At 53.8% G+C, this 57,671-nt stretch carries 52 protein-coding genes and 7 tRNA genes (1 of these 59 running past the window's edge); 28 read left to right on the forward strand and 31 right to left on the reverse strand.

Annotated elements, in window-relative coordinates:
* Window positions 1–234 (reverse strand): LysR family transcriptional regulator (locus JTI98_RS18950; RefSeq protein ID WP_216081669.1); only part of this gene is annotated, 234 nt, incomplete at its 3' end.
* A 247-nt stretch (window positions 235–481) separates the two neighbouring features.
* Here JTI98_RS18950 and modF point away from each other — a divergent pair.
* The 6 genes from modF to gpmA all read left to right on the forward strand — a co-directional run bounded on the left by modF (window position 482) and on the right by gpmA (window position 7,401).
* On the forward strand, window positions 482–1,954 hold the full coding sequence (gene modF, locus JTI98_RS18955) for a molybdate ABC transporter ATP-binding protein ModF (RefSeq protein ID WP_058588313.1): 1,473 nt from the start codon (window positions 482–484) through the stop codon (window positions 1,952–1,954).
* 206 nt (window positions 1,955–2,160) lie between these two features.
* On the forward strand, window positions 2,161–3,177 hold the full coding sequence (galE, locus tag JTI98_RS18960; RefSeq protein WP_216081670.1) for a UDP-glucose 4-epimerase GalE: 1,017 nt from the start codon (window positions 2,161–2,163) through the stop codon (window positions 3,175–3,177).
* A gap of 8 nt (window positions 3,178–3,185) precedes the next feature.
* Window positions 3,186–4,232: a galactose-1-phosphate uridylyltransferase gene (galT, locus tag JTI98_RS18965; protein ID WP_043001329.1), complete on the forward strand. Its 1,047-nt coding sequence runs from the start codon at window positions 3,186–3,188 to the stop codon at window positions 4,230–4,232.
* A gap of 2 nt (window positions 4,233–4,234) precedes the next feature.
* Window positions 4,235–5,383 carry a galactokinase gene (galK, locus tag JTI98_RS18970; protein ID WP_054176162.1) on the forward strand — a complete coding sequence of 383 codons (1,149 nt, stop codon included), beginning with the start codon at window positions 4,235–4,237 and terminating at the stop codon, window positions 5,381–5,383.
* Window positions 5,377–6,417 (forward strand): galactose-1-epimerase, encoded by a 1,041-nt coding sequence (galM, locus tag JTI98_RS18975; protein WP_044268034.1) that lies wholly within the window; start codon window positions 5,377–5,379, stop codon window positions 6,415–6,417. Before galK ends, galM begins: the two co-directional genes overlap by 7 nt.
* 231 nt (window positions 6,418–6,648) lie before the next feature.
* On the forward strand, window positions 6,649–7,401 hold the full coding sequence (gpmA, locus tag JTI98_RS18980) for a 2,3-diphosphoglycerate-dependent phosphoglycerate mutase (protein ID WP_043001332.1): 753 nt from the start codon (window positions 6,649–6,651) through the stop codon (window positions 7,399–7,401).
* A 56-nt stretch (window positions 7,402–7,457) separates the two neighbouring features.
* Here the strand turns inward: gpmA and aroG are convergent, their stop codons facing one another.
* The gene (gene aroG / locus JTI98_RS18985; protein ID WP_043001333.1) at window positions 7,458–8,510 is read right to left on the reverse strand and encodes a 3-deoxy-7-phosphoheptulonate synthase AroG; all 1,053 of its coding nucleotides are present in this window, start codon (window positions 8,508–8,510) and stop codon (window positions 7,458–7,460) included.
* A 316-nt stretch (window positions 8,511–8,826) separates the two neighbouring features.
* Between aroG and JTI98_RS18990 the strand changes: the two genes are divergently transcribed.
* Both JTI98_RS18990 and zitB read left to right on the forward strand, forming a co-directional pair.
* On the forward strand, window positions 8,827–9,201 hold the full coding sequence (locus JTI98_RS18990; RefSeq protein ID WP_043001334.1) for a YbgS-like family protein: 375 nt from the start codon (window positions 8,827–8,829) through the stop codon (window positions 9,199–9,201).
* A 124-nt stretch (window positions 9,202–9,325) separates the two neighbouring features.
* Entirely contained in the window at window positions 9,326–10,267 is a 942-nt protein-coding gene (gene zitB / locus JTI98_RS18995) for a CDF family zinc transporter ZitB (protein WP_054176160.1), read from the forward strand.
* Here the strand turns inward: zitB and pnuC are convergent.
* The 22 genes from pnuC to mngA all read right to left on the reverse strand — a co-directional run bounded on the left by pnuC (window position 10,264) and on the right by mngA (window position 28,026).
* A complete protein-coding gene (gene pnuC, locus JTI98_RS19000; RefSeq protein ID WP_216081671.1) occupies window positions 10,264–10,983 on the reverse strand; it encodes a nicotinamide riboside transporter PnuC in 720 nt (239 codons plus the stop codon). The genes zitB and pnuC overlap by 4 nt on opposite strands.
* Before the next feature lie 25 nt (window positions 10,984–11,008).
* The gene (gene nadA / locus JTI98_RS19005; RefSeq protein ID WP_216082268.1) at window positions 11,009–12,052 is read right to left on the reverse strand and encodes a quinolinate synthase NadA; all 1,044 of its coding nucleotides are present in this window, start codon (window positions 12,050–12,052) and stop codon (window positions 11,009–11,011) included.
* Between the two features lie 399 nt (window positions 12,053–12,451).
* A tRNA-Lys gene (locus JTI98_RS19010) sits at window positions 12,452–12,527 on the reverse strand.
* 131 nt (window positions 12,528–12,658) lie between these two features.
* Window positions 12,659–12,734 (reverse strand) — tRNA-Lys (locus JTI98_RS19015).
* Window positions 12,735–12,881: 147 nt separating this feature from the next.
* Window positions 12,882–12,957, reverse strand: a tRNA-Lys gene (locus JTI98_RS19020).
* A gap of 3 nt (window positions 12,958–12,960) precedes the next feature.
* Window positions 12,961–13,036: transfer RNA gene (locus tag JTI98_RS19025), tRNA-Val, on the reverse strand.
* 136 nt (window positions 13,037–13,172) lie between these two features.
* Window positions 13,173–13,248 (reverse strand) — tRNA-Lys (locus JTI98_RS19030).
* A 3-nt stretch (window positions 13,249–13,251) separates the two neighbouring features.
* A tRNA-Val gene (locus tag JTI98_RS19035) sits at window positions 13,252–13,327 on the reverse strand.
* A 136-nt stretch (window positions 13,328–13,463) separates the two neighbouring features.
* A tRNA-Lys gene (locus JTI98_RS19040) sits at window positions 13,464–13,539 on the reverse strand.
* Window positions 13,540–13,703: 164 nt separating this feature from the next.
* Window positions 13,704–14,498 carry a cell division protein CpoB gene (gene cpoB, locus JTI98_RS19045; RefSeq protein WP_216081672.1) on the reverse strand — a complete coding sequence of 265 codons (795 nt, stop codon included), beginning with the start codon at window positions 14,496–14,498 and terminating at the stop codon, window positions 13,704–13,706.
* Between the two features lie 9 nt (window positions 14,499–14,507).
* Complete coding sequence (pal, locus tag JTI98_RS19050) at window positions 14,508–15,026, reverse strand: peptidoglycan-associated lipoprotein Pal (protein ID WP_216081673.1); 519 nt, start codon at window positions 15,024–15,026, stop codon at window positions 14,508–14,510.
* Between the two features lie 34 nt (window positions 15,027–15,060).
* Complete coding sequence (gene tolB, locus JTI98_RS19055; RefSeq protein ID WP_043001339.1) at window positions 15,061–16,353, reverse strand: Tol-Pal system beta propeller repeat protein TolB; 1,293 nt, start codon at window positions 16,351–16,353, stop codon at window positions 15,061–15,063.
* 131 nt (window positions 16,354–16,484) lie between these two features.
* A complete protein-coding gene (gene tolA, locus JTI98_RS19060; RefSeq protein ID WP_216081674.1) occupies window positions 16,485–17,726 on the reverse strand; it encodes a cell envelope integrity protein TolA in 1,242 nt (413 codons plus the stop codon).
* Window positions 17,727–17,788: 62 nt separating this feature from the next.
* Window positions 17,789–18,217 (reverse strand): colicin uptake protein TolR, encoded by a 429-nt coding sequence (gene tolR / locus JTI98_RS19065; protein ID WP_042320591.1) that lies wholly within the window; start codon window positions 18,215–18,217, stop codon window positions 17,789–17,791.
* 3 nt (window positions 18,218–18,220) lie between these two features.
* A complete protein-coding gene (gene tolQ / locus JTI98_RS19070) occupies window positions 18,221–18,913 on the reverse strand; it encodes a Tol-Pal system protein TolQ (RefSeq protein ID WP_080343208.1) in 693 nt (230 codons plus the stop codon).
* Window positions 18,910–19,314 (reverse strand): tol-pal system-associated acyl-CoA thioesterase, encoded by a 405-nt coding sequence (ybgC, locus tag JTI98_RS19075; RefSeq protein WP_043001341.1) that lies wholly within the window; start codon window positions 19,312–19,314, stop codon window positions 18,910–18,912. The genes tolQ and ybgC overlap by 4 nt, the downstream gene beginning before the upstream one ends.
* A gap of 316 nt (window positions 19,315–19,630) precedes the next feature.
* Window positions 19,631–19,924 carry a cyd operon protein YbgE gene (ybgE, locus tag JTI98_RS19080; protein ID WP_044266309.1) on the reverse strand — a complete coding sequence of 98 codons (294 nt, stop codon included), beginning with the start codon at window positions 19,922–19,924 and terminating at the stop codon, window positions 19,631–19,633.
* Window positions 19,924–20,037, reverse strand: coding sequence for a cytochrome bd-I oxidase subunit CydX (gene cydX / locus JTI98_RS19085; RefSeq protein WP_042320599.1), 114 nt, complete (start codon window positions 20,035–20,037; stop codon window positions 19,924–19,926). The genes ybgE and cydX overlap by 1 nt, the downstream gene beginning before the upstream one ends.
* Window positions 20,038–20,051: 14 nt before the next feature.
* Window positions 20,052–21,191, reverse strand: a complete 1,140-nt coding sequence (gene cydB, locus JTI98_RS19090; RefSeq protein WP_043001342.1) for a cytochrome d ubiquinol oxidase subunit II — start codon at window positions 21,189–21,191, stop codon at window positions 20,052–20,054.
* A gap of 15 nt (window positions 21,192–21,206) precedes the next feature.
* On the reverse strand, window positions 21,207–22,775 hold the full coding sequence (gene cydA / locus JTI98_RS19095) for a cytochrome ubiquinol oxidase subunit I (RefSeq protein ID WP_043001343.1): 1,569 nt from the start codon (window positions 22,773–22,775) through the stop codon (window positions 21,207–21,209).
* 681 nt (window positions 22,776–23,456) lie between these two features.
* Window positions 23,457–26,090: a mannosylglycerate hydrolase gene (gene mngB / locus JTI98_RS19100; RefSeq protein WP_216081675.1), complete on the reverse strand. Its 2,634-nt coding sequence runs from the start codon at window positions 26,088–26,090 to the stop codon at window positions 23,457–23,459.
* Window positions 26,091–26,109: 19 nt separating this feature from the next.
* The gene (gene mngA, locus JTI98_RS19105) at window positions 26,110–28,026 is read right to left on the reverse strand and encodes a PTS 2-O-a-mannosyl-D-glycerate transporter subunit IIABC (protein WP_216082269.1); all 1,917 of its coding nucleotides are present in this window, start codon (window positions 28,024–28,026) and stop codon (window positions 26,110–26,112) included.
* A 176-nt stretch (window positions 28,027–28,202) separates the two neighbouring features.
* Between mngA and JTI98_RS19110 the strand changes: the two genes are divergently transcribed.
* The 11 genes from JTI98_RS19110 (at window position 28,203) to cobO (ending at window position 40,578) form a co-directional block, all read left to right on the forward strand.
* On the forward strand, window positions 28,203–28,922 hold the full coding sequence (locus JTI98_RS19110; RefSeq protein WP_216081676.1) for a GntR family transcriptional regulator: 720 nt from the start codon (window positions 28,203–28,205) through the stop codon (window positions 28,920–28,922).
* Window positions 28,923–29,419: 497 nt separating this feature from the next.
* Window positions 29,420–29,869, forward strand: a complete 450-nt coding sequence (gene glmS / locus JTI98_RS19115) for a methylaspartate mutase subunit S (RefSeq protein WP_043001347.1) — start codon at window positions 29,420–29,422, stop codon at window positions 29,867–29,869.
* Complete coding sequence (gene glmL, locus JTI98_RS19120; RefSeq protein ID WP_043001348.1) at window positions 29,869–31,257, forward strand: methylaspartate mutase accessory protein GlmL; 1,389 nt, start codon at window positions 29,869–29,871, stop codon at window positions 31,255–31,257. The genes glmS and glmL overlap by 1 nt, the downstream gene beginning before the upstream one ends.
* A gap of 18 nt (window positions 31,258–31,275) precedes the next feature.
* Window positions 31,276–32,721, forward strand: a complete 1,446-nt coding sequence (locus tag JTI98_RS19125; RefSeq protein WP_043001349.1) for a methylaspartate mutase subunit E — start codon at window positions 31,276–31,278, stop codon at window positions 32,719–32,721.
* Window positions 32,721–33,962, forward strand: a complete 1,242-nt coding sequence (locus JTI98_RS19130; protein WP_043001350.1) for a methylaspartate ammonia-lyase — start codon at window positions 32,721–32,723, stop codon at window positions 33,960–33,962. The genes JTI98_RS19125 and JTI98_RS19130 overlap by 1 nt, the downstream gene beginning before the upstream one ends.
* Window positions 33,963–33,965: 3 nt before the next feature.
* Window positions 33,966–35,336, forward strand: coding sequence for an acyclic terpene utilization AtuA family protein (locus tag JTI98_RS19135; RefSeq protein ID WP_044256532.1), 1,371 nt, complete (start codon window positions 33,966–33,968; stop codon window positions 35,334–35,336).
* Window positions 35,333–35,650 (forward strand): DUF4387 domain-containing protein, encoded by a 318-nt coding sequence (locus JTI98_RS19140; RefSeq protein WP_042320615.1) that lies wholly within the window; start codon window positions 35,333–35,335, stop codon window positions 35,648–35,650. Before JTI98_RS19135 ends, JTI98_RS19140 begins: the two co-directional genes overlap by 4 nt.
* A 170-nt stretch (window positions 35,651–35,820) precedes the next feature.
* The gene (locus JTI98_RS19145) at window positions 35,821–37,128 is read left to right on the forward strand and encodes a dicarboxylate/amino acid:cation symporter (protein ID WP_043001352.1); all 1,308 of its coding nucleotides are present in this window, start codon (window positions 35,821–35,823) and stop codon (window positions 37,126–37,128) included.
* A 70-nt stretch (window positions 37,129–37,198) separates the two neighbouring features.
* Window positions 37,199–38,200, forward strand: a complete 1,002-nt coding sequence (gene glsA / locus JTI98_RS19150; RefSeq protein WP_044266316.1) for a glutaminase A — start codon at window positions 37,199–37,201, stop codon at window positions 38,198–38,200.
* Between the two features lie 113 nt (window positions 38,201–38,313).
* Window positions 38,314–39,966, forward strand: a complete 1,653-nt coding sequence (locus JTI98_RS19155) for a class I fumarate hydratase (protein WP_043001354.1) — start codon at window positions 38,314–38,316, stop codon at window positions 39,964–39,966.
* Between the two features lie 9 nt (window positions 39,967–39,975).
* The gene (gene cobO, locus JTI98_RS19160; protein WP_043001355.1) at window positions 39,976–40,578 is read left to right on the forward strand and encodes a cob(I)yrinic acid a,c-diamide adenosyltransferase; all 603 of its coding nucleotides are present in this window, start codon (window positions 39,976–39,978) and stop codon (window positions 40,576–40,578) included.
* Between the two features lie 61 nt (window positions 40,579–40,639).
* Here cobO and JTI98_RS19165 read toward each other — a convergent pair whose 3' ends face one another.
* Window positions 40,640–41,548 carry a LysR family transcriptional regulator gene (locus JTI98_RS19165; protein ID WP_043001356.1) on the reverse strand — a complete coding sequence of 303 codons (909 nt, stop codon included), beginning with the start codon at window positions 41,546–41,548 and terminating at the stop codon, window positions 40,640–40,642.
* Between the two features lie 405 nt (window positions 41,549–41,953).
* Between JTI98_RS19165 and cobA the strand changes: the two genes are divergently transcribed.
* Entirely contained in the window at window positions 41,954–42,733 is a 780-nt protein-coding gene (cobA, locus tag JTI98_RS19170) for a uroporphyrinogen-III C-methyltransferase (RefSeq protein ID WP_216081677.1), read from the forward strand.
* Here cobA and JTI98_RS19175 read toward each other — a convergent pair.
* Entirely contained in the window at window positions 42,712–43,605 is an 894-nt protein-coding gene (locus JTI98_RS19175) for a PocR ligand-binding domain-containing protein (protein WP_054176155.1), read from the reverse strand. The two genes, cobA and JTI98_RS19175, sit on opposite strands and share 22 nt — an antisense overlap.
* 372 nt (window positions 43,606–43,977) lie before the next feature.
* Between JTI98_RS19175 and otnK the strand changes: the two genes are divergently transcribed.
* The 8 genes from otnK to JTI98_RS19215 are packed head-to-tail and all read left to right on the forward strand — an operon-like array spanning window position 43,978 to window position 50,753.
* A complete protein-coding gene (gene otnK, locus JTI98_RS19180) occupies window positions 43,978–45,240 on the forward strand; it encodes a 3-oxo-tetronate kinase (protein ID WP_216081678.1) in 1,263 nt (420 codons plus the stop codon).
* The gene (locus tag JTI98_RS19185) at window positions 45,240–45,884 is read left to right on the forward strand and encodes an aldolase (RefSeq protein WP_216082270.1); all 645 of its coding nucleotides are present in this window, start codon (window positions 45,240–45,242) and stop codon (window positions 45,882–45,884) included. Before otnK ends, JTI98_RS19185 begins: the two co-directional genes overlap by 1 nt.
* A 9-nt stretch (window positions 45,885–45,893) precedes the next feature.
* Window positions 45,894–46,700 carry a DeoR/GlpR family DNA-binding transcription regulator gene (locus JTI98_RS19190; protein ID WP_042285318.1) on the forward strand — a complete coding sequence of 269 codons (807 nt, stop codon included), beginning with the start codon at window positions 45,894–45,896 and terminating at the stop codon, window positions 46,698–46,700.
* Window positions 46,681–47,457, forward strand: coding sequence for a hydroxypyruvate isomerase family protein (locus JTI98_RS19195; protein WP_216081679.1), 777 nt, complete (start codon window positions 46,681–46,683; stop codon window positions 47,455–47,457). The genes JTI98_RS19190 and JTI98_RS19195 overlap by 20 nt, the downstream gene beginning before the upstream one ends.
* Before the next feature lie 36 nt (window positions 47,458–47,493).
* Complete coding sequence (locus tag JTI98_RS19200; protein ID WP_044327994.1) at window positions 47,494–48,303, forward strand: 3-keto-5-aminohexanoate cleavage protein; 810 nt, start codon at window positions 47,494–47,496, stop codon at window positions 48,301–48,303.
* Window positions 48,304–48,327: 24 nt separating this feature from the next.
* Window positions 48,328–49,674 carry a bile acid:sodium symporter family protein gene (locus tag JTI98_RS19205; protein WP_044327995.1) on the forward strand — a complete coding sequence of 449 codons (1,347 nt, stop codon included), beginning with the start codon at window positions 48,328–48,330 and terminating at the stop codon, window positions 49,672–49,674.
* A gap of 6 nt (window positions 49,675–49,680) precedes the next feature.
* A complete protein-coding gene (locus JTI98_RS19210; RefSeq protein WP_044256550.1) occupies window positions 49,681–50,100 on the forward strand; it encodes a heme-binding protein in 420 nt (139 codons plus the stop codon).
* Window positions 50,097–50,753, forward strand: coding sequence for an aspartate/glutamate racemase family protein (locus tag JTI98_RS19215; RefSeq protein ID WP_044266333.1), 657 nt, complete (start codon window positions 50,097–50,099; stop codon window positions 50,751–50,753). The genes JTI98_RS19210 and JTI98_RS19215 overlap by 4 nt, the downstream gene beginning before the upstream one ends.
* 165 nt (window positions 50,754–50,918) lie before the next feature.
* Here the strand turns inward: JTI98_RS19215 and sucD are convergent, their stop codons facing one another.
* The 5 genes from sucD to sdhB form a co-directional block, all read right to left on the reverse strand.
* Window positions 50,919–51,788, reverse strand: a complete 870-nt coding sequence (sucD, locus tag JTI98_RS19220; protein ID WP_006685455.1) for a succinate--CoA ligase subunit alpha — start codon at window positions 51,786–51,788, stop codon at window positions 50,919–50,921.
* Complete coding sequence (sucC, locus tag JTI98_RS19225; protein WP_042320639.1) at window positions 51,788–52,954, reverse strand: ADP-forming succinate--CoA ligase subunit beta; 1,167 nt, start codon at window positions 52,952–52,954, stop codon at window positions 51,788–51,790. Before sucC ends, sucD begins: the two co-directional genes overlap by 1 nt.
* Window positions 52,955–53,069: 115 nt before the next feature.
* Window positions 53,070–54,290: a 2-oxoglutarate dehydrogenase complex dihydrolipoyllysine-residue succinyltransferase gene (gene odhB, locus JTI98_RS19230; RefSeq protein ID WP_044256556.1), complete on the reverse strand. Its 1,221-nt coding sequence runs from the start codon at window positions 54,288–54,290 to the stop codon at window positions 53,070–53,072.
* A 14-nt stretch (window positions 54,291–54,304) separates the two neighbouring features.
* Window positions 54,305–57,106 carry a 2-oxoglutarate dehydrogenase E1 component gene (sucA, locus tag JTI98_RS19235; protein WP_044327997.1) on the reverse strand — a complete coding sequence of 934 codons (2,802 nt, stop codon included), beginning with the start codon at window positions 57,104–57,106 and terminating at the stop codon, window positions 54,305–54,307.
* Window positions 57,107–57,520: 414 nt separating this feature from the next.
* Window positions 57,521–57,671, reverse strand: partial view of a succinate dehydrogenase iron-sulfur subunit SdhB gene (gene sdhB, locus JTI98_RS19240; RefSeq protein WP_216081680.1) — the end only. The gene runs 566 nt beyond the window's last position; 151 of the gene's 717 nt are visible here — the last part of the coding sequence; its start codon lies off the right edge, out of view; its stop codon occupies window positions 57,521–57,523.

Genomic DNA, 57,671 nt, shown 5'->3' on the forward strand with positions numbered 1-57,671 from the left:
AAAGGACTGATAAATCGGAAACAGTTTCTGGTACAACTCCTGCCCGGCCTTGTTCAGGCTTATGCTGTTGTCTTTACGGGTAAACAGCGTATAGCCAATTTGATCTTCCAGCGCAGAAATGCTTTTACCAAATGGCGATGCCGTCATGTGTATTTTCTCAGCCGCTCTGGCGATATTATTGGTTTGCGCCAACAGGATGAAATTACGCATTTTTTTCGAGATAAAAACATCCATAAAACACTCCATTATTCATCGCCATGACATCTCAACTGGCTGCGAAAAAATACTGGATAACGCATCACCCTTTTTTGCAGTTGTTCACAAAACAGCGATAGTTCTGTCGCCGCAACCGCCGCGCAGCACAGATATCGACATCGATATTCAAGCGCTGTTTTTTATCCGCAGTCGCGCTAATCACATTGACATTCCTGCGCAGAACACGTATCCCTGTCATTCATTGCTGCATAAAATGGGATACAAAATGTCATCGTTGCATATTTCGCAAGGCACGTTTCGTCTTAGCGACACAAAAACGCTTCACCTGGATTCCGTGACGTTAAACGCGGGTGAGAGTTGGGCGTTTGTCGGTTCGAACGGAAGCGGGAAATCAGCGCTGGCACGCGCGCTGGCCGGCGAATTGTCGCTGCTCAAAGGTGAGCGCCAGTGCGCATTCTCGCGGATAACACGCCTCTCCTTCGAGCAACTGCAGAAACTGGTCAGCGATGAATGGCAGCGTAATAACACCGATATGCTCAGTCCTGGCGAAGAGGATACCGGACGCACCACGGCGGAAATCATTCAGGACGAAGTGAACAACCCGGCCCGCTGCGCGACGCTTGCGCAGCAGTTTGGTATCACTCACCTGCTCGATCGCCGCTTTAAATATCTCTCTACCGGCGAAACGCGTAAGACGTTGCTCTGCCAGGCGCTGATGGCTGAGCCGGACCTGTTGATTCTCGACGAGCCGTTTGACGGTCTCGACGTCGCCTCCCGCCAGCAACTGGCAGGACTGCTTGAAACGCTCCATCAGTCAGGCATCACGCTGGTGCTGGTATTAAATCGCTTTGATGAAATCCCGCCGTTTGTTCAGTTTGCCGGCGTACTGGTTGACTGCGCTTTAACGGAAACCGGGGCGAAAACCGCTTTACTCCAGCAGGCGCTGATCGCTCAACTTGCGCATAGCGAGCGACTGGAAGGGGTGGCATTACCTGAAGCAGACGAACCTGCCGCTCACTCTGTTTTGTCCGCCGATGCGCCGCGGATCATCCTCCGGGATGGCGTCGTGTCGTATAACGATCGCCCTATTCTCGATCGTCTGAGCTGGCAGGTCGATCCCGGCGAACACTGGCAGATTGTCGGCCCCAACGGGGCAGGAAAATCGACGCTGCTCAGCCTGATCACCGGCGACCATCCGCAGGGTTACAGCAACGATCTGACGCTGTTTGGTCGTCGTCGCGGCAGTGGGGAAACTATCTGGGATATCAAAAAGCACATTGGCTACGTCAGTAGCAGTCTGCATCTCGACTACCGGGTGAGCACCACGGTGCGCAATGTGATTCTGTCGGGCTATTTCGATTCCATCGGGATTTATCAGGCCGTGTCGGATCGTCAACAAAAACTCGCACAGCAGTGGCTGGACATTCTGGGACTCGACAAACGTACCGCTGACGCGCCGTTTCACAGTCTCTCCTGGGGACAACAGCGACTGGCGCTGATCGCCCGTGCGCTGGTTAAGCATCCAACCCTGCTGATCCTCGACGAACCCTTACAGGGGCTGGATCCGCTGAACCGTCTGCTTATTCGTCGCTTTGTCGATGTGTTGATTAGCGAGGGCGACACGCAACTGCTGTTTGTCTCCCATCACGCTGAAGATGCGCCTGCCTGCATTACCCATCGTCTGGAATTTGTGCCAGAAGGCGAGACCTATACCTATCAGCAAACGCGGCTGCGTTAGTTTTCATCCGTGGGCGCGAAAGCGCCCTTTTTTTTCGGATAAAAGGCGCAATCATTCTTAAAGTTAATGATTTATAATCGATTAATTGATGACTCAACGTGAGAAATTGTGAGTGTAAACGATTCCACTATTTTATTCCATGTCACACTTTTCGCATCTTTGTTATGCTATGGTAATTCCATACCATAAGCTTAACGGAGCGAATTATGAGAGTTCTGGTCACCGGTGGTAGCGGTTACATAGGAAGTCATACTTGTGTACAATTGCTGAAAAACGGTCATGACGTCATCATCCTTGATAACCTCTGCAACAGTAAGCGTAGCGTACTGCCTGTTATTGAACGTCTGAGCGGCAAACATCCAACGTTTGTTGAAGGCGATATCCGTAACGAAGCGCTGATGACGGAGATCCTGCACGATCACGCCATTGACACCGTCATCCATTTTGCCGGACTGAAGGCCGTCGGCGAATCCGTTGCAAAGCCGCTGGAATACTATGACAATAACGTCAACGGAACACTGCGACTGATTAGTGCCATGCGCGCCGCTGGCGTCAAAAACTTCATTTTCAGCTCATCCGCCACCGTCTACGGCGACCAGCCGAAAATCCCTTACGTTGAAAGCTTCCCGACCGGCACGCCGCAAAGCCCTTATGGCAAAAGTAAACTGATGGTTGAGCAAATCCTCACCGATCTGCAAAAAGCCCAGCCGGAATGGAGCATCGCGCTGCTGCGCTATTTCAACCCGGTCGGCGCGCATCCATCAGGGGACATGGGCGAAGACCCGCAGGGCATCCCGAATAACCTGATGCCTTACATCGCCCAGGTTGCAGTGGGCCGTCGCGACTCCCTCGCCATTTTTGGCAACGATTATCCGACCGAAGACGGTACCGGTGTCCGCGATTACATCCACGTGATGGATCTGGCTGATGGTCACGTTGCCGCGATGGAAAAACTGACGGGCAAACAGGGCGTCCATATTTACAACCTCGGCGCAGGCGTCGGCAGCAGCGTGCTGGACGTGGTCAATGCCTTCAGCAAAGCCTGCGGAAAACCGGTGAATTATCATTTTGCTCCGCGTCGCGATGGTGACCTGCCAGCCTACTGGGCAGATGCCAGCAAAGCCGACCACGAACTGGACTGGCGTGTAACGCGCACGCTTGATGAGATGGCGCAGGACACCTGGCACTGGCAGTCGCGTCATCCGCAGGGATACGAGGATTAAGAAATATCATGAGTCAATTCAACCCCGTCGATCATCCGCATCGTCGTTTTAATCCGCTCACCGGACAGTGGATTCTGGTGTCGCCGCATCGTGCTAAGCGCCCCTGGCAAGGGGCGCAAGAAACGCCCTCTAATGACGTACTGCCAGCACACGATCCGGACTGTTTCCTGTGCGCGGGCAATACCCGCGTCACCGGTGATAAAAATCCGGATTACAGTGGGACGTTTGTGTTCACTAACGACTTTGCCGCGCTGATGACGGATACGCCTGACGCGCCGGACAGTCACGACCCGCTGATACGCTGCCAGAGCGCACGCGGCACCAGTCGCGTTATTTGTTTTTCACCGGATCACAGTAAAACCCTGCCGGAGCTTAGCATTCCTGCCCTGACCGAAATAGTGAAAACCTGGCAAGAGCAAACCGCTGATCTTGGGAAACGTTATCCCTGGGTACAGGTCTTTGAAAACAAAGGCACGGCGATGGGCTGCTCGAATCCCCACCCCCACGGCCAGATTTGGGCCAACAGTTTCCTGCCAAACGAAGCTGAACGCGAAGATCGCCTGCAAAGAACTTATTTTGCTGAGCAGGGGTCGCCGATGCTGGTTGACTATGTGCAGCGTGAACTGGCTGACGGCAGCCGTACGGTAGTAGAAACCGATCACTGGCTGGCTGTCGTCCCTTACTGGGCAGCCTGGCCCTTCGAAACGCTATTACTGCCGAAAGCGCATGTGCTGCGCATTACTGATTTGACCGACGAACAGCGCGCAGACCTTGCGCTGGCGTTGAAAAAACTGACCAGTCGTTACGACAACCTGTTCCAGTGCTCTTTCCCCTATTCAATGGGCTGGCACGGCGCGCCGTTTAACGGTGCAGAGAACGAACACTGGCAGCTACACGCGCACTTTTATCCGCCGCTGCTACGCTCCGCGACCGTCCGCAAATTTATGGTCGGTTACGAAATGCTGGCCGAAACCCAGCGCGATCTCACAGCAGAACAAGCGGCAGAGCGTCTGCGCGCGGTCAGCGACATCCATTTTCGCGAATCCGGAGTATAAAAATGAGTCTGAAAGAGAAAACACAATCTCTGTTTGCTGAAAAATTCGGCTACCCTGCAACCCACACTATTCAGGCGCCAGGCCGCGTCAATCTCATCGGCGAACACACCGATTATAACGACGGTTTTGTGCTGCCCTGCGCCATTGATTATCAAACCGTGATCAGTTGCGCTGCCCGCAACGACCGCCAGATCCGTGTCATTGCGGCCGATTACGATAATCAGACTGACGAGTTTTCTCTTGATGCTCCTATCGTCACCCATGACAGCCAGCAGTGGGCAAACTACGTACGCGGCGTGGTGAAGCACCTGCTCAAGCGCGACAGCAGCTTTGGTGGCGCAGACCTGGTGATCAGCGGTAATGTCCCACAGGGCGCGGGTTTAAGTTCTTCTGCTTCGCTGGAAGTGGCGGTCGGTACCGTGTTCCAGCAGCTTTACCATCTGCCACTGGACGGCGCGCAGATTGCGCTCAACGGTCAGGAAGCGGAAAACCAGTTTGTCGGCTGTAACTGTGGGATTATGGATCAGCTCATCTCCGCGCTGGGCAAGAAAGATCATGCCTTGCTGATCGACTGCCGCACGCTGGGCACCAAAGCGGTCTCAATGCCAGAAGGCGTAGCGATCGTCATCATCAACAGCAACTTTAAGCGCACGCTGGTCGGTAGCGAGTACAACACTCGCCGTCAGCAGTGCGAAACAGGCGCGCGTTTCTTCCAGCAACCGGCATTGCGTGATGTCAGTCTCGATACCTTTAACGCCGTGGCGAATGAACTGGACCCACTGGTTGCCAAACGCGTCCGTCACGTGTTAACTGAGAATGCACGTACTGTTGAAGCCGCCAGCGCGCTGGAAAAAGGCGATCTGCAACGCATGGGGCAACTGATGGCGGAATCGCACGCCTCGATGCGTGATGATTTTGAAATCACCGTGCCGCAGATTGATACGCTGGTTGACATTGTCAAAGCCACAATTGGGGAGAAAGGCGGTGTACGCATGACCGGCGGTGGATTTGGCGGTTGTGTTGTGGCGCTGATCCCGGAAGCGCTGGTCCCTGCCGTCCAGCAAGCCGTGGCTGCACAGTACGAAGCTAAAACCGGTATCAAAGAAACATTCTATGTGTGCAAACCATCACAAGGAGCAGGACAGTGCTGAATGAAACACCCGCACTGGCACCCGATGGTCAGCCGTACCGCCTGTTAACCCTGCGCAATGACGCAGGGATGGTGGTTACGCTGATGGACTGGGGTGCTACGTTACTCTCGGCCCGAATTCCCCTTTCCGACGGCAGCGTGCGTGAAGCGTTACTGGGCTGCGCCAGTCCGGAGCATTATCAGGATCAGTCGGCGTTTCTGGGTGCCTCGATTGGCCGTTACGCCAACCGGATTGCCGACAGCCGTTACACGTTTAGCGGTGAGACGGTCAGTCTGCTGCCAAGCCAGGGCGTCAACCAACTACATGGCGGGCCAAACGGATTTGATAAACGCCGCTGGCAGATAGTCAATCAGAACGAACGTCAGGTACTGTTCGCCCTCACCTCCGACGATGGCGATCAGGGTTTTCCGGGCAATTTGTGCGCCACGGCGCAATATCGTCTGACCGATGATAACCGCATCTCGATTACCTATCGCGCGACGGTGGATAAGCCGTGTCCGGTCAATCTGACTAACCACGTTTACTTCAACCTCGATGGCGATCAAACCGACGTGCGCAACCATAAGCTGCAACTTCTGGCGGATGAATATCTGCCGGTGGATGAAGGCGGGATCCCACGGGACGGCCTGAAACCGGTCGCCGGAACCTCATTTGATTTCCGCACCGCGAAGGTGATCGCCAGCGAATTTCTTGCCGATGACGACCAGCGCAAAGTGAAAGGCTACGATCACGCCTTCCTGTTGCAGGCAAAAGGCGACAGTAAAAAACCGGTTGCCCTGCTCACTTCGCAAGACGGGAAGTTGCAGATGGAGGTCTACACCTCGGCCCCGGCGCTACAGTTTTACTCCGGTAATTTTCTCGGTGGCACCTCTTCACGCGGACCGAACGCCTACGATGATTATCAGGGCCTGGCGCTGGAGAGCGAATTCCTGCCAGACAGCCCGAACCATCCGGAATGGCCGCAGCCAGACTGCGTTCTGCGCCCCGGAGAGGAGTACGCCAGCCTGACGGAATATCGTTTTATTCCTTCCTGATGGTGCGGCACAGCCAGTGTAAAATGCCCGATAGCGCCTGCGTATCGGGCTTAAGATATCGCATCTTGCTCAAATCCCCATCACTCAAAGACAAAATCGCAACTTAGAGTTCACAAGAACCTTACACTGCTGCACTATTTTCGCTATGGTTATGCGTAAGCATTGCCGCTGCCCCGTCACGGCAATATAATGAGAATTATTATCATTCGATAAAGCTTGAGGAGTGAGAGTATGGCTGTAACTAAGCTGGTTCTGGTACGCCACGGCGAAAGCCAGTGGAACAATGAAAACCGCTTCACCGGTTGGTATGACGTTGACCTGTCCGAGAAAGGCGTGGGTGAAGCGAAAGCAGCAGGCAAACTGCTGAAGGCTGAAGGCTATAGCTTCGATTTTGCTTATACCTCTGTGCTGAAACGTGCCATCCATACGCTGTGGAACGTCCTGGATGAACTGGATCAGGCCTGGCTGCCGGTTGAGAAATCCTGGAAACTGAACGAACGTCACTACGGTGCGTTGCAGGGTCTGAACAAAGCAGAAACCGCTGAGAAATACGGTGACGAACAGGTTAAACAGTGGCGTCGTGGCTTCGCGGTGACCCCGCCGGAGCTGACCAAAGATGACGAGCGCTATCCGGGGCACGATCCGCGCTATGCCAAACTGACGGAAAAAGAATTGCCGCTGACCGAGAGCCTGGCGCTGACCATCGATCGCGTGATCCCTTACTGGAATGAAACCATTCTGCCGCGCATGAAGAGCGGCGAGCGCGTGATCATCGCTGCGCACGGCAACTCTCTGCGCGCGCTGGTAAAATACCTCGACAACCTGAGCGAAGACGAAATCCTCGAACTGAACATCCCGACCGGCGTGCCGCTGGTGTATGAGTTCGACGAAAACTACCAGCCAATCAAACGTTACTATCTGGGTAATGCCGACGAGATCGCGGCGAAAGCGGCTGCCGTCGCCAACCAGGGTAAAGCGAAGTAATTTACCTTACGACGTAAAAAAGCCGACTCAATGAGTCGGCTTTTTATTCGCAAGACTTAACCGCGACGCGCTTTTACCGCATCCGCAAGCTGGCGCAGGATGGTGTCGGTATCTTCCCAGTTAATGCAGGCATCGGTAATGCTTTTGCCGTACACCAGCGGCTCACCGCTGTCCGGGTTCTGATTGCCTTCTACCAGATGGCTTTCAATCATCACGCCCATAATCGCAGTCTCACCGTTAGCAATCTGCTGGCAGACATCAGCCCCAACTTCCATCTGCTTTTTAAACTGCTTACAGGAGTTGGCATGGCTGAAATCAATCATGATTTGCGCAGGCAGACCCGCTTTCGCCAGACCCTCTTTCACCGCCGCGACATGTGCAGCGCTGTAGTTCGGCTCTTTGCCGCCGCGCAGAATGATATGGCAATCGCCGTTACCGCTGGTATTCACAATGGCAGAATGACCCCATTTGGTGACAGACAGGAAGCAGTGCGGTGCACCAGCGGCGTTGATGGCGTCAATCGCCACTTTAATGGTGCCATCAGTACCGTTCTTGAAGCCGACCGGACAAGAAAGACCCGACGCCAGCTCACGGTGAACCTGAGATTCGGTAGTACGCGCGCCAATCGCGCCCCAGCTCATCATGTCCGCCAGGTATTGCGGGGTGATCATATCGAGGAATTCACCTGCCGTCGGCAGGCCGCTGTCGTTAATATCCAGCAACAGCTTACGCGCAATGCGCAAACCGTCATTGATCTGGAAGCTGTTATCCATGTGCGGATCGTTAATCAGCCCTTTCCAGCCAACGGTCGTACGCGGTTTTTCAAAGTAGACACGCATGACGATTTCCAGCTCGCCTTTCAGCGCTTCGCGCAGCGCCAGCAGACGACCTGCGTACTCTTTCGCCGCCACAGGATCATGAATAGAGCACGGCCCAATCACCACCAGCAGGCGATCGTCATTCCCCTTCAAAATTTTGTGAATGGCTTTACGCGCATGGGCAACCGTGTTGGCGGCATTTTCTGTAGCGGGGAATTTTTCCAGCAGTGCGACAGGGGGTAATAACTCGTTGATCTCTTTAATACGTAAATCGTCGTTCTGATAATTCATGATTATTCCAGCGTTGCCATACTTATCTAAATGAATGCAATCCCTCCAATCTATATCCTCAGCCAAAAAGTGTAAACGGGCTTTTACACTTCGAACGGAATAATCCTGGAATTCAGCTAAAAAACGCCACAAAGTAGCGAAAAACGAGATCTAACCTACAATTTTTAACTGTAACCACTCTGTTTATGAATCTTTTCAAGATTCTCTACTGAGCCTTTGCGCTCGTTTGTGATCGTTAACCATTGCCTGACCCTTGACTGGCATATGCACTGTTGGAAGACGTTATCCGACATCTCAACCATAACAGGAGCATCTGATGAAAATGACAAAATTAGCTTCACTTTTCCTGACCGCTACGCTCAGCCTTGCCAGCGGCGCTGCGCTGGCAGCCGAAACCAGTGCCCAGACCAATAATGGGCAGGCGAACGCCGCCGCCGACGCGGGCCAGGTCGCTCCGGATGCAAAAGAAAACGTGGCGCCAAATAATGTCGATAACGACAACATCAACTCAGGTGGCACAATGCTGCATCCGAATGGTTCATCGATGAACCATGAGGGGATGACCAAAGATGAGGTGCACAAAAACACCATGTGTAAGGACGGGCGCTGCCCGGATGTGAATAAAAAAGTGGAAACCGGAAATGGCATTAACAATGACGTTGATACCAAAACCGATGGCACCACTCAGTAACACTGATCAGTAACACTGAAAATGGCTAATAACGGGAGGGCTCAGGCTCTCCTTTTTTAATTTATTAATCCAGAAACGGTATGATGTCATACAGTTAAGAAAAGAATACCCAAGGGATGACATTATGGCGCACTCACACTCACATTCGGCCCCTCATTTGCCCGAGGATGGCAACGCCCGCCGTCTGATGCTCGCGTTTTGCATCACGGCAGGCTTTATGTTGCTGGAGGTAGTGGGCGGGATTTTATCCGGTTCACTGGCGCTGCTCGCCGACGCCGGACACATGCTAACCGATGCCGCCGCGCTACTGTTCGCATTACTGGCCGTTCAGTTTGCCCGCCGACCGCCAACTGTCCGCCATACCTTTGGCTGGCTGAGACTGACAACACTGGCCGCTTTCGTCAACGCGATTGCGTTAGTCGTGATTACGATTTTGATCGTCTGGGAGGCGATTGAGCGCTTCTACACGCCGCGTCCGGTAGCGGGCGGCATGATGATGGTCATCGCCGTCGCCGGATTGCTGGCAAACATCCTTGCCTTCTGGATCCTGCACCGCGGCAGCGAAGAGAAAAACCTGAACGTACGCGCCGCGGCGTTGCATGTGATGGGGGATTTATTGGGTTCAGTGGGGGCCATCATCGCGGCGGTGATTATTATCTGGACCGGCTGGACGCCTGCCGACCCTATTCTGTCAATACTGGTTTCACTGCTGGTCCTGCGCAGTGCGTGGCGCTTATTGAAAGATAGCGTGAATGAGTTGCTGGAAGGTGCCCCGGTTTCGCTGGATATCGCTGCGCTGCAGCGCCACCTCAGCAGGGAGCTTCCTGAAGTGCGAAACGTCCATCACGTACACGTGTGGATGGTGGGGGAAAAACCGGTCATGACCCTGCATGTACAGGTGATCCCGCCACATGATCATGACGGGCTGCTGGCGCGCATCCAGCATTTTCTGATTCATCATTACCAGATTGCACACGCCACCATTCAGATGGAATATCAGCCCTGTCACGGGCCGGACTGCGATCTCAATCAGAAAGTGTCCGGCCATTCACATCATCACCACTAATGGGACAGCGCGTGTGAGCCTCGTTCGCGCGCGCTGTTAATCCACATCCGGCTACCGTTAAGCGCGATGAAGGTCAGGATCAGGTACTCCAGCGACATCGCATAGACCCCCTGCAGGGCAAAGATCACCACGCTAATCACATTGATTACCACCCAGAGCAGCCAGTTCTCAACGTATTTGCGAGTCATCAGGATCATCGCCACGATCGACAATATCATCATGCAGGAATCCCAGAACGGGAAGGCATCGGGCTGTAAATTCGGTACGGCAACCTGCAGGCCCAGCATCTGCATGATCGATACCGCAATACGGGTCAGAAAAGCAAAGACCGGGTCGATATAGATTGTCATCAGACCGATCGCCACCACACAAACCGCCAGCCAGCCCAGCGCCTTCGGCAGAGGCAGCCAGCGAATCTTGAGCTCCGCCTCATTCTGCGTGGTCTGCCGCGACCACGCATACCAGCCGTAAATGTTGGCGGCGAAAAAGAAAAGCTGCAACAGCAGGCTGGCGTAGAGCTGGATCTGGAAAAAGATGATCGCAAACAGCGTGACGTTAATCAGGCCAAAAACGTAGTTGCTGATCTTCTCCATACTGGCGAGACCAATACACAACAACCCCGCGATAGTGCCTATCGCTTCGATCCACGACAGATCGTACCCCCCAGCACCAATGGGTATATGTACCAGAATGTTCTGCGTGCTAAAAAAGTCCATCTTTTCCCCCGGAGCGTGTGATTATCTACGCACGTAGTGTAGCCGCAAATTCCAGCATACGGTTTAACGGCACTAATGCGCCTTCTCGCAGCGCTTCGTCAACCTGAATCTCATGAGTCTGCCCACCCTGCTCCAGCCCCTCAGCGATGGCTTTAAGGCCGTTCATCGCCATCCACGGACAGTGCGCGCAGCTGCGGCAGGTGGCGCCTTCTCCGGCTGTGGGCGCTTCCAGCAACTCTTTGTCCGGTACTGCCTGCTGCATTTTGTAAAAAATACCCCGATCGGTAGCGACAATAAGTTGCTGATGTGGCAGCGTTTTAGCTGCATTAATGAGCTGGCTGGTGGAACCGACAGCATTAGCCATATCCACTATCGCCTGCGGTGATTCCGGGTGAACCAGGATCGCGGCGTCCGGGTACAAACCTTTCATGCGACTCAGCGCCTGCGTTTTGAACTCGTCATGGACGATGCACGCCCCTTGCCAGCAAAGGACATCCGCCCCTGTCTGATTTTGAACATATTTTCCGAGATGGCGATCCGGTGCCCAGATGATTTTTTCACCCAAACTATCCAGATGCTCAATCAGTTCAACCGCGATACTGGACGTCACCACCCAGTCGGCGCGAGCCTTAACCGCCGCGGAAGTATTGGCGTAAACCACGACGGTGCGATCCGGATGGGCATCGCAGAACGCGCTGAATGCGTCGATCGGACAGCCAAGATCCAGCGAGCATTCCGCCTCGAGGGTCGGCATTAAAATGGTTTTTTCCGGGCTGAGAATTTTAGCCGTCTCCCCCATAAAGCGAACGCCTGCAACGAGCAGCGTCGAGGCGGGATGATTGGCGCCAAAGCGGGCCATTTCCAGTGAGTCAGAAATACAGCCGCCGGTCTCTTCGGCCAGTTGCTGGATTTCGGGGTCGGTGTAATAGTGCGCAACCATCACCGCATCACGCTCTTTCAGCAGACGCTTGATTTTTTCGCGGTAGAACGCTTTTTCATCAGCACTCAGCGGTACCGGCTTCGGGGGAAACGGATAGATTGCGGCTTCAGGGTCAAACATCACGCTCATCATGCTTTCTCGTTTTGCTAGCTTAACGAATTAACCGACTTTAGGCGTGATGCATGCCATGATCGGTCATATTTGTTTTATATGCTAAACAAGATAGCGGATTGAGCGGCAAAAGTCACAACAATTGCGCTTGATAACGCCGGATGGCGACTGACGTCTTATCCGGCCTGGAAGGGCGTAGCCATTGACCAGATGAATCATTGTCGGCCTGGCAAGCGAAGCGTCATCAGGCGCTACGCAGGTTCGAATCGTTACATTCTGCGCATAGCAAAAAGGCGCCTTTAGGGCGCCTTTYTACAYTGGTGGGTCGTGCAGGATGACTCGGCTTCRCCTCGCCCTTCGGGCCGTTGCTGAAGCAACGTTATCCTTCACGTTTAACATCTGATGTTGATGTTAAATTGGTGGGTCGTGCAGGATTCGAACCTGCGACCAATTGATTAAAAGTCAACTGCTCTACCAACTGAGCTAACGACCCCTTACGGGATTTTCTTACTTAATCATTCAGGATGGTGGGTCGTGCAGGATGACTCGGCTTCGCCTCGCCCTTCGGGCCGTTGCTAAAGCAACGTTATCCTTCACGTTCTCTACCAGTAACCACCTTAATATTGGTGGGTCGTGCAGGATTCGAACCTGCGACCAATTGATTAAAAGTCAACTGCTCTACCAACTGAGCTAACGACCCATTCGGGTGTTACCTGAAAGATTTTTTACTCGTCACCAATTTAGTCATTGGTGGGTCGTGCAGGATGACTCGGCTTCGCCTCGCCCTTCGGGACGTTGCTGAAGCAACGTTATCCTTCACGTTTAACATCTGAGTTTGATGTTAAATTGGTGGGTCGTGCAGGATTCGAACCTGCGACCAATTGATTAAAAGTCAACTGCTCTACCAACTGAGCTAACGACCCGAGTGGTGGGTGATGACGGGATCGAACCGCCGACCCCCTCCTTGTAAGGGAGGTGCTCTCCCAGCTGAGCTAATCACCCGATACTACGCTGGATATTACTGACTACCTTTGTTCGTGGCGGGTCGTGCAGGATGACTCGGCTTCGCCTCGTCCTATGGGCCGTTGCTTTCGCAACGTTATCCTTCACGTCCTACTATCACGTCCACCAGAACGATTGGTGGGTCGTGCAGGATTCGAACCTGCGACCAATTGATTAAAAGTCAACTGCTCTACCAACTGAGCTAACGACCCGAGTGGTGGGTGATGACGGGATCGAACCGCCGACCCCCTCCTTGTAAGGGAGGTGCTCTCCCAGCTGAGCTAATCACCCGATACTACGCTGGATATTACTGACTACCTTTGTTCGTGGCGGGTCGTGCAGGATGACTCGGCTTCGCCTCGTCCTATGGGCCGTTGCTTTCGCAACGTTATCCTTCACGTCCTACTATCACGTCCACCAGAACGATTGGTGGGTCGTGCAGGATTCGAACCTGCGACCAATTGATTAAAAGTCAACTGCTCTACCAACTGAGCTAACGACCCACTTTTGCGCTGCTTTTGGTTTGTTTGATATCCCTTGGCAACGGCGGCATATATTACTGATTTAAGATTTGAGCGCAACAAAAATTTCGATGTAGATCACTCAACTGCTTAGGAATCACACGACACGACCAGAAATAATTCGATTTCTGGTCGTATGCTGTGCATTACATCGCGCCAAGACGTTTCTGCGCTTGTTTTGCGCCTTCGGTGCCTGGGTATTTGCTGATAACCTGTTGATATACCGCTTTTGCTTTCGCAGCGTCACCTTTGTCCTGCATGATCACGCCGACTTTATACATCGCGTCTGCAGCCTTTGGTGACTTCGGGTAGTTTTTCACCACCGAAGCAAAATAAAACGCGGCATCATCTTTTTTACCCTTGTTGTAATTCAACTGACCGAGCCAGTAGTTGGCGTTCGGCTGATAAGTCGAATCAGGGTACTTTTTGATGAAGTTCTGGAATGCCACAATTGCATCATCCTGGCGGGATTTATCCTGCACCAGGGCAATTGCCGCATTGTAATCGGTATTCGCGTCACCGCTTTGTACTGGCGCACCCGACGTCGCAGCACCTGCGTCAGGCGCAGACGTCGCTGCCCCCGCAGTTGCTCCGCTCTGAACGCCGCTTGTCGACTGCGCGGAAGCGCCACCGCTGCTCAGACTGTCCATCTGTAACAGGATCTGCTTCTGACGCTCAACTACCTGATTCAGTTGATACTGACTTTCCTGAATTTGACCACGCAGGGAGTCTATATCGGCCTGATTATCAGAGAGTTGCTGCTGGAGTTGGGTTAAAAGCTGGCTGTGAGCGTTAGAAATACGCTCGAGTTGAGTGACACGGTCTTCGACCGAGCCTGAGCCGACACTACTGATTGGCGCCTGAGCAAAAGCGGCCCAGGGGGCCGCTATGCCAATCAGTAACGACAGACTCAACAGATGATGTCTGAAGTTACTGCTCATGCAATTCTCTTAGTAAACCAGTACGGCACGACGGTTTTTGGAGTAAGCCGCTTCGTCGTGACCCAGTACTGCAGGTTTTTCTTTACCGTAAGAAACGATGGAGATCTGGTCAGCAGAAACGCCTTTACCCTGCAGGTACATCTTAACAGCGTTCGCACGACGTTCACCCAGGGAGATGTTGTACTCAGGAGTACCACGTTCGTCCGCGTGACCTTCTACGGTGACTTTGTAAGACGGGTTGCTACGCAGGAAGTTAGCGTGCGCATCCAGCATTGCAGCGAAGTCAGAACGGATATCGTACTTGTCCAGATCGAAGTAAACGATGTTGTTCTGCTGCAGCTGTTGCATCTGCAGACGAGCCTGCTCTTCAGAGGACATGTTGCCGCTGCCGTTTGCATCCATACCAGTGCCGGCACCCAGCATGCCTTCGCTGCCGTCATTGCTGGCGTTCTTGTTAGAAGAACATGCCGCAATAGCCATAACAGGCAGAGCGAGCATCAGCCCTTTCAGCACTTTGTTCAGTTGCATTTCAATGATTCCTTTATTAATCAATTATTTATTATCACAGATACGGCGACCAGGCAGGGAATTTAACCTGTCCATCAGTTGCCGGAAGACGCGCTTTGAAACGCCCATCTGTAGAAACCAAATTCAGCACGGATCCCATCCCCTGAGAAGAGCTGTAGATTACCATAGTGCCGTTAGGTGCCAGACTTGGCGTTTCGTCCAGGAACGTTGACGACAGAACTTGTACGCCACCCGCTACCAGATCTTGTTTGGCAATGTGCTGCTGACCATTGGCCGAGCTTACCATTACCATAAATTTGCCGTCGCTGCTGACATCAGCATCCTGGTTTTGTGAACCTTCCCAGGTAATACGCTGCGGAGCACCGCCGTTAACGTTAACTTTATACACTTGCGGACGACCCGCCTGATCCGATGTAAAGGCCAGGTTCTGGCTGTCCGGGAACCAGGTCGGCTCCGTATTGTTGCTGCGACCATCGGTCACCTGACGGATCTGGCCAGAACCAATATCCATCACATACAGGTTCAGGCTCCCGGTTTTTGACAGGGCAAACGCCAGTTTGCTGCCATCCGGAGAGAACGCAGGCGCACCGTTGTGACGCGGGAATGACGCAACCTGACGGACCGCGCCGTTAGACAACGTCTGAATAACCAGCGCAGAACGACCGCTTTCGAAGGTGACATACGCCAGTTTAGAACCGTCCGGAGACCAGGCCGGAGACATCAACGGCTGCGGTGAACGGTGAACCACAAACTGGTTGTAGCCATCGTAGTCAGACACGCGCAGTTCATACGGGAACTGACCGCCGTTAGTCTGAACAACATACGCGATACGGGTACGGAATGCGCCTTTAATACCGGTCAGTTTCTCAAACACTTCGTCACTGGCAGTATGGCCGGCATAACGCAGCCACTGCTTGTTCACTTTGTAAGAGTTCTGAGCCAGTACAGTACCCGGCGCACCGCCGGTGTCAACCAACTGGTAAGCAACATTGTAGGAACCGTCCGGATTCGGAGTCACCTGACCGACCACGACCGCGTCAATCCCCAGCGCAGACCATGCAGCAGGTTGAACGTCCTGCGCAGTCCCCGGCTGTTGTGGCAAACGAGACCGATCTAACGGATTAAATTTACCGCTGTTGCGCAGGTCAGCGCCAACAATGCCACCGATATCTTCAGGTGCAGCACCCGGCCCAGCCCACTGGAATGGCACAACCCCAATCGGGCGCGCCGAGTCCACCCCCTGGGTTATCTCAATACGTACTTCTGCGTGCAGCACCGCTGCCCACAGCATCAGAAAACCAAATGCTACTCGTAATGCCTGCTTCATCATATCTCCCTTATCCAGGCGATCAGCCCACGATAATTTAGCAGAATGTTAACAAACTCAAATACACAAAACTACCAGAACCCAGCGACTACCGCAGATTGTTTTCCCCGTCATAACGGGGAAAGTTTAGCTTACGGTTTAAAGTCCAGAGGTGCGTTTTTAAACACTTCATATACCGCCTGGCTCGGTGGTTTTGGAATCTTCGCTTGTCGGGCTGCAGCAAGCGCTGCCTGACAAAGCGCGGGATCGCCACCTTCAGACTGAATGTCGAGCAGCATACCGTCAGAAGCCAGTTTTATCCGAAGCGTACAGGTTTTACCTGCATAAGACGATGCGTCGTAGAACTTGCTTTCAATGGCAGATTTAATCTGCCCGGCATAGTTGCTGATATCCGCGCCTGATGCGCCATTATTTTTAGTATTACCACTCCCCGCAGGAGAAGCGTTGTTCCCTTTTGCCCCACCGCCGGTTTTCGGCGCATTCTTACCGGAGCTAAGATCGCCAAGCAAATCATCAACGCCAGATGCTGCAGCCGCTTTTTCAGCAGCGGCCTTTTTGGCCGCAGCGGCTTTCTCGGCTGCTGCTTTCTTATCGGCAGCGGCTTTCTCAGCTGCAGCTTTTTTATCAGCGGCGGCCTTTTCTGCGGCGGCTTTTTTNTCAGCRGCGGCTTTCTCGGCGGCTTTTTTCTCAGCAGCGGCTTTCTCGGCGGCGGCGGCGGCTTTGGCTGCAGCCGCTTTTTCCGCGGCGGCTTGCTTAGCGGCTTCGGCCTCGGCTTTCTTCTTCGCATCGGCAGCCGCTTTAGCCGCTTCTGCTTCTGCTTTCTTCTTCGCGTCAGCAGCGGCTTTTGCCGCCTCTGCTTCGGCTTTCTTCTGTGCATCCGCCGCGGCTTTTTTCGCGGCTTCTGCGGCTTCTTTCACCTGCGCATCAGCTTTCGCTTTGGCATCCGCTGCGGCTTTCTTCGCCGCTTCTTCAGCCTGTTTCTGCTGTTCCTGCGCTTTCTTCGCGTCGGCTTCAGCCTGCTTCTGCTGTTCCTGAGCCGCTAAACGTTCTTTCTCGATCTGCTTAAGCCGTTCCTGTTCGGCAGCCTGCTTCTCACGAAGCTCTTCCGCCTGCTGCTGCTCCAGTTTTTCACGTTGCTCTTTGGCACGCTGCGCACTTGACTGTTGCTGCTGCTGACGTTCGTACTGCTGAACCACGGCGCCAGGATCAACCATCACGGCATCGATGGAAGAACCACCGCCGCCGCCGGCTGAAGCCTCAATATGCTCATCGAACGAACTCCAGATCAGGACTGCAAATAGGATGACATGCAGCACCGCTGAAATAATTATCGCCCGTTTGAGCTTGTCGTTTTGTTCGGTTGCCTTTGACACTCTCGGTTCCCAAAAACTGTTCGCCTGTTACACGTTCTCTTTAAAACCAGAGACGCAAATGATCAGATAGGCTGCGTCATTAAGCCAACCGACTTCACACCTGCACTGTGCAACAAGTTCAGCGCTTTAATTATTTCATCGTAAGGCACATCTTTCGCGCCCCCGATCAAGAAGACCGTTTTCGGATTGGACTCCAGGCGACTTTTCGCCTCGGCGATCACCTGTTCCGGCGGCAGTTGATCCATACGATCTTTCTCAACCACCACGCTGTACTGCCCTACTCCGGAAACCTCAATAATGACCGGCGGATTATCGTTACTGCTCACGGCCTGCGACTCGGTCGCATCCGGCAGATCGACTTCCACGCTCTGCGTAATGATTGGCGCTGTCGCCATAAAGATCAGCAGCAGCACCAACAGCACGTCGAGCAACGGTACGATGTTGATTTCGGACTTCAGGTCGCGACGACCTCGTCCACGCGATCTGGCCATGGCTTACCCCTTGTTGCTTTCGCTAACGGTAAACGCCTGACGGTGCAGAATCGCGGTGAACTCTTCCATAAAGTTGTCGTAATTCAGTTCCAGCTTGTTAACACGCTGATTCAGACGGTTGTAGGCCATGACCGCCGGGATTGCCGCAAACAGACCAATCGCCGTAGCAATCAATGCTTCCGCGATACCCGGTGCAACCATCTGCAACGTCGCCTGTTTTACCGCCCCGAGCGCAATAAACGCATGCATGATCCCCCACACGGTACCGAACAGACCGATATACGGGCTGATGGAACCCACGGTGCCGAGGAACGGAATATGCGTTTCCAGCGTTTCAAGTTCACGGTTCATCGAGATCCGCATCGCACGAGATGCCCCTTCCACCACTGCTTCCGGCGCATGGCTGTTTGCCCGATGCAATCGTGCAAACTCTTTGAACCCGCTATAAAAGATTTGTTCCGAACCCGCCAGATTATCACGGCGTCCCTGACTCTCCTGATACAGGCGAGACAGTTCAATTCCGGACCAGAATTTGTCTTCGAACGCTTCGGCTTCACGCGCGGCGGCGTTAAGAATACGGGTCCGCTGGATAATGATGGCCCAGGATGCGATTGAAAAACCAATCAAAATCAACATGATAAGTTTAACCAGAAGGCTTGCCTTCAGGAACAAATCAAGGATATTCATGTCAGTCACTGCTTAAACTCCGCGACAATAGACTTGGGAAGCGCACGAGGCTTCATTTTGAGTGGATCAACGCAAACAATCAGAACCTCAGCCTCATTGAGCACGGTGTTCTCTGCGTTGACAATGCGTTGCGTGAAAACCAAAGAGGTGCCACGCATTGACGTAATTTCTGTTTGGATTTCGAGCATATCGTCGAGTCGCGCAGGCGCGTAGTATTCCAGCGTCATTTTACGCACCACGAAGGCAACTCGCTCAGCCAACAGCACCTGCTGACTGAAGTGATGATGACGCAGCATCTCTGTGCGTGCTCGTTCATAAAAAGCGACGTAACTGGCGTGATAAACCACACCACCGGCGTCGGTGTCTTCATAGTAAACACGTACCGGCCATCGAAATATATACTTATTCATTCCTGCTGCCTTTTTGTTGGCTTCGTCCACTCACACCGTCACTTACGCCTGTAAGCTCCTGGTGATTCGCGTACTTACCGCCGCGATGCTTCAAGAATGCTGTTGTATATAGCGTTGTATTCACTTTACATCCCGGTAATGCAATTAGGTTGTTGACTGCCATTGTTTACGGATGGCAGGACACAGCCTCACGTTAGTGCTTTTAAACGTTGCTACTATACGCGCGCGATTGAGGCTTGGGAATGGGGGGAAGTTAAGGGAGAGTAAAAATATATGGGCTTATGCAAGCCCATAGATCATTCAGGATGTTTCTTATTCAAAAGAAGAAGAATATCAGACCGACAATAAGCACGATATCGGCGAGTAGCGGAGAGAAAATCCCCTGCCAGTGCACGGCGCGAGGACGAAAGCCCACGCCATGAATGATGCCCGCACAGACCGCCCACATCAGCAGCAGACCGTGCCAGATTTCCAGCCCGCTGGTTTTAGCCGCGAAGCGGGAGGGATCCCAAAACATACATCCTGCTAACACTAGCGCCATCACCAAAGAAAGCGCCCGTAACGGGCGCTTGTCCATCGCGTTATATTGCATCGCGATCAGGGTGGTCATCAGTGTTCTTCTTGACCGTCTTTGCTTGCCTCGACGTGCTCAAGGGCCAGCGCAGTGATGATCCCAAATGCACAGGCAAGAAGCGTTCCCAGAATCCAGGCGAAATACCACATAGTTTGCTCCTTACTTAGTACAGAGAGTGGGTATTGTTTTCAATATGCTCTTTGGTGATGCGACCGAACATTTTCCAGTAACACCAGCTGGTGTAGATGAGAATGATCGGAACAAACACCACAGCAACCCAGGTCATCAGATTCAACGTCAACTGACTGGACGTCGCATCCCACATGGTCAGGCTCGCGTTCATCATGGTGCTTGAAGGCATCACGAACGGGAACATGGCGATACCGGCAGTCAGGATGATGCAGGCCAGCGTCAGAGAAGAGAACAGGAATGCCCATGCCCCTTTCTCCATGCGGGACGTCAGAATCGTCAGCAACGGCAGCGCCACACCCAGTGCCGGAACCAGCCACAGGATCGGTGCATTGTTGAAGTTGACCATCCAGGCACCCGCTTCACGTGCCACTTCTTTGGTCAGCGGATTAGACGCTGCATGATGATCAATCGCAGAGGTCACCACGTAGCCATCAATACCGTACATCACCCAGACACCCGCCAGTGCGAAGCAGACCAGAGTGACCAGCGCCGCAATCTGCGATGTCGCACGTGCACGCAGGTGCAGTTCACCTACGGTACGCATTTGCAGATAGGTGGCGCCCTGAGTAATGATCATCCCTACGCTCACCACGCCCGCCAGCAGACCAAACGGATTCAGCAACTGGAAGAAATTACCGGTGTAGAACAGACGCAGATACTCGTCGATATGGAACGGTACGCCCTGTAACAGGTTGCCGAATGCCACGCCGATCACCAGCGGCGGCACGAAGCTCCCCACGAAGATGCCCCAGTCCCACATGTTGCGCCAGCGGGTGTCTTCAATCTTGGAGCGGTAATCAAAACCGACCGGACGGAAGAACAAGGATGCCAGCACGAGGATCATCGCCACATAGAAACCGGAAAACGCCGCGGCGTAGACCATCGGCCAGGCTGCAAACAACGCGCCACCCGCGGTGATCAGCCACACCTGGTTACCGTCCCAGTGCGGGGCGATGGAGTTAATCATAATTCGACGCTCGGTGTCGTTACGACCGAGGAAACGGGTGAGCATGCCCACCCCCATGTCGAAGCCATCGGTGACCGCAAAACCAATCAGCAGAATGCCAACCAGCAGCCACCAGATAAAACGTAGTACTTCATAATCGATCATTTGACGACTCCTGTCTTAGCGTGCCGGCTGAGAAGCCACGGTGGACTGCTCATAGTGGTAGCGACCCGTTTTCAGGCTGCTTGGGCCAAGGCGTGCGAACTTGAACATCAGGAACAGTTCAGCCACCAGGAACAGGGTATACAGGCCACAAATCAGGATCATGGAGAACAGCAGGTCACCGACGGTCAGCGACGAGTTCGCCACTGCGGTTGGCAACACCTCACCGATCGCCCACGGCTGACGGCCATATTCGGCAACAAACCAGCCGGCTTCTACTGCAATCCACGGCAGTGGAATACCGTACAGCGCGGCGCGCAGCAGCCATTTCTTCTCACCGATGCGGTTACGAATCACGCTCCAGAAGGAGAGCGCAATGATCGCCAGCAGCAGGAAGCCACAGGCCACCATGATACGGAAGGCAAAATACAGCGGCGCAACGCGAGGAATAGAATCTTTCGTCGCCTGCTGAATCTGCGCTTCAGTCGCATCAGAGACGTTCGGGGTATAGCGTTTCAGCAGCAGGCCGTAACCCAGGTCTTTTTTCATCACGTTGAACTGATCGCGAACCGCCTGGTCGGTCGAACCGGCACGCAGTTGCTCCAGCAGCTCATACGCTTTCATCCCGTTACGGATACGCTCTTCATGCTGCACCATCAGGTCTTTCAGACCGATAACTGGCGTGTCGACAGAACGTGTCGCAATGATGCCCAGCGCATACGGGATCTGAATCGCCAGTTTGTTTTCCTGCGAATCCTGATCCGGAATACCAAACAGGGTAAAGGCAGCTGGAGCGGGCTGAGTCTCCCACTCTGCTTCAATGGCCGCGAGTTTGGTTTTCTGCACGTCACCCATTTCGTAACCGGATTCATCACCCAGAACGATAACAGACAGCACAGCAGCCATACCGAAGCTGGCAGCGATAGCAAAAGAGCGTTTTGCGAAAGCGATGTCGCGACCTTTCAGCAGGTAATAAGCACTGATACCGAGGATGAACATCGCACCGGTCACGTAGCCAGACGCCACGGTGTGCACAAATTTCACCTGGGCTACCGGGTTAAGGACCAGTTCAGAGAAGCTCACCATCTCCATACGCATGGTTTCGAAGTTGAAATCCGATGCGATAGGGTTCTGCATCCAGCCGTTTGCGACCAGGATCCACAGAGCGGACAGGTTAGAACCTAATGCGACCAGCCAGGTTACCGCCATGTGCTGAACTTTACCCAGACGATCCCAGCCGAAGAAGAACAGACCTACAAAGGTGGATTCGAGGAAGAAGGCCATCAGACCTTCGATCGCCAGCGGCGCACCGAAGATATCCCCAACGTAGTGGGAATAGTAAGACCAGTTTGTCCCGAACTGGAACTCCATGGTCAACCCGGTTGCGACACCCAGGGCGAAGTTGATACCAAACAACTTGCCCCAGAACTTAGTCATATCTTTATAAATCTGTTTGCCGGAAAGGACGTAAACCGTTTCCATAATGGCCAGCAGGAACGCCATACCGAGCGTCAGTGGCACAAAGAGGAAGTGGTACATCGCGGTCAAGGCAAACTGTAAGCGCGACAGTTCGACTATATCTAACATCATGACTCCTTGCTCATCGCATGAAGACTCCGAGAGTGAACCCCGTTAGAAAGGGTCACACGCATGCCCCAATACAAATTTATTTGTGCACTCTCGCCGTTGCCGTTTTCCTGGAGAAGGAAACAGAAAGGGCGAAAGGTTACAAACATGTTAATAAAAAACTCAAATTGATCCCGCAATTATATTACGCCGCAAAATCCTTACAATAAACAGGTTTTTATTGAGGAATATTTGCATTTTTCGACAGTGATCAATTTATAGCGAATTCATCACTTTTCCACCAATTTGATCGGCGACAATTTAACTCGTTTCACGTCGGTTTTCCAATGTTTAAACCTTGATTTAAATCAAAAACAGGACTTTTTGTTAACTATGTTTAAATGGAGTAATTATGGTGAAAAACATGTTGCAAATATGTGCATCTACGGGAGGGATGGTTACTAAGTGAAAATGTATATATAAAAAAACAGTGTTTTAATTAACGCCAACACAGGAATTTATCTTCCCTTTCCCGATGAGTTCAGCGTAGACAATTTATTGTTATTTGCCAGGATATAAATTTCACGCGTCAACATTCACAATTATTTCACTTTTATAGTGGTATAAATTAACACCGCACAGTTATTATTCTGTTAAGAAAAAAGCCACGCGATGCGTGGCTTGTGTCTGTTTGCTGGCTATTCACACAATTTTGTAGCTGAACGTTCGTGTTTGTCCCGGCAAAACCGGGCCGAAGTCGCTACGCTTTTCATCAACGCTCTTAAGCGGCTGCTCATCCAGGCGCGTTTCTGTACACGATTGAACCACGCTGCCGAAGGCAACCGTTGCGTCGCATGGCTCCGAATCGGAGGGATTAAACAGGCGCAGGATCAGTTCATCTCCCCCTTCAGCTTTCTTCAGGGTACTCAACTGACACCCAACCGGTGGCATAGTGAATAAACTGTAGTGGTCAGGCGTCATGAAACCGGCCTTGTTCAGTTTCATCGCATCCCACGGAATCTTGTTATAACACTGTACGGGTGTGAGCCAGGCCCTGGACTGCTGAGCAATACCGGCATTCACAGGCGTACCGGTATAACTGAAAAGGCTCAACCGACAGTGCAACCGTCCGCGCAGTTGTGCATCCGGTACCGCCATTTTAATGCCTGAAGGACGACCTGGACGCAAAAGCAGATCCTCTTTCCCCAGTAGTCCTACACCGCGTAGTAGCGTGATGGCGAAAGTTTTTTCCCGGTCACCCAGCACTTCAAATTCCCGCAATCCTTCAGTGAAAACTGCCAGACCATTTCTGCCCTCCTGAAGCGTCGCATAGTTAAGCATATTCCAGACGGGAATCGGTGCCTCTTTCCAGCCCTCTTCCCGCCAGTTTGCCAGTGCGGGATCCCACACGGGGCGACTCACCGTACCAAACTGCGTATCTGCCAGCACAGTGTCGGTCACAAACGGAGTGGGGATCAGTACCCGCAGACGATGATCGTCTGCCTGATTATCCAGAAGGACTTCAATATCAATTCGCCTGCTGTTGTGACTCAGGATGACCGTTATTTCAACCCCAACCCTACCGCTACGCTGGCGAGCGCAACGTTCCGTAAGATTGAGCGGCACGTCCATTTGATAACGAATCCGCGCCCGGCTTTGCCAGGCTTCATGGGTCATAACACACTCTGCTTTTACCGATGCGGAAGTCAACCGCCACTCTTCTCTGGCGGGCGAGTAGTCATACTCATCCCCATCATCAGATCCCTCTTCCAGCACCAGAACGCGGTCATAGCAGATGTCGCTTTCTTTGTCATACAGACGCAGCGTTCCGTCGTCGTTAACGGCTATCTGCCAGAACGCATTTTCCAGCACTTCTGCTCCAGGTGTTTCTGGCGCAACGTGATTTCCCGCCTCCCCTTGCGTTACGTACAGTGTGCGATAACCCATCGACGGTACAATCTGCTGGATCTGGATATCAAACTCCATAAACGGTTCGTAGTTACCGTAATGCACGATCTGCCTGTCTATCAGACCAGGATCGATTTCGCGAACCCCGCGAACAAAAAAGGGAACGGGATTTCCCCGATCGTCACGCAGGCAAAACTGATGACCTCTCAGGCGGATCGTTGTGTTAATCACCTCTTCACGCGGCCACGGCATCAGGTTAAACAGCACCAGTTTATCGCTGTCGCTGAGCGGCATGTTGTCCGTGATTTTGCGCAGATAAAAACGGATCAGGTTATCCGCCATATCCTCCGCCAGTTCGAAGCGCGCGATGATTTCCCGGTGAACCTTATCGCTGCAGCAACATCCAATGCTGTCGTGAGCATGATTTTTTAAAATCTCTTTCCACATTTTTTCCAGCAAACCGTGGTGATACTCAAAGCCAAGCGTCCAGGCCAGCGTCGCCAGAGGTTCAAGGATATTGACTACCTTATTTTCAATACGCGCATGAATGAGTTTGATGTCCATCCGCGTCGAGCCAATCGTGCGGTGTACTCGCATATACTTACCGTCAATAAACTCGCCTTTCAGCGTAGCCAGTTGTTCACGTCGATTCTCGATATGTTCAAACACCGCTTCAAAACGGCTCATCACAAACTTTCGCTGCGGGTAGATCTCGCGCAGTTTGTCCATCACCGCAAAAATGTTCTGTTGCAGCGGCATCTGATCGTGACCATTCGGCAGCAAAATCTCTTTTGTCACAGACGCTTTTTCCAGCACCTCAAAATAGCTGTCAAGCCGTTTGCGCAGCCCGTTCTCATCCTCGGGTAAGTACTTACCAATCGCGTAACCCAGTGGCAGTACCTGTGCGACGACTTCACTGCCATCGCTGCTTTGCCATAAAAACTCGGTCTTATCGGTACCGTGTCGCTCTGAACAACCGCGCCAGAACATCGTGCGGGTGATGCCAAATCCGTTGTAGATATGCGGAAGCTGTCCCGACATGCCAAAGGAATCGGGTAGATAGCCAATTTTCATCGGCTCGCCAAAAGCCAGGCAATCACGCATGCCATACAGCAGGTTACGCACAATAGACTCACCGGAGACAATCGTGGTATCCGTCTGGGTGTACCATGGGCCGATAATTAACTTTCCGGTTTGCACCAGACGTTGTACCCGACAGGTATTTTCTGGCTTTATCGCAAAGTAATCCTCCAGCACTGCCGTCTGTCCATCAAGAACGTAATATTTATAGTCGGTATCCTGTTCCAGTCGGGTGAGGATCTCTTCCATATTGTTGACCAGCAAAATGCGTGACGCTTCGGTGGTAAAATACCACTCCCGATCCCAGTGCATATGCGGGGTAATGTGAACGCGAGATACAGCTTTCATCTTCGTTTCCTGTTCAGAATTAAGACATTACGCCATCAGTCGTATATTTACCCTGCTTCACCGCATAGCGTCGCCAGAGCAGCAAAACCAGCGTTGAGATAACGGTTCCCACCAGCGCCGCACCGAACCAGCCTGCCGCCGCCAGTACGCCGCCGTACCCGGCATCGTGCAGCAAAAAGAGTGAAAAAATACCCGCGCCAGGCGTTGAGAGACCAATATTCATCGCCCCAACCATTGCCCCTGTCGCCATTGACCCGAGGACAAAGGAGCCAATCACACGCACAGGATCTTCAATCGCCATCGGGATTGCCCCTTCTGTAATACCCGCCAGCCCTAGCAGCCATGTGGATTTCCCGGTTTCAATTTCAAACTCTTTAAACAGACGGGGAGAAATTAACGTTGACGCGGTCACCGTAAATGCGGAGACCATTTTGACCGAGGCAAAGATGGCATAAGGACCGTAGACGCCGTTCGCCATCGCCCCCAGACAAAAGGCATAGGCGGCCTTATTGACCGGGCCCCCCAAATCAAATGAACACATAAAGCCGAGAATCGCGCCAAGCAGCAGCGCATTCGCCCCAGATAAACCGTTAAGCCAGGCGGTCAGGCTGTTGTTAATCCATGCCACCGGTTCGCCGACAACAAACAACATCAGGCTGCCTGCCCCCAGCGTACCAATCACCGGATAGAGGTAAAACGACAAAAAACCGTTGAATTTACTGCTCAATCGCAGGTGTTTTTTCACCCAGCGCATTAGGTATCCAGCAATTAATCCCCCTGCGATTGCGCCAAGAAAACCGGAACCGATCATGTTCGCGGCAAGCCCGGCAGCAAAACCGGGTGCCAGTGCGGGTTTATCCGCCAGAGAATACGCGGTGTAAGCCGCCAGTACAGGCACCATCAACACACCGAGCATTCCACCGCCAAGTTTGCGATACATCCACAGCCAGGAGTTCTCCTGTTCGAACAGCGGTTGCAGACCGAATATCTGCGCCAGTAATACCGCGACAGCAAGTACCGTCCCACCCGCAACAATCAGCGGCACGGCAAAGGAGATCCCACTCAGTAAGGCCTGTTTTAACTCCGTCTTAAGCCCTTTAAGCTGATGGCTCTCTTCCTGCCGCACGCGCTTGACATTTTGTGGTTCAAGCGCCAACGCTTGCCGGATCAGTTGCTCAGCATGGCGAATCGGTTCGGCGACGGGTACCGTCAGCACCGGGATCCCTGCAAACCGTTCGCTCTCTTTGATTGTCACCTCAGCGGCCAAAATACAGGCACTGGCCGAATTCAGTTGATCTGCCGTTAAGCGCCCTTCAATACCGTTAGCGCCCTGCTTTTCAACAAACACATTGACGCCCAACTTCCGTCCGGCTTTCTCCAGATATTCCGCCGCCATATAGGTATGCGCGATCCCCGCCGGACAGGCGGTCACACACACAATTGTGGGGGCGTTGAATGGCGTTGCGACCATTGGTCCATGCCCGTTGTCATCCAGCGCCGCCAACAGCTCGTCTGCACTCGTTGCCGCCATAACACGGGCTCGCGTTTCTTCATCAGCCAGCCTCGTGGTGAGCGCGGTCAACAATTGCATATGGGTACTGCCCGCCTCTTCCTGTGGGATGGCGAGCAGGAAAATCAGGTCAACAGCTTCCGGACCGTCGACCCCTTGCCAGCTCAGGGGCTTGCTGAGCGTCGCCACCGCAAAAGCGGCTTCTTTCACAGCCGACGTTTTCCCGTGTGGTACCGCCAGCCCTTCTCCTAACGCAGTCGGCCCGAGGTTTTCACGTGCAAACACGGCTTCCAGAAAGGTATCAGAATCAGCAATTTTGCCCAACGCCGTTAGCCGCTGCGCTAACGTACGAATCGCCTCTTCACGGCTGGTAAACCGGGCGTTCAGGCACAGCGCGTCCCGCTGGGTTAACGTCGTCAGGTTCATCATGATCCTCACAAAATGGTTGTTTTATGTGCGAAGGAGTGTGCCAGACAAAACAATACATTTATGTGATCATTTTCACTTAAAGCTGATGATTTGTATTTAATTTGTATTGTTTACACATTCAATTCATTAGGCATAATGTGAAAAGTCGTCTTAACAACCTGACAGAAAAAACCATGAGCCGAAAACCACTTTATCGACAGATATCCGACGGGATCCGTGAACAAATCCAGCGAGGTGAGTTGAAGCCCGGTGATGCTCTGCCGACAGAATCCGCGCTACAGGCGGCATTTGGGGTCAGTAGGGTCACCGTGCGTCAGGCGCTAAGGCAGTTAACCGAGCAGCAGATCATCGAAAGCATTCAGGGCAGCGGCACATACGTTAAAGAGGATCGGGTTAATTACGACATCTATCAATTAACCAGTTTTGATGAAAAGCTGACCGACCGTAGCAGCGATACGCACAGCGACGTGCTGGTTTTCGAAGTGATTCAGGCCGATGATTTTTTGAAAAATCAATTACAACTGGCTGATGACAAACGGGTCTGGCACGTCAAGCGGGTGCGTTACATCAAGCAAAAACCAGTCGCGCTGGAGGAGACGTGGATGCCGTTGGCATTATTCCCTGATTTAACCTGGCAGGTGATGGAAAACTCAAAGTACCACTTCATTGAAGAGGTGAAGAAACAGGTCATTGAACGCAGTGAGCAGGAGTTGATTCCACTGATGCCCACCGAAGAGATGAGCCGCCTGCTTGCTATCCCGCTCACAAAGCCAATCCTGGAAAAAGTGTCGCGTGGTTTTTTAAAGGGAGGACAGGTATTCGAATACAGTCGCAATGCGTTTAATACTGACGATTATAAATTTACGTTGATCGCCCACAGGAAACAGCGTTAATCGGAGTGCGCTTTAAAACTATTTCGACGAAGTGTTAACTGCTTCACAAATATAAAGTCAATGTAATATGCTGAATTTTTCATGTCCCAACGCGGGAATTGCAAACAACTCACCATCATATTTATCATTTTATTAACAATAATAAAATGGCGTATAGAAACATTATGCTTTATTCCGTTACGCGCCTCACACTTCTTCCTCTAAAATTATTTAAACACCTATTCAGCGCAAAGACAAATAAACAGGATTTAGATCACAAACATAGAAAGCCGTTTAATAGGAATCTATTTATTAAATATATACACCATCCAGAATAAAACATATAACTCATTGATAATAAACAATTTTTAAATTTTCATTCATAGAACAGTCGTTTTTCGAAAGATATTTTGAAAATAGATCAATTGCATCCATCGCGCCTCCCCACGACACTCCGTCCCTATTAAAACATTGCAAAACTTTTTATTTCTTACCCTGAGTCCTGGAGAGGATTACCCATGAAAAAATCAACACTCGTTATTGGCGTCATTGGTGCTGACTGCCATGCCGTAGGCAATAAAGTTCTGGACCGCGTTTTTACTGCCCATGATTTTCGCGTAATCAATCTGGGCGTAATGGTAAGCCAGGATGAATATATCGATGCCGCGATCGAAACCGGTGCCGATGCGATTGTCGTCTCTTCCATTTATGGCCACGGTGACATCGACTGCCTGGGTCTGCGCGAGCGCTGCATCGAACGCGGTATCGGCGATATCCTGCTTTATGTCGGCGGCAACCTGGTGGTCGGGAAGCATGACTTCGCAGACGTCGAAGCTAAATTCAAAGAGATGGGCTTCCAGCGCGTCTTTGCTCCAAGCCACGATCTCGAAGATGTGTGTCAGCTGATGGCAGCGGATATCAACAAGCGCCACGGCATTGAAAAGCGTTGTCTGGAAGAGGCCATCTGATGCAAACCGTCTCTGTCGATATCGGCTCGACGTGGACCAAAGCTGCCCTCTTCGCAAAGGAGGGGGATGCGTTAACACTGGTTAACCACGTTCTGACTCCGACGACGACCCATCATCTGGCGGAAGGTTTTTTCGCCAGCCTGAACCAGGTGCTGAACGTTGCCGATGCGCGCCCACTGCTCAACCGGGGTGAAGTGACCCTGAAATACTCCTCGTCGGCGAAAGGCGGTCTTGCCGTTGCCGCAATGGGACTGGTGCCGTCGATCACTCTGGAATCGGCAAAAGTCACGGCGCATTCCGCCGGGGCAAAAATCGCCCAGTACTATTCGTACAAACTGAATCGCCATGATATTCAGGCGCTGGAAGCTTCACCACCGGACATTCTGCTGTTTACCGGCGGCACCGACGGTGGTGAAGAGAGCTACGGCCTGGCCAATGCGCGCGCCCTGGCAGAGTCCAGCCTCGACTGCGCCATTATCTACGCCGGAAACCGCGACATTCAGGATGATGTCCAGGCGATTCTGGGACACAAAGATCTGACCACGGTAGACAACATTCTGCCCGATCTCGATCACCCGAATCCCTTCGCCGCCCGCAAGGCGATTTGTGATGTCTTCCTGTCCCGCATTGTGAAAGGCAAAGGCCTGGATGTGATTGTCGGTGAAACCGGCGAAGAGCCCATGCCAACACCCTGGACGGTGTACGAACTGGTCAAAGCCATCAGCGAAGTCGATAGCGCGTGGAGAGAATTCATGCTCATCGACATGGGCGGCGCGACCACCGACGTCTATTCCGCCAGTGCCAATACCCTCTCGCCCGATACCGTGCTGCACGGTGTCCCGGAGCCCTTTGTTAAGCGCACCGTGGAAGGCGATCTCGGCATGCGCGTCTCCGCCGTGGTGGTAGGCGAAAGCACCCAGGAACTGGTGAAGGTGGTATTCGCTCAGCAACCGGCACGCCAGGAGGCCTTCTATGGTTACCTGCGTCATCTGGTGGCGCATCCCGATTATCTGCCGCAGAGCGAGGAAGAGAAATACTTTGATTCTCTGTTAGCCGGACTGTGCGTCGGCTATGCCGCCGAGCGTCACGCTGGCACTAAAAAGCAGGTCTGTACCTGCGTTGGCAATGTCGATTTACAGATGGGGCGCGACCTGACCACCGTGCGCAAAGTGGTTGGCTCGGGCGGCTGGCTCTCCCGCGCCAGTCAGTTTGATATCCATCACTGGCTCAAATATCGCGAACTGGACGACGACGGTAGACGCATTCTTTTACCCACTCAGTTTGAGTACTACCGCGACGCAAAAGGTCTGCTCCCCCTGCTGGCAAACGTTGCCAGACTGGATCCCCAGGCCGCTGCGCGCACCAGCATTCACTGTTTAACCCTATAAAACCTAAGGCAGCGACGAATGGAACTTCGAAATAAAAAATTAACCCATGACGAATTTATGACCGAACGGCATCAGGTGTTGCAGACGTGGCATACCGGCAAAGACGTCGAACATTTTGAAGATGGCGTGAAGTATCAGCAGACCATTCCTGAGAAAAAACGTTTCTCTCATGCCTTGCTGAAGGCGGATCAGGAAGGGAAAACCCTGAGCCAACCGCGTGCCGGTGTGGCGTTGATGGATGAGCATATCGAACTGCTGAAAACCCTGCAGGTTGAGTGTGACCTGCTGCCGAGCACCATCGATGCCTACACCCGTCTGAATCGTTATGAAGAAGCCGCCATTGGGATCCAGAAATCTATCGAAGCCGGGACCTCAAAACTCAACGGACTGCCGGTGGTTAACCACGGTGTGGCGGCCTGTCGTCGGATGACCGAAGCGCTGGAGAAACCGATTCAGGTCCGTCACGGTACGCCAGATGCGCGTCTGTTGGCGGAGATCGCCATGGCCAGCGGCTTCACCAGCTATGAAGGCGGCGGGATCTCCTACAACATTCCTTACGCCAAGCGCGTGACGCTGGAAAAATCGATTCGCGACTGGCAGTACTGCGACCGTCTGATGGGGCTGTATGAAGAACATGGCATTCGCATTAACCGCGAACCATTCGGCCCGTTGACCGGCACGCTGATCCCGCCGTTCATGTCTCACGCAGTGGCGATTATCGAAGGTCTGCTGGCGCTGGAACAGGGCGTGAAGTCGATTACCGTCGGCTACGGCCAGGTCGGTAGCCTCACGCAGGATATCGCAGCGATTCAGTCCCTGCGTGAACTGTCTCATGAATATTTCCAGAACTACGGTTTTGATGATTACGAGCTGAGCACCGTCTTCCACCAGTGGATGGGCGGTTTCCCGGAAGACGAATCCAAAGCATTCGCCATTATCTCCTGGGGCGCAGCGGTCGCCGGTATGTCCGGCGCGACCAAAGTGATCACCAAGAGCCCGCATGAAGCCTTCGGTATTCCGACAGCGGCGGCAAACGCCCAGGGGCTGCGTGCGTCACGTCAGATGCTCAACATGGTCAGTGACCAGAAATTCCCGCCGTGTGCCGCCGTCGAGCAGGAAGTGGAACTGATTAAGAGCGAAGTTCGTGCGGTTCTGAAGAAAGTGTTTGAGCTGGGCAACGGCGACGTTGCGCGCGGCACCGTGCTGGCCTTCGAAGCAGGCGTGCTGGACGTACCTTTCGCTCCTGCCTCCTGTAACGCCGGTAAAATCCTGCCAGTTCGCGATAACGCCGGGGCGATCCGTATTCTGGAAGCCGGCTCCGTTCCGCTGCCGCAGGACATTCTCGCTCTACACCACGATTACGTCGCCGAACGTGCCCATTTCGAAGGACGTAAACCCTCATTCCAGATGGTTGTTGATGACATCAACGCTGTATCCCACAGTCAATTAATAGGAAGACCATAATGAAAATTAAACAGGCGCTTTTCACCGCTGGCTACTCCTCATTCTATTTTGATGACCAGCAGGCGATCAAAAATGGCGCAGGTCATGACGGGTTCATTTATACCGGTGCGCCGGTTACCCCGGGCTTTACCTCTGTCCGCCAGGCTGGCGAGTGCGTTTCCGTACAACTGATTCTGGAAAACGGCGCCGTCGCGGTGGGTGATTGCGCCGCAGTGCAGTACTCCGGTGCCGGCGGCCGCGATCCGCTGTTCCTGGCTGAACATTTTATTCCGTTCCTCAACGATCATATTAAGCCGCTGCTGGAAGGCCGCGATGTGGATGCGTTCCTGCCGAACGCCCGTTTCTTCGACAAACTGCGCATCGATGGTAATTTGCTGCATACCGCCGTTCGTTACGGTCTGTCGCAGGCGCTGCTTGACGCCACCGCGCTGGCCTCAGGTCGTCTGAAAACCGAAGTGGTGTGTGACGAATGGCAACTGCCGTGCGTACCAGAAGCCATTCCTTTATTTGGTCAGAGCGGCGACGACCGCTACATCGCCGTCGACAAGATGATCCTCAAAGGCGTTGACGTCCTGCCGCACGCGCTGATCAACAACGTTGAAGAGAAGCTCGGTTTTAAAGGCGAAAAACTACGTGAGTACGTGCGCTGGTTGTCCGACCGTATTCTCAGCCTGCGCACCAGCCCACGCTATCACCCGACGCTGCATATCGACGTGTATGGCACCATCGGTCTGATCTTCGACATGGACCCGGTGCGCTGCGCCGAGTATATCGCCAGCCTCGAAAAAGAAGCGCAGGGTCTGCCGCTGTACATTGAAGGCCCGGTCGATGCAGGCAACAAACCGGATCAGATCCGCATGCTGACCGCAATCACCAAAGAGCTGACCCGTCTGGGTTCCGGCGTGAAAATTGTCGCCGACGAATGGTGCAACACCTATCAGGACATCGTGGACTTCACCGATGCCGGTAGTTGCCACATGGTGCAGATCAAAACCCCGGATCTCGGCGGCATTCACAACATCGTTGACGCGGTGCTGTACTGCAACAAGCACGGGATGGAAGCCTACCAGGGCGGCACCTGCAACGAAACCGAAATCAGCGCCCGCACCTGCGTCCACGTGGCTCTCGCCGCCCGTCCAATGCGTATGCTGATCAAGCCGGGTATGGGCTTCGATGAAGGTCTCAATATCGTATTTAACGAAATGAACCGCACCATCGCGCTGTTGCAGACTAAGGATTAAGAGATGGCACGCACATTTAAGATCTTATCGCCAACGGCTATCCTGGGCTATGGCTTCCCGGAAGAGAGCTTTCGTAAAGCCATGGAAGAGTCACCGGATCTGATCGCGGTTGACGCAGGCTCCTCCGATCCTGGCCCCCACTACCTGGGGGCGGGTAAACCGTTTACCGATCGGGCCGGAGTGAAACGCGATCTGCGCTATATGATCACGGCGGGCGTTAAGAACAACATTCCGGTGGTGATCGGCACCGCCGGGGGATCCGGTGCTGCACCGCACCTTGAGTGGTGTCGGCAGATTATCCTGGAGATCGCACAGGAAGAAAAACTGTCCTTCTCCATGGCGCTGATCCCATCGGATGTCAATAAAGAGGTGGTTCACCAGGCGCTGGATAACGGCAAAATCACCGCGCTGGACTTTGTTCCGGCACTGACCCACGAGGCGATCGAAGAGAGCACCTACATCGTGGCGCAGATGGGGATCGAACCGTTCCAGCGGGCGCTGGAAGCCGGTGCGCAGGTGGTATTGGGCGGACGGGCTTATGATCCGGCCTGCTTCGCGGCGCTGCCGATTATGCAGGGCTTTGATGAAGGTCTGGCGCTGCACTGTGGCAAGATCCTGGAATGTGCGGCCATTGCCGCCACCCCAGGTTCCGGTTCTGACTGCGCAATGGGGATTATCGACGACAACGGCTTTACGCTGAAGACGTTCAACCCGAAACGCAAGTTCACCGAAACGTCGGCGGCGGCACATACCCTGTATGAGAAATCCGATCCGTACTTCCTGCCAGGCCCGGGCGGCGTGCTGAACCTGAAAGGGTGCAGTTTCAAAGCGGTAAACGATGGCGAAGTGTACGTCAGCGGTTCACGTCATGAAGCAACGCCGTATGCGCTGAAACTGGAAGGCGCGCGTCAGGTGGGCTTCCGTTGCCTGACCATCGCCGGTACCCGCGATCCGATCATGATTGCCAGCATCGACACCATTCTCGAAGAAGTTCAGGCCAGCGTCGCCCGCAACCTCTCGCTGAATGATGACAGCATCCGCATGACGTTCCACCTGTACGGCAAGAACGGCGTGATGGGTAACCATGAACCGGTGCAAACCGCCGGGCATGAGCTGGGCATTTTGCTGGACGTGGTCGCGCCGACGCAGGATATCGCCAACAGCGTCTGTTCGCTGGTGCGCTCTACCCTGTTGCACTACGGCTACGAAAACCGGATCGCCACGGCAGGCAACCTCGCCTTCCCGTTCTCGCCATCCGACATTCAAAGCGGGCCGGTGTATGAGTTCTCAATCTATCACCTGATCGAAGCCAGCGACGCCCTGCGTTTTGACTTCCATATCGAGCAGGTGACGCCAGAAGGAGTTCAGGCATGAAACACGCTATTTGCACCCTGGCGCAGGTGATTCGTTCTAAAAACGCCGGACCGTATGAACTGGTGTTAGATATTTTATTTAAAACGCGCGAAGACTATCAGCGGGTAAAACGTTCTGAGCAATTAACCCCGCAGTTAATTGCCCGCTTATATAACGTTGAACCTGATTTTATTCATCGCATCGTCTGGTTTGACCCGGCGAATGCCGTAAAAATCGTGATGCCTCGCGATATTATTTCCGGCAACGTTGGTGACAATGATGTTTATGGCGCGCAGCAGCATGCGCCGTTATTAAGTATTGAGTTCGATCTGTAACCAATAAAATACAACAACGTCCATTGGCGTACAGGATTTCGCTGTATCACTGTATTCCAGATAATTCATGCGGTTGGTCATAACCTGCGTGCGCCTGAGCTGCTGTCCTGGCTCTGGCGCACGCGACCCTACAACACTTCACAGACCAGCCTAGATCCGATGGAGTAAACATGAAGAAAATAAGTCTAACAAAAATGATCATATTAGGCCTGATACTCGGCATGATTGCCGGGGTGGCTATTAATAATATGGCATCGGCTGATACAGCAAAATCGTATGCGCAGGATATCTCTATTTTCACCACCATATTCTTACGTATGGTGAAAATGATTATCGCGCCGTTGGTTATTTCAACCCTGGTTGTCGGCATCGCGAAAATGGGCGATGCGAAAACGCTGGGGCGTATATTTTCAAAAACTTTTTTCCTGTTTATTTGCGCCTCACTGCTGTCGATTGCGCTGGGTCTGGTGATCGTCAACCTGTTCCAGCCAGGCGCGGGCATTAACTTTGTTGCCCATGACGCCGGGGCCGTGGCGGCCGTTCAGTCTGAACCGTTCACGCTGAAAGTGTTTATTTCTCACGCCGTACCGACCAGTATCGTTGACGCCATGGCGCGTAACGAAATCCTGCAAATCGTTGTGTTCTCAATCTTTCTCGGCTGTAGCCTGGCGGCGATTGGTGAGAAAGCCGAACCGATCGTGAAGGTGCTCGACTCTCTGGTTCACGTCATGCTGAAACTGACGGGTTACGTCATGCTGTTCGCCCCGTTAACGGTATTCGCCGCTATCTCCGGGCTTATCGCTGAACGCGGGCTGGGCGTGATGGTGAGCGCCGGGATCTTCATGGGTGAGTTCTACCTGACGCTGGGTATGCTGTGGGCGATCCTCATCGGCCTGTCAACGATGATTGTCGGTCCGTGCATCGGTCGCCTGACGAAAGCGATCCTCGAACCGGCACTGCTGGCATTTACCACGTCCAGCTCGGAAGCCGCGTTCCCGGGTACTCTGGATAAGCTGGAGAAATTCGGCGTCTCGTCCAAGATTGCCAGTTTCGTACTGCCTATCGGTTACTCCTTCAACCTCGTGGGTTCAATGGCCTACTGCTCGTTTGCCACCGTCTTTATCGCGCAGGCGTGCAACATTGAGCTGAGCATGGGCGAGCAAATCACCATGCTGCTGATCCTGATGTTGACTTCTAAAGGTATGGCAGGCGTACCGCGTGCCTCGATGGTGGTCATTGCCGCTACCCTCAACCAGTTCAACATTCCGGAAGCCGGTCTGATCCTGCTGATGGGCGTCGATCCGTTCCTCGACATGGGCCGTTCTGCAACCAACGTGATGAGTAACGCCATGGGCGCCGCGATTGTCAGTCGCTGGGAAGGCGAACATTTCGGTTCCGGCTGCCGGGGCACTGCGCCGGTCAAAACGCCAGAACAGGAGCGTCCTGCCACTGAGCCGTCAGAAGTGGTGATGTCCTGATGATATAAGGTTGCCGGATAAGCACTCGCCCCTTCCGGCAACATGCCAATCACACCAACAAGGTTGCACCATGAACGTAAAATTCTTCGGCGCGAGCATGTTAACCGCCAGCCTGTTTTTTAGCGCCGCCGCGCTGGCGCAAACGGCGCCGGACTACGCCGCATTGATCGAACAGGCACACCAGAAATACAAAAGTAACAACGACGGCAAAGTCGCCGACTACATCCCTGCCCTTGCCACTTACAGCCCCAACAACTTCGCCATTACCCTCGCTACCGTTGACGGCAAAATTTACCAGGCAGGAGACATCAACAAAGCATTCCCGATGGAATCGCTGAGCAAAGTTTTCACCCTCGCGCTGGCGATGGAACAGCACGGGCCGCAGGAGGTACTGGATAAACTCGGCGCTAATGCCACCGGCCTGCCCTTTAATTCCGGTCTCGCGGTCGAACTCACGAAGGGCGCACCGGAGAATCCGCTGGTCAATGCAGGTGCCATGAGTACCGTCAGCCTGATTGACGCCAAAGACAAAACCGACCGCTGGAACAAAATCCTCACCAACCTGAACGCCTGGGCCGACGCCACGCTCACGGTCAATGAACCGGTATTCAGATCGGAAATGGAGACCAACCAACACAATCAGGCGCTGGCGCAACTGATGGCATCGTACAACAGCTTCTACGGCAACACGCAGGAGGCCGTGGAGATTTACACCCGCCAGTGTTCAGTAGACGTCACCGTTGAGCAGCTTGCCAAAATGGGTGCCGTGCTGGCCAACAAGGGTAAATCGCCGTTCAACGGCAAACAGTTGCTCAATGAGCGTTATGTACCGCAGGTGCTGGCTGAAATGGCCATCGCCGGTCTCTATGACGGCAGCGGAAAATGGCTGTACACCGTCGGTATTCCGGCGAAAAGCGGCGTCGGCGGGGGCATGGTCGCGGTGGTACCGGGACAGTACGCCATTGCCGTTTACTCACCGCCGCTGGACAGCGCCGGGAACAGCGTGCGCGCCCAGCAGACTATTGAATATGTTGCCCATGCAACGCAGGCCAATCTCTTTATGGCGCATTAAGTGGATGCCGGATGGCGCTCATGCGCATCCGGCCTACGAATCAGGCATTTTTGTAGGTCGGATACGGCGCGACGCCGCCCTCCGGCGATATCAACCTTAACGTGAGAAGTAACATGTCTAAACCCTTTGTCTGGCAAGAACTCTTTGTACAAAGCAAAGAGAGTACGGAATACGAATTACTGAGCAATCAGCATGTTACGGTGACAGAGTTAGATGGCGAAGAGGTCATCAAAGTGGCGCCGGAAGCATTAACGCTGCTGGCGCAACAGGCATTCTATGAAGCATCGTTCTTCCTGCGCTCCGGACATTTAAAGCAGATCGCCAGCATCCTGCACGATCCGCAGGCCAGCAGTAACGACAAATATGTCGCCCTGCAACTGTTACGTAATGCGGAAGTGTCGGCGAAAGGCGTGCTGCCGAACTGCCAGGACACGGGTACAGCGACAGTGGTCGCCAGCAAAGGCCAACAGATATGGACCGGCGGCGATGACGCCGAAGCGCTCAGCAAAGGGATTTACACCACCTTTAAAGAAAATAACCTGCGCTATTCGCAAAACGCCCCACTGGATATGTATACCGAGGTGAATACCGGCACCAACCTGCCGGCGCAGATCGATATCAGCGCCACACCGGGTAACGAATACCGCTTCTTGTTTGTCAATAAGGGCGGCGGCTCAGCCAACAAGGCGGCACTGTTCCAGGAGACCAAATCGATCCTGCAACCGGAAAAGCTCACCGCATTCCTGATCGAGAAGATGAAATCACTGGGCACCGCAGCCTGCCCGCCGTATCACATCGCTTTTGTCGTCGGCGGTCTCTCCGCAGATCAGGCGCTCAAAGTCGCCAAACTGGCCTCAACCAAGTATTACGACAACCTGCCCACCAGCGGTAATGAGCTGGGTCAGGCGTTTCGTGACACGGCGCTGGAATCCGCGCTGCTCAATGCCAGCCGTGAATTTGGCATTGGCGCGCAGTTTGGCGGTAAATATTTCGCCCATGATATTCGCGTAATTCGTCTGCCGCGCCACGGCGGCTCCTGCCCGATCGCGATGGCGCTCTCCTGCTCCGCCGATCGCAATATCAAAGCGAAGATCAACAAACACGGGATCTGGCTGGAAAAACTCGAGCATAACCCAGGTAAATTTATCCCTGAATCCAGCCGCATCGAGAACAGCGCGCAGAGCGTAAACCTGGATCTGAACCGTCCGCTGCGCGAGATCCTGCATGATTTATCCGCCCTGCCAGTCGGTACGCGGCTTTCGCTAAACGGCCCGATCGTCGTCGCCCGCGACATCGTGCACGCCAAACTCAAAGAGCGCCTGGACAACGGCGAAGCGATGCCAGCGTACATGAAAGATCACATTGTCTACTATGCCGGCCCGGCTAAAACGCCGGATCAGATGGCCTGTGGTTCGCTCGGGCCAACCACCGGCGGGCGCATGGACGGCTATGTCGACGCTTTCCAGGCCGCTGGCGGTAGCTTGATCATGCTGTCCAAAGGCAACCGCAGTGCGCAAGTCACCGAGGCTTGCCATAAACACGGCGGATTCAACCTCGGCAGCATCGGTGGCGCCGCCGCCTTGCTGGCGCAGCAATACGTGAAAAGCCTGCGCTGCCTCGAATATCCCGAACTGGGAATGGAAGCGGTCTGGATGATGGAAGTTGAAAACCTACCTGCCTTCGTGCTGGTAGACGACAAGGGAAATAACTTCTTCAGCCAGTTTGAACAACAGCATCGTTGTGCATCTTGCCCGGCAGGACATTAAGGAGCGTTTATGCAAGCGCGAGCCAATGGCGACCGTCATCGCCAGCGTCAGCAAAAGCTGAAAGAACAGGTGGAAATCCGTGTGGCCGCCGCCACGGAACAAAAAGGGATTTTGATCGTATTTACCGGAAATGGAAAAGGGAAATCCACGGCCGCCTTTGGCACTGCCACCCGTGCGGTGGGTCATGGTAAAACCGTTGGCGTCGCGCAGTTTATCAAAGGCCAGTGGGATAATGGCGAATACAACACCCTGCATCCGCTGGGGGTTGAGTTTCACATTATGGGTACCGGGTTTACCTGGGAAACGCAAAACCGCGAGGCGGATATCGCGGCGGCGCAGGCTGTCTGGACAGAGAGCAAGCGCATGCTGGCCGATGCGCATTACGATCTGGTGGTCCTGGACGAACTTACATACATGCTGGCGTATCACTACCTGGATACTGACGAGGTGATTGCCGCCATTCGGGAGCGTCCGGCGCAGCAGAGTGTGATTGTGACCGGGCGAGGGTGTCACGCGCAGTTACTGGAGCTTGCCGATACGGTGAGCGAACTGCGCCCGGTCAAGCATGCGTTTGACAGCGGTATTCAGGCTCAGGCAGGAATTGACTGGTAGTTACGTCGTTGCCGGATGGCGCATGCGCTTATCCGGCTTCCCGTTTACCCGTCATCCGCCGTCAGCGTTCCAGGTGAGATACCACCGATTTTTGTAACAGCCAGTCGCGGAAAACCTGTAAATGACGGGATTCCGCTTTTTCTTCCCGCCAGGTCATGATGAAACGATTACCCGTGCGCATGGGCACATCGCAAGGGATCACCATGTCACCGTTGTCCAGATCGTGCTGGATCGCAAAACGTGGGAGCAGCGCAACCCCCAAATTCGATCGCACCGCGGCGATCAGCATCGACAGCAGATCAAAACGCGGGCCTTTGTTGACCAGTGGGCTACTGACATCCGACAGGGCGAACCACTCCTGCCAGCCGTTAATTCGCGTACTTTGATGCAACAAGGGAAACTCATTGAGCAACTCTTCAACCGCCAGTTTCTGGTTGGGCTGCGACAGCAAACTGCCGCTACAAACCGGGAGGATTTCCTCTTCGAACAGATACTCCACTTCTGACCACGGCGAACAGAAGTCTTCACGCATAATGGCCGCATCATATTCACGGTTGAGGAAATCGCCCATGTTCGCCAGCGAGTGAATATTAACGATAATATCGGGGTTAAGTTTGTTGAATTCACGCAGATTGGGGATCAGCCAGTGGGTGCTGAAGGTCGGGTTGACCGCCAGTTCAATGACTTCGACCGTGGGCTGCCAGGTCATAATGGTATTCGTATCACGCTCAAGTTTATTTAGCGTTTCTTTAACAATGCTCAAATAATGCTTCCCGGCCTCGTTTAAAAAAATCCGCTTTTTGGCATGATTAAATAATGCAGTATGCAGAAAATCCTCAAGTGCATTCACCTGGCGAAATACAGCACTTTGCGTTAATGCTAACTCCTCCGCCGCACGCGTATAACTTTCATGACGTGCCACCACTTCAAACGTCACCAGTAATTCAGTCTTTGGTATCTTTCCTCTCATAACGTCTTCCATATGCCGCGTACAAAAATAGTTTAATTTATAAAAAATAAATGCAACCGACTCCCGATTGGCCTGAGAGTTATATTTTATTTCCTACCTGGATGTCATTGATCCACTCCATGGTTTATTCACACAGGGGGCGAACAAATAATAACCAATAATACGCAAGACTGACCATAAACACAATTTAATTAAGGTTATTTTGCGACAAATAGCGCCAATAAGTTCTTAATAATTTTTCAAGATAACTTGTTTATCGGAGAAAAAACTTTGCGGGTTTAATCAATATTATTTACTTATTATTTCAGGAGAATTCAGTTCACTAAACGATAAGCAAACGATGACGTTTTTTTATCTGCTTTTACTATTTTTACCGTTTTTCCCGACAATAATTAAGGACGACATATGAAAAATTCCGGAAAAGTCTGGCTGGTTGGTGCAGGTCCTGGTGATATCAGCTTACTGACCCTTAAAGCCCTGCAGTGTATTCAACAGGCTGATGTCATCATTTACGATCGGCTGGTCAATCCTAAAATGCTTGAGTGGTGCTCAGCGAGCTGTACCTGCATCAACGTTGGCAAAAGTCCGGGCTATCATAGTGTTCCTCAGGAGGAGATCAATGCCCTGCTTATCCAGCATGCGCGAACACAGCGGAACGTTGTGCGCCTGAAAGGCGGCGATCCTTACGTGTTTGGCCGCGGTGCCGAAGAGGTGGAATGTCTGGTCGAAGAAGGCATTGCCTTCGAAGTGGTGCCGGGGATCAGTTCCGCCATTGGCGGGCTGGCCTGCGCCGGGATCCCGGTGACCCACCGCGACCTGGCATCCGGTTTTCATGTCGTGACAGGACATACCCGCGAAGGTAATCAGCAGCAGGACTGGCGGCAGTTGGCGAAGCTCAACGGCACGCTGGTGATTGTTATGGGGATCGCTAACCTGCCGTTTATTTGTGAAGAACTACTGATGGGAGGCAAATCACCGGCCACACCCGCGGCGATTGTGATGTCGGCTACCCGGGACAATCAGCGGCGCTTAACCTGTACGCTCGGTACATTACTCACGAAAGCACAGGAAGCGAATATTGTGCCACCGGCACTGATTGTGGTTGGCGATGTTGTCCGTTTGAGCGACCGACTCTCTTTTAATCCAGAGGTGATGGAACGCGCCTACAGCGAAAGGTGTTCATGACGGAATGACTGCGGAGACGTCTGGTGAGCCGCCCGGAACACCCGACAAAAATAGCTGGTCTGCGCATACTGAAGTTTCCGGGCGATGCTGTCGATAGAGTTCTTCGGATCGCGCAGCAACTCACTCGCCCGCTGCATTTTTTTCTGGCTCACCCAGGTTTTAAAATTCACTCCCTGCCGTTTCTTAAAGAAACGGCTAAAGTAGTTGGCGCTTAAACAGACATGCGCGGCCACCGACTCCAGCGTCAGTTCCTCGTATAAGTGTTCATCAATATAGCGCAGTGCAGCGACCAGTTTCTTTTCGTGGCGAGAAAGTTCCATTGCCGACAGACGCAAGTCGCTCAACTGCACATCAGCGGTATCCACCGTTTTACGCTGAACCGGACTGAGATTGTTAATAATAAAGCTGAGCAGGTTTGCCGCTGCCACCAGATGATTATTTTCAACAATCGCGACCTGATTCCAGGCTGATTTAATTTTAGGATCGGAAGCCCACTGCCGATCGTCATCAATGACAATAGTTTTATATTCCGGATACTTTGCGCGCACCTGACCGCAAATAATAAATCCCAGCAGATGCCCCTGACGAATTAACGGCATAGAGAAAAAACTCAACCCCGCATGACAGCAGAGTATTCTGATTTTTTCTTCTTTTAACCCTTCAAAAGCGCAATATTTATCACATTTCTGACACGTTTTTTGGTATTGCGGATTGGCGCGCAGTAATGAACAGAACGAATTAAAATTATGACAGGCAGAGATTTCCCGACCATTAATGTCTACCACCACGGCGGCGAGCCCGGTCGCCTTAGAAAACACCTCTGCCAGTGAGTAAAAAGTGTGTAAGACATCGTCCTGAATATGCTGAGGCACGTTACGCTCCGTCAGTGGTCTGGATAACGTCGCTACTATGCTTAATTTGTCCAGGTGAAAAAATGACCCTGACCGCAAAAAATAATCTCATTTAATCAGGTGATTATGATCAAATTGCAAGAGCGCCCCCCGCGCTCCTCAACACCAGTCCACCGACTGCTGTGACAACTTTTCCCAAAGATTAACGAATCTTCACATCTTCCTGTGAGCTTCATTTCAACATCACCCATCATTTTATTTATAATTTTCAATCAGTTATATAAATCACATACAATTTTATGATGTGCTTATTTGTGAGAATCATCATGTGAATGTGAAACGCCCTCCTGAATAATAGGCTCAATGACAAGATAATCTGAACGGAGTGGATGTATGCCCGTCACGACAGGTGTTATCGCCGACGACTTTACTGGCGCAACGGATATCGCAAGTTTTATGGCTGAGCAAGGCTGGAGGGTCGCGCTGCTGCCCGGGATGCCAGACGCCGCGCAGCCGTGGAATGAAGAGGTCGACGCGATTGTCATCTCGCTGAAAAGCCGTTCTCTACCGGCTGACCAGGCCATCGATCAATCATTACGCTGCTGGCAATGGCTGCACCACACGGCAGGTGCGCGGCAAATTTACTTTAAATATTGTTCCACCTTTGATTCCACCCCCGCCGGGAATATCGGTCCGGTCAGCGATGCGCTGATAGAAGCGATACACGCGCCGTACATCGTTCACTGCCCAGCCCTGCCACAAAACGGACGGACGGTGATTCACGGTCATTTGTTTGTGAATGGCGTATTACTGAATGAATCCGGCATGGAGAAACATCCGCTCAACCCGATGACCGATGCGAACCTGATTCGCCTGCTCACGGCGCAAACTGCCAGCGCTGTCGGGCGCATTGACCTCAGCACGATTCAGAAAGGTGTGGAAGCGGTCACTCACGCGCTGGAACGTTGCCAGTCTGAAGGTGTACGTCACGTGATCGTGGATACCTTCAGCGAAGCCGATCTGCAGACCCTCGCTCAGGCCTTACGTCATACACCGTTGCTGGCGGGTGGTTCCGGCCTGGGTGGTGCACTGGCCGCTTGCGCCGCACCACAGCGTGGGCGGGAAGCGGTACATCCCTTCCCGCAGCCGGCAAAAACGGTGGTGTTTTCCGGAAGTTGTTCCGCCATGAGTAACCGCCAGGTGAATCGCTATAAAGCACAGGCCGCTTCCCTTCTACTCGACGTGGCGCGCTGCCTGACAGACGCAGAGCGTTACAGCGACGAGCTGTCGCGGTGGACAATGACTCATGTCGATGACGCGCTCGCCCCATTGATTTACGCCACCCAGCCGCCGGAAGCGCTGAAACGCATTCAACAGGAGTACGGCGAGCAGCGCGCCAGCCGGGCGATTGAGCATACCTTTGCCAGACTGACGGCCAAACTGCAGGCCGCAGGCGTAAACAGTTTTATCGTCGCCGGTGGCGAAACGTCCGGCACCGTAGTGGAGGCGTTACAGGTGACGCGACTGACGGTCGGCAAAGCCATCGCGCCCGGCGTGCCGTGGGTGTTCTCCGCCGAGCCGCCGCTCGCGCTGGCGCTGAAGTCGGGCAACTTCGGTGACGAAGACTTCTTTTTCACCGCGCAGGAGTCTGCATGATGAGTCAGCTTAACGAACAACAACTCCGCGAACAGTTGGTGCACTACGGTCGTTCTCTGTTTATGCGCGGCTTCAGCAGCGGTGGTTCGGGCAACCTGAGCGTAAAACTGCCGGACGGCGGCTATCTGGTCACGCCGACCAACTCCTGTCTGGGCGAGCTGGACGCCGCAACGCTCAGTAAACTGGATGCCAACGGCGTTCACCTCAGTGGCGATAAACCGTCGAAAGAAGTGCCCATGCACCTGGCCTGGTATCGTCATCGTCCGGCCTGCGGCGCGGTGGTTCATCTGCATTCGCCATGGCTGACCGCCCTTTCCTGTCTGCCATGCAGCACACCGGAAAACTGTCTTCCGCCGTTAACGCCGTACTACGTAATGCGCGTCGGGCAGTTGCCTCTGTTGCCCTATTTCAAACCCGGTCATGAGGGGATTGCCGGCGCACTCAGCGAGATTGCGGCGGACCATACTGCCGCGCTCCTGGCAAATCACGGCCCGGTAGTCAGTGGTCGCTCACTTCGTGAGGCGGTGTTTAATGCCGAAGAGCTGGAAGACAGCGCCCGCATCTGGCTGACCTTAAAACCACTCGGCTACGTGCCGCTAACGGCGGAAGCAGTAGCTGAACTCGAACAATCCCGGCGAGCATGAGGTGAGAGGATGATCCCCGAACAACGACGTGATTTTATCTACCGCTACGTGCATGAAAAAAACGTCGCCTCGTTTAATGAGCTGGCGGATCTGATGAGCGTGTCGCACATGACCGTGCGCCGCGATATTCAGTTGCTGGAAGAAGAAGGCAAAGTCATCTCGATCAATGGCGGGGTGAAACTCAACAATCTGCTGAAATCGGAGCTGCCGTGGCGGGAAAAGGCCGAGCTGCATCATGACGTGAAGCGACGGATGGGGCAACTAGCCGCGATGTTGATAGAACCAGGGCAAACGCTGTATCTCGATGCGGGAACGTCGTTGTTTGAAGTGGCGAAAGCCGTCGCCGCCAGCCACTGCTTCAACCTGACGGTGGTGACGAACGATTTTTCCATCAGCCACTACCTGATGGATATGCCGCACATCACGCTATATCACACCGGCGGACTGGTGGATCAGCGCAACCGCTCATGCCTTGGGAAAAGCGCCGCCAGTTTTCTGCGCACGATCAATATAGACGTGGCGTTTCTCAGTTCGTCCTCGTGGGATACCGAACGTGGAATGTCGACCCCCAGCGAAGGCAAAGCCTCGGTGAAAGAGGCCGTGCTCACCGTCTCCCGCCGTCGGGTGCTGGTCTGCGACAGCAGTAAATTTGGCAAATACGGGATGTTCCACATCTGCTCGCTGGATCAACTAACCGACATTATTTCGGATAACCGGTTACCCGACGTAGCGCAGGACACCATTGCCAGCCAGGGCGTGAAACTGCACCTGGTGGATTGCCGGGAGGGAACGCATCATGCTGAAGTTAGCGGCTAACCTCGACTGGCTGTTTTGCGAACGTCCCATTGCGGAGCGCTTTCAGGCCGCAAAGGCGGCGGGTTTTCACGGCGTTGAAGGGCTGTTTCTCTGGCAGCATCCGCTGGATGTGCTGCTGGCGGCGCAACGGGAAACCGGTCTGCCGGTGGCGCTGATGAATGCGCCAGCGGGTCACTGGCAGGCCGGTGAACGCGGACTGGCCTCCCTGCCAGGCTGTGACGAGGCGTTTCATCGCAGTCTGCTGATTGCCCGCGATTACGCCACGGCACTGGGCTGTCGCAAGGTGCACGTCATGGCCGGATTGCGCGTGGCCGGACTTTCCGCTAACGCCCAGTATGAGCAATTAACCAACCGACTGCGTATCGCCTGTGACGTCATGGTTGGTGCCGATATCGACGTGTTGATTGAACCGTTAAACCCGGACGATATGCCTGGTTATTTTGTTGATAGCTTTCCACTGGCTGAACGTCTTATTCGCGAAGTGAACAGAAAAAATATCGGCTTACAGTTTGATATTTACCACTGCCAAAAAATACACGGTAATGTTACCCATCTTATTGAACATTATTTACCGATCATTAAACACTTTCAGATTGCTTCCGTACCCGGTCGCCATGAACCGGGAACGGGAGAATTAAATGAAACATGGCTTTTTGAATTTATTAAGCAAACAGGTTATCAGGGCTGGATAGGTTGTGAATATAAACCGTCAACACCAGGGCCCGAATCGTTACGCTGGATGACACCGTACTTATAATTTTAATATCTCTGTACCGGAAAACCGGAGGAACACATGTCGGATACTGTTATTATTTCGCTGGCACCCGTTGCCGCGGATTGCCCCAGAGTTATACCCGAAGAACTGGCGCAGGAAATACTGGCCAGCGTCGAACAGGGTGCAGCCATCGTGCATTTACACGTTCGCGATAAACAAGGTCGTCTGACGCCAGACACCACCGATTTTCAGGCGACGATTGACCACGTCATGCGCCATTCCAACCTGATTATTCAGGCCTCAACCGGTGGCGTCTCCACCATGTCGATTGCCGAGCGCTGCGCGCCTCTGGACTGTCCCGGCGTCGAAATGGCGTCGCTGAACGTCGGCTCCGTTAACCTCGGCGATGCCGTGTACGTTAATCCCGGACCGGACGTCGAATATTGTTCGCAACAAATAACCCAACGTTCCATTATTCCTGAATTTGAAGTTTTCGAAATTGGCATGATTAATAACATTCTGGCGCTGGAAGAAAAAATATCGTTCAAGAAACCGATGTTATTCAATATTGTCCTCGGACACCGTGGAAGTTCACCCGCGACGGTTGATGCGTTAATTGCCTTGCGCAGTATGATCCCTCGCGACGCCTTATGGGGAATTACCCATTTTGGCCGCAAGAATTTCGATATTATTGCGGCAGCGGTCGGCATGGGCGCCAGTGAAGTGAGAATTGGTTTTGAAGATAGCTATTATTTAAGCGCCGAAGAGAAAGCTCAGCATAATTATCAGCAGGTTGCCAAACTCGCCACGCTTATTCGCAGTATGGATAAAAAGGTCGCCACGCCGGATATTGCGCGGCAAATGTTAGCTATTCCACCACGGCAGTAATAACGAGAGAAAGGACATTTCACCATGACTATCACAACCGTTATTCACAAAACCGGACTGGGCGTCTGCATCGCCGGTGGCGCCCTGGCGGCAATTGGCGCCCTGATGCAGTCTCCCGCCCTCTGGCAGCCGGGGCTGGTGATGCTGACGACAGGCTTCGCGGCAGGTGCTGGCTACTGGACAAATCTTCGCAGCTACCAGTTTACCCTGTGGATCATTGCCGGCTTTGTCGCGGCGATGACCTGGTCAACCGATCTAATCGTCTGGGGCGGATTCAACATCACCCATAAATGGATCGTCTTTTTGGTGATCCAGGCGACCATGTTCAGTATGGGCACCAAACTCACGATTCAGGACTTTATCGACGTCGCTAAAATGCCCTGGGCGGTGTTTATCGGCACCTTCTGTCATTTCGTCATCATGCCTCTGCTCGGCCTGAGCATCACGCTGATCTTTGACTTTCCGCCGGAAGTGGCGGTAGGCATTCTGCTGATTGGTTCCTGTCCCAGTGGGCTCTCCTCCACCGTCATGGTGTATATCGCCAACGCCAACCTGGCGCTGGCGGTCTCGATCGCCGCCGTCTCGACGCTGGCGGCGACGGTCATGACCCCGCTGTGGGTGAATCTGCTGGCGGGTTCAATGATCGACATCCAGCTCACGGCGATGGTGATGGACGTCGTGAAAATCGTGTTGATCCCGATTGGCGCGGCGATTTTACATGACTACCTGAAAACCTATGCCGGCGTGCAGGGGCGTCGTACCGTGCAAACGCTGGCCGGGATCAGCGCCATCTGGCTGCTGTATATGCTTACCGGCGGCTGGGACACGCAGTTTGGTAGCGCCAGCGCCGACGCGCAAATGTATGCGGTGGTGCTGAACTTTGTGGCTGGCGGGATCATCTGGGCGCTGTTCTATAACTGGCTGTATGGACGCGTGGCCGGCGTTAAGAAGATCATGCCGACCATTTCGATGATGGGCATCATTTTCTTCACCACTACGGCAGCGGCAGCCGGGCGCGACAACCTGGTTCAGGTCGGCTTCCTGCTCTGCTTCGCCATGCTGATGCACAACCTCGGCGGCTTCCTGATTGGCTATCTGATGAGCCGCTGGATCTTCCGCATGGATGTTCAGTCCGCCCGGACGGTAGCCTTCGAAGTCGGACTGCAAAACGGCGGGATGGCATCAGGTCTTGCCGCCGCGATGGGAAAACTGGCCACCGTTGGTCTCGCCTCTGCGGTCATGACGCCGCTTGGCAACGTCAGCGGATCGCTGCTGGCTAACTACTGGCGCAAAAAGGATGCCCGACAGGCGCAGGCCCAGAGCGAGAGTTCGCCTGCTCAGCCGGTATCAGAACCTCTGTCAAAAGGATAACTCACCATGATGACTTTAACCCTGCAACAGGCACGACGCGCGGTAGACTGCGCGCTCGATCTCGCCGACACCCGTTATGCGCAACGTCCGCTCAGCGTGGCGGTGTGCGACGCTCACGGCGAGTTACTGAGCTTTGCCCGTATGGATAACGCCAAACTGTTGACCATTGAGCTGACGCAGCGCAAAGCACGCACCAGCAGCCGTTTAGGTTGCACCACTCAGGCGTTTTTGCAACGTCTGCAAAATGAGTCACTGGATATCAGCTACTTTGCTGACCCACGTTTTACCGCGCTGCCCGGCGGCGTACCGATTCTTCACAACGGTAAATGCGTGGGGGCCGTTGCGGTTGGTGGACTGTCCGCCCAGGAAGATCACGATGCGGCTATGGCCGTTGCCGAATGTTTGCTCAAGGAGTTCGCAGAATGAAAAAGATCGCTATGCTTCACACCAGTTCCGCCACGCTCGCCATGATGCAGCAACTGATCGGCGACATCATGCCAGAAGCTGACGTGATGCACCTGGTCGAAGAGTCGATGATTAAGCAGGTGATGAAGGCCGGAGGCGTGACGCCGAACATTGCGGCACGCATTGCCGACTACGTCCACATAGCCGAAAAAGCGGATTGCGAGATTTTCATCACCGCCTGTTCGTCTATTGGCACGGCGGTTGAACAGTGTCAGTTTATGACGCCGCTGCAACTTGCCCGTATCGACTGCGCGATGGTGGAACAAGCCATTAGTCTGGGTGAGAACATTGCCGTGCTGGCCACTGTCGCCACGACCATGAAACCGACGCTGGAGTATGTGCAGCGCAAAGTGCAGGCCAGCGGTAAGCAATGCACCGTGACGCCGATATTGATGGAAGAGGCCTTCCATGCTCTGCTGGCGGGCGATATGGAAACCCACGATCGCATCGTCAGCGAAGGATTGCACAGCGCGTATAAACAGGCTGATGTGGTTATGCTGGCGCAAGCGTCGATGGCGCGCGTTCTGCAGCAGCTTCCGTCGCCGCCCGTCCCGGTGATGACCTCTCCGGAAAGCGGCATCCGCTGGCTGAAAACGCTGGCGGAAAGCGCATAACCTGGCAAGCCAACACTCCCCCCTAGGCCGGATAAGCGCCAGCGCCATCCGGCCTACAGACAGGCAAAAAAAAGGCCATCATCAGATGGCCAACCATGTCGAAAATGGACCAGCCCTTTCCCCTGCATCACGGGTAAATGCAGGGGTTGGGCTGTTTTATTGCTTTTACTTAATGACGGTTTTCAGCGCTTCGCCGATATCGGCCAGGCTGCGAACGGTTTTCACACCAGCGGCTTCCAGAGCAGCGAATTTCTCATCCGCAGTCCCTTTACCACCGGCGATAATGGCGCCTGCGTGACCCATACGTTTGCCTTTCGGCGCGGTCACACCGGCAATGTAGCCAACAACCGGTTTGGTCACGTGATCTTTGATATAGGCCGCCGCTTCTTCTTCCGCGCTACCGCCGATCTCACCGATCATCACGATCGCTTCGGTCTGCGGATCTTCCTGGAACAGTTTCAGGATGTCGATGAAGTTAGAGCCCGGGATCGGGTCGCCGCCGATGCCCACACAGGTGGACTGGCCGAAACCGTAGTCGGTGGTCTGCTTAACCGCTTCATAGGTCAGCGTACCGGAACGCGAGACGATACCCACTTTACCCGGCTTATGAATGTGACCGGGCATGATGCCGATTTTGCATTCGCCCGGGGTGATAACACCCGGACAGTTCGGGCCGATCATGCGTACACCGGCTTCATCCAGCTTCACCTTCACGGTCAGCATATCCAGCGTCGGGATGCCTTCGGTGATAGTGATGATGAGCTTAATGCCTGCGTCGATGGCTTCCAGAATGGAGTCTTTGCAGAACGGTGCCGGCACGTAGATAACGGACGCGGTGGCACCCGTCGCTTCTACGGCTTCACGCACGGTGTTAAATACCGGCAGGCCCAGGTGCGTGGTGCCGCCTTTGCCTGGCGTTACGCCGCCAACCATCTGCGTACCGTAGGCAATTGCCTGTTCGGAGTGGAATGTCCCCTGGCTACCGGTGAAGCCCTGGCAGATAACCTTGGTATCTTTATTAATTAAAACTGACATTATTTCCCCTCCACTGCGGCAACAACCTGCTGAGCTGCATCCGTCAGACTTTTCGCTGCAATAATATTCAGGCCGCTGTCAGCCAGTTTCTTCGCGCCGAGTTCGGCATTGTTACCTTCCAGACGAACCACCACCGGAACGTTAACGCCCACTTCAGCCACCGCGCCGATGATGCCGTCTGCAATCAGATCGCAACGCACGATACCGCCGAAGATGTTAACCAGAACCGCTTTCACGTTGTCGTCAGAGAGAATAATTTTGAATGCTTCGGTGACGCGCTCTTTGGTGGCGCCGCCGCCCACGTCGAGGAAGTTTGCCGGTTCGCCGCCGTGCAGTTTCACGATGTCCATGGTGCCCATCGCCAGACCTGCGCCATTAACCATGCAGCCGATGTTGCCATCCAGCGCGACGTAGTTCAGTTCCCACTGTGCTGCCTGCGCTTCACGCGGGTCTTCCTGAGACTGATCGCGCATTTCGCGCAGATCCGGCTGGCGGAACAGCGCGTTGCCGTCAGCGCCCAGTTTGCCGTCGAGGCAGATCAGGTCACCCTGTTTGGTGATAACCAGCGGGTTGATTTCGATCAGCGCCAGGTCGCGCTCAAGGAAAATAGTCGCCAGGCCCATGAAGATCTTAGTGAACTGCTGAACCAGTTTGCCTTCCAGACCCAGTTTGAACGCCAGCTCGCGTCCCTGATACGGCATTGGGCCGGTCAGCGGATCAAGCGCCACTTTGTGGATCAGGTGCGGGGTTTCTTCCGCCACTTTTTCAATTTCAACGCCGCCTTCGGTGGAGGCCATGAAGACCACACGACGGGAGCTACGGTCAACGACCGCACCCAGATACAGCTCTTTATCAATATCGGTCGCCGCTTCAACCAGAATCTGGTTGACCGGTTGACCGTTGGCGTCTGTTTGATAGGTCACCAGACGTTTGCCCAGCCAGTGCTCAGCAAACGCGCGAATCTCTTCTTTGCTTTTTACAACTTTCACACCGCCCGCTTTACCGCGGCCACCTGCGTGAACCTGACATTTTACTACCCACGGACCCGCACCGATTTTCGATGCCGCTTCTTCAGCTTCACGCGGAGTAGTACAGGCATAACCCACCGGCGCCGGTAAGCCATAGCGGGCAAAAAGTTGTTTTGCCTGATATTCATGTAAGTTCATGTGTTCTGTCCATCCTTCAGGTAATCGTTATCTTTAAACCCGTAGACCGGCGTGGTGCTTGTGCCGGATGGCGCTACGCTCATCCGGCCTACGAGGCAGGTGATACTCTTGTTTACTACACGTCCAGCAGCAGACGAGTCGGATCTTCCAGCAGTTCTTTGATCGCCACCAGGAAGCCCACGGATTCGCGACCATCGATCAGACGGTGATCGTAGGACAGCGCCAGGTACATCATCGGCAGGATTTCCACTTTGCCATCGACCGCCATCGGACGATCTTTAATCGCGTGCATCCCAAGGATCGCGCTCTGCGGCGGGTTGATGATCGGCGTGGACATCAGCGAACCGAACACACCACCGTTGGTGATGGTGAAGTTACCGCCCGTCAGATCTTCCACCGTCAGCTTGCCGTCACGACCTTTGATAGCCAGCGTCTTGATGTTTTTCTCGATGTCAGCCATACCCAGCGTATCGACGTCGCGCAGGACCGGGGTCACCAGACCGCGCGGCGTGGATACCGCCATGCTCACGTCGAAGTAGTTGTGATACACCACGTCGTCGCCATCGATAGAAGCGTTCACTTCCGGATAGCGTTTCAGCGCTTCTACTACCGCCTTCACGTAGAAGGACATGAAGCCCAGACGGATACCGTGACGTTTTTCAAACGCTTCACCGTACTGCTTACGCAGATCCATGATGGGCTTCATGTTGACTTCGTTGAAGGTCGTCAGCATGGCGGTGGAGTTTTTCGCTTCCAGCAGACGCTCGGCCACGCGTTTGCGCAGACGGGTCATCGGTACGCGTTTTTCGCTACGTGCCCCCAGCGCTGGCTGTGCAGCAGGGGCTTCTGCCGGTGCTTTGGCCTCGGCTTTCGCCGGGGCTTTCGCCAGATGCTTATCCACATCTTCACGGGTGATACGTCCGCCCACACCGGTGCCTTTGATCGCACTGGCGTCGAGATTGTGCTCAGCCAACAGGCGACGGATCGCCGGGCTCAGCGCATCGTTATTTTGCTCTTCCAGAGAAGCCTGTTGACGCTGCGCCGGGGTAGACGCTTTTTCTTCAGACTTCGCGCTGGTTTCTTTACCCGCGCTATTGCCTTCACGCAGGCGACCGAGGATCTGGCGCGAGGTCACGGTGGTGCCTTCGTCTTCCAGAACCGCATCCAGAATGCCGTCCGCTGATGCCGGTACTTCCAGTACCACTTTGTCAGTTTCGATTTCTACCAGCACTTCGTCACGAACCACTGCATCACCCGGTTTTTTGTGCCAGGTGGCAACAGTCGCGTCCGCTACGGACTCAGGCAGGTCGGGAACAAGAATATCTACGCTACTCATTTTGTATCCTTTAATTAATCGACGTTCAGCGCGTCATTGACCAGATCTTGTTGCTGTTTCTGGTGAACGGACATATACCCTACCGCCGGAGAGGCGGAGGCCGGGCGACCTGCATAACGCAGAGCGGCCCCAAATGGAATCACTTCACGGAAATGATGCTGGCTGCAGTACCATGCGCCCTGGTTGAGCGGCTCTTCCTGGCACCAGACAAAATCATGTACGTGAGCGTACTGTTTCAATACGTCCTGCATCGCCTGATGCGGGAACGGATAAAGCTGTTCGATGCGCACAATGGCGACATCTTTCTGATTGTTCTTGCGACGCTGTTCCAGCAGGTCGTAATAAACCTTACCAGAACACATCACCACACGCTTCACGCCTTTCGGATCGAGGTCATCGATTTCACCGATGGCAGGCAGGAAAGTGCCGTTCGCCAGCTCATCCAGGCTGGAGACCGCCAGCGGATGGCGCAGCAGCGATTTCGGCGACATGACCACCAGCGGACGACGCATCCCGCGCAGCGCCTGACGACGCAGCATGTGATACACCTGAGCCGGAGTAGACGGTACGCACACCTGCATGTTCTGCTCAGCGCAAAGTTGCAGATAACGCTCCAGACGCGCGGAGGAGTGCTCCGGACCCTGCCCTTCATAACCGTGCGGCAGCAGCATCACCAGGCCACACATCCGGCCCCATTTCTGTTCGCCAGAGGAGATGAACTGGTCGATAACCACCTGCGCGCCGTTGGCGAAGTCACCGAACTGCGCTTCCCAGATGGTCAGGGTGCGCGGTTCCGCTGTGGCATAGCCATATTCGAAGGCCAGTACCGCTTCTTCAGACAACACGGAGTCCCAGACGCGGAAGCTGCCCTGCCCGTTGTGGACATGCTGCAGAGGAGTCCAGGTCGACCCGTTGGTCTGGTTGTGGATCACCGCGTGGCGATGGAAGAAGGTGCCGCGACCGGAGTCTTCACCGGACAGGCGAATCGGGATCCCTTCGTCAACCAGCGTAGCGTAAGCCAGCGTTTCTGCGCCGCCCCAGTCGAACGGTTTTTCCCCGTTCGCCATCAGCTGGCGGTCGCCGTAGATTTTGGCCACACGAGACTGCATCTCAACGGTTTCAGGCACCGTACTGATGCGTTTCGCCAGTTCCTGAAGGCGCTTCATTTCAACCTTGTTCGGGTACGCTTCATCCCACTCGTGGTTGAGGTACGGCGACCAGGTAAAGGAGTGCATATTCATCGGACGCCACTCTTTCACCACGCATTCGCCCGCGTCCAGCGCGTCGCGATACAGGTTGACCATTTCGGTGGCATCTTCCAGCGTCGCGACGTTATCCGCTTCCAGCTTATCCGCATAGATTTTGCGTGGGGTCGGATGCTTTTTGATTTTCTGATACATCAGCGGCTGGGTTGCGCTCGGCTCGTCGGCTTCGTTGTGGCCGTGACGGCGGTAGCACACCAGGTCGATGAAGACATCGCGTTTGAAGGTGTTGCGGAAATCCAGTGCCAGACGAGTGACGAAAGCCACCGCTTCCGGATCGTCCGCATTCACGTGGAAAATCGGTGCCTGTACCATTTTACCGATATCGGTGCAGTACGGGGTGGAACGTGCATCCAGTGGGTTAGAAGTGGTGAAGCCCACCTGGTTGTTGATCACGATGCGAACGGTACCGCCCACTTCGTAACCCCGCGCTTTCGACATGTTCAGGGTTTCCTGAACCACGCCCTGCCCGGTTACCGCAGCGTCGCCGTGGATGGTGATCGGCAGGACTTTGTTGCTGCTTGGTTCATCCAGACGATCCAGACGCGCACGCACCGAACCGATTACCACCGGGCTGACGATTTCCAGGTGCGACGGGTTAAACGCCAGCGCGAGGTGAACCAGGCCACCTTCGGTTTCGATATCCGATGAGAAGCCCATGTGGTACTTCACGTCACCGGTGCCGAGATGTTCTTTATGTTTACCCGCAAATTCGTCGAACAGATCCTGCGGTTTCTTACCCAGTACGTTGACCAGGACGTTCAAACGACCACGGTGCGCCATACCCAGCACCACTTCACGGGTACCGCTGTTACCGGCATGGCGGATCATCTCTTTGAGCATCGGGATTAACGCATCACCGCCTTCCAGCGAGAAGCGTTTCGCGCCAGGGAATTTGGCGCCCAGATAACGTTCCAGGCCTTCGGCTGCGGTGAGTTCACTCAGGAAGCGTTTTTTCTCTTCGCTGCTGAATGCCGCGCGACCGGATTCGATGCGCTGTTGCAGCCAGCGTTTCTCTTCGGTGCTGGTGATGTGCATGTACTCAGCACCAATCGGGCCGCAGTACGTTTGTTTGAGCGCGGAAAGCAGCTCGCCCAGCTTCATCGTCTCTTTGCCGCCGGCAAAAGAACCTACGTTAAAGCTTTCCTGGAAGTCGGCCTCTGTCAGATCGTGGAAGGACGGATCCAGATCGGCAACAGTGTCTTGCTGCCACAGTCCCAGCGGATCGAGATTCGCATGCTGGTGACCACGGAAGCGATAAGCGTTGATGAGCTGCAGGACTTTAACCTGCTTCACATTGGTGTCAGGGTCGGAAATCGAAGAAGAGTAACGTGAGGCATCCTTCGCCAGACGACGGAAATAATCACGCGTTTTTGAATGGAATTGATCCGGTTTGACTCCGGTGCCAGGTAACTGCTGGAACGTCGAACGCCAGTTAGCGTCTACCGAGTCAGGATCGGTTAAGAAGTCTTCATAGAGCTGTTCTATCCAGCTCTGGTTTGCGCCAGAGAGGTAAGAAGAGTCCAACCAGGCTTTCAAAGCGCTGTTCTGCATCGTGATCCCTTAAGCATTTGTATGCTTACTTCGCCGTGGATACTACCACGCATACGTCGTATGCGTGCCGGGGTTCACTTGTTACGGACTGTCGTGTGATCTGCGTCCGCTAAGGAACCTTTAAAAACTGTCTAATAATCGTCGTTGTTCAGGCTGCGACTGCGTTGCAACCGTCCCTCACCCGGTCACATAGTGAACTATGCTCCCGGCGATTCGTTCCGTTCGCGCCTTGTCTCGCGCTGAACATCTCGATTATTGCTATCAATGTGGCAGTTTTTAGAGGTTTCCTGCACTAATTTGCCTGATGGCGACCCCGTAGGCCTGATAAGCGAAGCGCCATCAGGCAACATGTGCCGGATGGCGACGTAAACGTCTTATCCGGCCTACAGGATTGCCACCGCGGGCAATGTCTACTTACGCACTGCGTTGCAACAGCATCGACTTAATATGGCCGATGGCGCGCGTCGGGTTCAGCCCCTTAGGACATACACTGACGCAGTTCATGATGCTGTGACAGCGGAATACGCTGAATGCATCGCTTAACCCTTCCAGGCGGCTGTCCGTC

This window comes from Citrobacter sp. MGH 55, from assembly GCF_016906145.1.
Taxonomy (GTDB): domain Bacteria; phylum Pseudomonadota; class Gammaproteobacteria; order Enterobacterales; family Enterobacteriaceae; genus Citrobacter_A; species Citrobacter_A amalonaticus.

What these genes read in the sequence shown, in the direction of transcription:
- galE (WP_216081670.1), top strand. Translation starts at nt 2,161, where the DNA reads ATGAGAGTTCTGGTCACCGGTGGTAGCGGTTACATAGGAAGTCATACT.
- cpoB (WP_216081672.1), bottom strand. Translation starts at nt 14,498, where the DNA reads ATGAGCAGTAACTTCAGACATCATCTGTTGAGTCTGTCGTTACTGATT.
- ybgE (WP_044266309.1), bottom strand. Translation starts at nt 19,924, where the DNA reads ATGACCACCCTGATCGCGATGCAATATAACGCGATGGACAAGCGCCCG.
- mngA (WP_216082269.1), bottom strand. Translation starts at nt 28,026, where the DNA reads ATGAACCTGACGACGTTAACCCAGCGGGACGCGCTGTGCCTGAACGCC.
- cobO (WP_043001355.1), top strand. Translation starts at nt 39,976, where the DNA reads ATGCAAGCGCGAGCCAATGGCGACCGTCATCGCCAGCGTCAGCAAAAG.
- aroG (WP_043001333.1), bottom strand. Translation starts at nt 8,510, where the DNA reads ATGAATTATCAGAACGACGATTTACGTATTAAAGAGATCAACGAGTTA.
- JTI98_RS19200 (WP_044327994.1), top strand. Translation starts at nt 47,494, where the DNA reads ATGTCGGATACTGTTATTATTTCGCTGGCACCCGTTGCCGCGGATTGC.
- tolB (WP_043001339.1), bottom strand. Translation starts at nt 16,353, where the DNA reads ATGAAGCAGGCATTACGAGTAGCATTTGGTTTTCTGATGCTGTGGGCA.
- tolR (WP_042320591.1), bottom strand. Translation starts at nt 18,217, where the DNA reads ATGGCCAGATCGCGTGGACGAGGTCGTCGCGACCTGAAGTCCGAAATC.
- JTI98_RS19215 (WP_044266333.1), top strand. Translation starts at nt 50,097, where the DNA reads ATGAAAAAGATCGCTATGCTTCACACCAGTTCCGCCACGCTCGCCATG.
- JTI98_RS19165 (WP_043001356.1), bottom strand. Translation starts at nt 41,548, where the DNA reads ATGAGAGGAAAGATACCAAAGACTGAATTACTGGTGACGTTTGAAGTG.
- JTI98_RS19130 (WP_043001350.1), top strand. Translation starts at nt 32,721, where the DNA reads ATGAAAATTAAACAGGCGCTTTTCACCGCTGGCTACTCCTCATTCTAT.
- modF (WP_058588313.1), top strand. Translation starts at nt 482, where the DNA reads ATGTCATCGTTGCATATTTCGCAAGGCACGTTTCGTCTTAGCGACACA.
- zitB (WP_054176160.1), top strand. Translation starts at nt 9,326, where the DNA reads ATGGCGCACTCACACTCACATTCGGCCCCTCATTTGCCCGAGGATGGC.
- cydA (WP_043001343.1), bottom strand. Translation starts at nt 22,775, where the DNA reads ATGTTAGATATAGTCGAACTGTCGCGCTTACAGTTTGCCTTGACCGCG.
- glmL (WP_043001348.1), top strand. Translation starts at nt 29,869, where the DNA reads ATGCAAACCGTCTCTGTCGATATCGGCTCGACGTGGACCAAAGCTGCC.
- JTI98_RS19140 (WP_042320615.1), top strand. Translation starts at nt 35,333, where the DNA reads ATGAAACACGCTATTTGCACCCTGGCGCAGGTGATTCGTTCTAAAAAC.
- JTI98_RS19155 (WP_043001354.1), top strand. Translation starts at nt 38,314, where the DNA reads ATGTCTAAACCCTTTGTCTGGCAAGAACTCTTTGTACAAAGCAAAGAG.
- pnuC (WP_216081671.1), bottom strand. Translation starts at nt 10,983, where the DNA reads ATGGACTTTTTTAGCACGCAGAACATTCTGGTACATATACCCATTGGT.
- sucC (WP_042320639.1), bottom strand. Translation starts at nt 52,954, where the DNA reads ATGAACTTACATGAATATCAGGCAAAACAACTTTTTGCCCGCTATGGC.
- galK (WP_054176162.1), top strand. Translation starts at nt 4,235, where the DNA reads ATGAGTCTGAAAGAGAAAACACAATCTCTGTTTGCTGAAAAATTCGGC.
- JTI98_RS19145 (WP_043001352.1), top strand. Translation starts at nt 35,821, where the DNA reads ATGAAGAAAATAAGTCTAACAAAAATGATCATATTAGGCCTGATACTC.
- glmS (WP_043001347.1), top strand. Translation starts at nt 29,420, where the DNA reads ATGAAAAAATCAACACTCGTTATTGGCGTCATTGGTGCTGACTGCCAT.
- sucA (WP_044327997.1), bottom strand. Translation starts at nt 57,106, where the DNA reads ATGCAGAACAGCGCTTTGAAAGCCTGGTTGGACTCTTCTTACCTCTCT.
- nadA (WP_216082268.1), bottom strand. Translation starts at nt 12,052, where the DNA reads ATGAGCGTGATGTTTGACCCTGAAGCCGCAATCTATCCGTTTCCCCCG.
- otnK (WP_216081678.1), top strand. Translation starts at nt 43,978, where the DNA reads ATGCCCGTCACGACAGGTGTTATCGCCGACGACTTTACTGGCGCAACG.
- gpmA (WP_043001332.1), top strand. Translation starts at nt 6,649, where the DNA reads ATGGCTGTAACTAAGCTGGTTCTGGTACGCCACGGCGAAAGCCAGTGG.
- JTI98_RS19185 (WP_216082270.1), top strand. Translation starts at nt 45,240, where the DNA reads ATGAGTCAGCTTAACGAACAACAACTCCGCGAACAGTTGGTGCACTAC.
- JTI98_RS19110 (WP_216081676.1), top strand. Translation starts at nt 28,203, where the DNA reads ATGAGCCGAAAACCACTTTATCGACAGATATCCGACGGGATCCGTGAA.
- JTI98_RS19205 (WP_044327995.1), top strand. Translation starts at nt 48,328, where the DNA reads ATGACTATCACAACCGTTATTCACAAAACCGGACTGGGCGTCTGCATC.
- JTI98_RS19190 (WP_042285318.1), top strand. Translation starts at nt 45,894, where the DNA reads ATGATCCCCGAACAACGACGTGATTTTATCTACCGCTACGTGCATGAA.
- cydB (WP_043001342.1), bottom strand. Translation starts at nt 21,191, where the DNA reads ATGATCGATTATGAAGTACTACGTTTTATCTGGTGGCTGCTGGTTGGC.
- glsA (WP_044266316.1), top strand. Translation starts at nt 37,199, where the DNA reads ATGAACGTAAAATTCTTCGGCGCGAGCATGTTAACCGCCAGCCTGTTT.
- odhB (WP_044256556.1), bottom strand. Translation starts at nt 54,290, where the DNA reads ATGAGTAGCGTAGATATTCTTGTTCCCGACCTGCCTGAGTCCGTAGCG.
- JTI98_RS19125 (WP_043001349.1), top strand. Translation starts at nt 31,276, where the DNA reads ATGGAACTTCGAAATAAAAAATTAACCCATGACGAATTTATGACCGAA.
- galT (WP_043001329.1), top strand. Translation starts at nt 3,186, where the DNA reads ATGAGTCAATTCAACCCCGTCGATCATCCGCATCGTCGTTTTAATCCG.
- sucD (WP_006685455.1), bottom strand. Translation starts at nt 51,788, where the DNA reads ATGTCAGTTTTAATTAATAAAGATACCAAGGTTATCTGCCAGGGCTTC.
- JTI98_RS19210 (WP_044256550.1), top strand. Translation starts at nt 49,681, where the DNA reads ATGATGACTTTAACCCTGCAACAGGCACGACGCGCGGTAGACTGCGCG.
- pal (WP_216081673.1), bottom strand. Translation starts at nt 15,026, where the DNA reads ATGCAACTGAACAAAGTGCTGAAAGGGCTGATGCTCGCTCTGCCTGTT.
- ybgC (WP_043001341.1), bottom strand. Translation starts at nt 19,314, where the DNA reads ATGAATAAGTATATATTTCGATGGCCGGTACGTGTTTACTATGAAGAC.
- JTI98_RS19135 (WP_044256532.1), top strand. Translation starts at nt 33,966, where the DNA reads ATGGCACGCACATTTAAGATCTTATCGCCAACGGCTATCCTGGGCTAT.
- mngB (WP_216081675.1), bottom strand. Translation starts at nt 26,090, where the DNA reads ATGAAAGCTGTATCTCGCGTTCACATTACCCCGCATATGCACTGGGAT.
- JTI98_RS18990 (WP_043001334.1), top strand. Translation starts at nt 8,827, where the DNA reads ATGAAAATGACAAAATTAGCTTCACTTTTCCTGACCGCTACGCTCAGC.
- cobA (WP_216081677.1), top strand. Translation starts at nt 41,954, where the DNA reads ATGAAAAATTCCGGAAAAGTCTGGCTGGTTGGTGCAGGTCCTGGTGAT.
- JTI98_RS19195 (WP_216081679.1), top strand. Translation starts at nt 46,681, where the DNA reads ATGCTGAAGTTAGCGGCTAACCTCGACTGGCTGTTTTGCGAACGTCCC.
- cydX (WP_042320599.1), bottom strand. Translation starts at nt 20,037, where the DNA reads ATGTGGTATTTCGCCTGGATTCTGGGAACGCTTCTTGCCTGTGCATTT.